At 62.7% G+C, this 42,777-nt stretch carries 42 protein-coding genes; 24 read left to right on the forward strand and 18 right to left on the reverse strand.

The features are described 5' to 3' along the window. Positions 1-2 precede the first annotated feature (2 nt). The 3 genes from WCJ41_RS09710 to folK all read right to left on the reverse strand — a co-directional run bounded on the left by WCJ41_RS09710 (position 3) and on the right by folK (position 2,803). Positions 3-668: a glutathione S-transferase family protein gene (locus tag WCJ41_RS09710; protein WP_336905655.1), complete on the reverse strand. Its 666-nt coding sequence runs from the start codon at positions 666-668 to the stop codon at positions 3-5. A gap of 100 nt (positions 669-768) precedes the next feature. Then, positions 769-2,205: a peptidoglycan DD-metalloendopeptidase family protein gene (locus WCJ41_RS09715; RefSeq protein WP_336905656.1), complete on the reverse strand. Its 1,437-nt coding sequence runs from the start codon at positions 2,203-2,205 to the stop codon at positions 769-771. Positions 2,206-2,317: 112 nt separating this feature from the next. Then, complete coding sequence (folK, locus tag WCJ41_RS09720; protein ID WP_336905657.1) at positions 2,318-2,803, reverse strand: 2-amino-4-hydroxy-6-hydroxymethyldihydropteridine diphosphokinase; 486 nt, start codon at positions 2,801-2,803, stop codon at positions 2,318-2,320. Between the two features lie 64 nt (positions 2,804-2,867). Here folK and WCJ41_RS09725 point away from each other — a divergent pair, with 64 nt between their 5' ends. Continuing rightward, the gene (locus WCJ41_RS09725; protein WP_336905658.1) at positions 2,868-3,464 is read left to right on the forward strand and encodes an NYN domain-containing protein; all 597 of its coding nucleotides are present in this window, start codon (positions 2,868-2,870) and stop codon (positions 3,462-3,464) included. Further along, positions 3,451-4,104, forward strand: a complete 654-nt coding sequence (locus WCJ41_RS09730; RefSeq protein ID WP_336905659.1) for a uracil-DNA glycosylase — start codon at positions 3,451-3,453, stop codon at positions 4,102-4,104. Before WCJ41_RS09725 ends, WCJ41_RS09730 begins: the two co-directional genes overlap by 14 nt. Before the next feature lie 124 nt (positions 4,105-4,228). Here WCJ41_RS09730 and WCJ41_RS09735 read toward each other — a convergent pair whose 3' ends face one another. Genes WCJ41_RS09735 through dapA form a run of 3 tightly spaced genes read right to left on the reverse strand, consistent with a single transcriptional unit; the run spans position 4,229 to position 6,119 of the window. Continuing rightward, on the reverse strand, positions 4,229-4,729 hold the full coding sequence (locus tag WCJ41_RS09735; protein WP_336905660.1) for a peroxiredoxin: 501 nt from the start codon (positions 4,727-4,729) through the stop codon (positions 4,229-4,231). Positions 4,730-4,738: 9 nt separating this feature from the next. Continuing rightward, positions 4,739-5,236, reverse strand: coding sequence for an SsrA-binding protein SmpB (gene smpB / locus WCJ41_RS09740; RefSeq protein ID WP_336905661.1), 498 nt, complete (start codon positions 5,234-5,236; stop codon positions 4,739-4,741). 1 nt (position 5,237) lies between these two features. Beyond that, a complete protein-coding gene (dapA, locus tag WCJ41_RS09745) occupies positions 5,238-6,119 on the reverse strand; it encodes a 4-hydroxy-tetrahydrodipicolinate synthase (RefSeq protein WP_336905662.1) in 882 nt (293 codons plus the stop codon). 219 nt (positions 6,120-6,338) lie between these two features. Here dapA and WCJ41_RS09750 point away from each other — a divergent pair, with 219 nt between their 5' ends. Both WCJ41_RS09750 and WCJ41_RS09755 read left to right on the forward strand, forming a co-directional pair. Further along, entirely contained in the window at positions 6,339-8,477 is a 2,139-nt protein-coding gene (locus tag WCJ41_RS09750) for a lytic transglycosylase domain-containing protein (RefSeq protein WP_336905663.1), read from the forward strand. A gap of 3 nt (positions 8,478-8,480) precedes the next feature. Then, positions 8,481-9,344, forward strand: coding sequence for an alpha/beta hydrolase (locus WCJ41_RS09755; protein WP_336905664.1), 864 nt, complete (start codon positions 8,481-8,483; stop codon positions 9,342-9,344). A gap of 106 nt (positions 9,345-9,450) precedes the next feature. Here WCJ41_RS09755 and WCJ41_RS09760 read toward each other — a convergent pair whose 3' ends face one another. Together WCJ41_RS09760 and WCJ41_RS09765 are read right to left on the reverse strand one after the other, a co-directional pair. Continuing rightward, positions 9,451-9,600, reverse strand: coding sequence for a hypothetical protein (locus WCJ41_RS09760; protein ID WP_336905665.1), 150 nt, complete (start codon positions 9,598-9,600; stop codon positions 9,451-9,453). Positions 9,601-9,602: 2 nt separating this feature from the next. Then, a complete protein-coding gene (locus tag WCJ41_RS09765) occupies positions 9,603-9,884 on the reverse strand; it encodes a hypothetical protein (protein WP_336905666.1) in 282 nt (93 codons plus the stop codon). Positions 9,885-10,218: 334 nt separating this feature from the next. On the opposite strand from WCJ41_RS09765, the gene WCJ41_RS09770 reads away from it, so the two are divergent. The 3 genes from WCJ41_RS09770 to WCJ41_RS09780 all read left to right on the forward strand — a co-directional run bounded on the left by WCJ41_RS09770 (position 10,219) and on the right by WCJ41_RS09780 (position 14,590). Continuing rightward, a complete protein-coding gene (locus tag WCJ41_RS09770; RefSeq protein ID WP_336905667.1) occupies positions 10,219-11,688 on the forward strand; it encodes a hypothetical protein in 1,470 nt (489 codons plus the stop codon). A gap of 415 nt (positions 11,689-12,103) precedes the next feature. Next, positions 12,104-13,582 (forward strand): hypothetical protein, encoded by a 1,479-nt coding sequence (locus tag WCJ41_RS09775; protein WP_336905668.1) that lies wholly within the window; start codon positions 12,104-12,106, stop codon positions 13,580-13,582. A gap of 156 nt (positions 13,583-13,738) precedes the next feature. Continuing rightward, positions 13,739-14,590, forward strand: a complete 852-nt coding sequence (locus WCJ41_RS09780; RefSeq protein ID WP_336905669.1) for a serine protease — start codon at positions 13,739-13,741, stop codon at positions 14,588-14,590. On the opposite strand, the gene WCJ41_RS09785 is transcribed toward WCJ41_RS09780, so the two are convergent. Beyond that, on the reverse strand, positions 14,587-16,152 hold the full coding sequence (locus tag WCJ41_RS09785) for a sulfotransferase (protein ID WP_336905670.1): 1,566 nt from the start codon (positions 16,150-16,152) through the stop codon (positions 14,587-14,589). The genes WCJ41_RS09780 and WCJ41_RS09785 overlap by 4 nt on opposite strands. After that, positions 16,149-17,120 (reverse strand): quinone oxidoreductase, encoded by a 972-nt coding sequence (locus WCJ41_RS09790; protein WP_336905671.1) that lies wholly within the window; start codon positions 17,118-17,120, stop codon positions 16,149-16,151. Before WCJ41_RS09790 ends, WCJ41_RS09785 begins: the two co-directional genes overlap by 4 nt. 70 nt (positions 17,121-17,190) lie before the next feature. On the opposite strand from WCJ41_RS09790, the gene WCJ41_RS09795 reads away from it, so the two are divergent. Further along, positions 17,191-18,354 carry an aminotransferase gene (locus WCJ41_RS09795; RefSeq protein ID WP_336905672.1) on the forward strand — a complete coding sequence of 388 codons (1,164 nt, stop codon included), beginning with the start codon at positions 17,191-17,193 and terminating at the stop codon, positions 18,352-18,354. Positions 18,355-18,356: 2 nt separating this feature from the next. Here WCJ41_RS09795 and WCJ41_RS09800 read toward each other — a convergent pair whose 3' ends face one another. The 3 genes from WCJ41_RS09800 to WCJ41_RS09810 all read right to left on the reverse strand — a co-directional run bounded on the left by WCJ41_RS09800 (position 18,357) and on the right by WCJ41_RS09810 (position 21,105). Further along, on the reverse strand, positions 18,357-19,055 hold the full coding sequence (locus tag WCJ41_RS09800; RefSeq protein WP_336905673.1) for a Crp/Fnr family transcriptional regulator: 699 nt from the start codon (positions 19,053-19,055) through the stop codon (positions 18,357-18,359). 67 nt (positions 19,056-19,122) lie between these two features. After that, entirely contained in the window at positions 19,123-20,226 is a 1,104-nt protein-coding gene (locus WCJ41_RS09805) for a DUF2279 domain-containing protein (protein ID WP_336905674.1), read from the reverse strand. Positions 20,227-20,274: 48 nt separating this feature from the next. Next, positions 20,275-21,105 carry a PfkB family carbohydrate kinase gene (locus WCJ41_RS09810; RefSeq protein ID WP_336905675.1) on the reverse strand — a complete coding sequence of 277 codons (831 nt, stop codon included), beginning with the start codon at positions 21,103-21,105 and terminating at the stop codon, positions 20,275-20,277. Positions 21,106-21,218: 113 nt separating this feature from the next. Between WCJ41_RS09810 and WCJ41_RS09815 the strand changes: the two genes are divergently transcribed. From WCJ41_RS09815 to WCJ41_RS09825, 3 genes are all read left to right on the forward strand, one after another. Then, a complete protein-coding gene (locus tag WCJ41_RS09815; RefSeq protein ID WP_336905676.1) occupies positions 21,219-21,569 on the forward strand; it encodes a PilZ domain-containing protein in 351 nt (116 codons plus the stop codon). A gap of 29 nt (positions 21,570-21,598) precedes the next feature. After that, positions 21,599-23,464 carry a methyl-accepting chemotaxis protein gene (locus tag WCJ41_RS09820; protein WP_336905677.1) on the forward strand — a complete coding sequence of 622 codons (1,866 nt, stop codon included), beginning with the start codon at positions 21,599-21,601 and terminating at the stop codon, positions 23,462-23,464. Between the two features lie 78 nt (positions 23,465-23,542). Beyond that, the gene (locus WCJ41_RS09825) at positions 23,543-24,595 is read left to right on the forward strand and encodes a Gfo/Idh/MocA family oxidoreductase (RefSeq protein WP_336905678.1); all 1,053 of its coding nucleotides are present in this window, start codon (positions 23,543-23,545) and stop codon (positions 24,593-24,595) included. A 25-nt stretch (positions 24,596-24,620) separates the two neighbouring features. On the opposite strand, the gene WCJ41_RS09830 is transcribed toward WCJ41_RS09825, so the two are convergent. Next, a complete protein-coding gene (locus WCJ41_RS09830) occupies positions 24,621-25,406 on the reverse strand; it encodes a DUF3108 domain-containing protein (RefSeq protein ID WP_336905679.1) in 786 nt (261 codons plus the stop codon). A gap of 294 nt (positions 25,407-25,700) precedes the next feature. Between WCJ41_RS09830 and WCJ41_RS09835 the strand changes: the two genes are divergently transcribed. The 9 genes from WCJ41_RS09835 (at position 25,701) to gspD (ending at position 34,112) form a co-directional block, all read left to right on the forward strand. Then, entirely contained in the window at positions 25,701-26,795 is a 1,095-nt protein-coding gene (locus WCJ41_RS09835; protein ID WP_336905680.1) for a fatty acid desaturase family protein, read from the forward strand. 17 nt (positions 26,796-26,812) lie between these two features. After that, positions 26,813-27,127, forward strand: coding sequence for a MocE family 2Fe-2S type ferredoxin (locus WCJ41_RS09840; RefSeq protein WP_336905681.1), 315 nt, complete (start codon positions 26,813-26,815; stop codon positions 27,125-27,127). A 195-nt stretch (positions 27,128-27,322) separates the two neighbouring features. Then, entirely contained in the window at positions 27,323-28,045 is a 723-nt protein-coding gene (locus tag WCJ41_RS09845) for a carbonic anhydrase (protein ID WP_336905682.1), read from the forward strand. Positions 28,046-28,084: 39 nt separating this feature from the next. Beyond that, positions 28,085-28,372: a hypothetical protein gene (locus tag WCJ41_RS09850; RefSeq protein WP_336905683.1), complete on the forward strand. Its 288-nt coding sequence runs from the start codon at positions 28,085-28,087 to the stop codon at positions 28,370-28,372. A 177-nt stretch (positions 28,373-28,549) separates the two neighbouring features. Continuing rightward, the gene (locus WCJ41_RS09855) at positions 28,550-29,041 is read left to right on the forward strand and encodes an iron transporter (protein WP_336905695.1); all 492 of its coding nucleotides are present in this window, start codon (positions 28,550-28,552) and stop codon (positions 29,039-29,041) included. Between the two features lie 4 nt (positions 29,042-29,045). Next, on the forward strand, positions 29,046-29,378 hold the full coding sequence (locus tag WCJ41_RS09860; protein WP_336905684.1) for a cupredoxin domain-containing protein: 333 nt from the start codon (positions 29,046-29,048) through the stop codon (positions 29,376-29,378). A gap of 8 nt (positions 29,379-29,386) precedes the next feature. Beyond that, entirely contained in the window at positions 29,387-30,229 is an 843-nt protein-coding gene (locus WCJ41_RS09865; RefSeq protein WP_336905685.1) for an FTR1 family protein, read from the forward strand. A 249-nt stretch (positions 30,230-30,478) separates the two neighbouring features. After that, complete coding sequence (locus WCJ41_RS09870; protein ID WP_336905686.1) at positions 30,479-31,648, forward strand: 4Fe-4S binding protein; 1,170 nt, start codon at positions 30,479-30,481, stop codon at positions 31,646-31,648. 286 nt (positions 31,649-31,934) lie between these two features. Beyond that, positions 31,935-34,112, forward strand: a complete 2,178-nt coding sequence (gspD, locus tag WCJ41_RS09875; RefSeq protein ID WP_336905687.1) for a type II secretion system secretin GspD — start codon at positions 31,935-31,937, stop codon at positions 34,110-34,112. 78 nt (positions 34,113-34,190) lie between these two features. Here the strand turns inward: gspD and WCJ41_RS09880 are convergent, their stop codons facing one another. Then, positions 34,191-36,401, reverse strand: coding sequence for a multicopper oxidase domain-containing protein (locus WCJ41_RS09880; RefSeq protein WP_336905688.1), 2,211 nt, complete (start codon positions 36,399-36,401; stop codon positions 34,191-34,193). Positions 36,402-36,695: 294 nt separating this feature from the next. Between WCJ41_RS09880 and WCJ41_RS09885 the strand changes: the two genes are divergently transcribed. Then, positions 36,696-36,905, forward strand: a complete 210-nt coding sequence (locus tag WCJ41_RS09885; protein ID WP_111199114.1) for a cold-shock protein — start codon at positions 36,696-36,698, stop codon at positions 36,903-36,905. A gap of 10 nt (positions 36,906-36,915) precedes the next feature. Next, positions 36,916-37,185, forward strand: coding sequence for a hypothetical protein (locus WCJ41_RS09890; protein WP_336905689.1), 270 nt, complete (start codon positions 36,916-36,918; stop codon positions 37,183-37,185). Positions 37,186-37,271: 86 nt separating this feature from the next. Here the strand turns inward: WCJ41_RS09890 and WCJ41_RS09895 are convergent, their stop codons facing one another. Beyond that, positions 37,272-37,592: a YnfA family protein gene (locus WCJ41_RS09895; protein ID WP_336905690.1), complete on the reverse strand. Its 321-nt coding sequence runs from the start codon at positions 37,590-37,592 to the stop codon at positions 37,272-37,274. A 184-nt stretch (positions 37,593-37,776) separates the two neighbouring features. On the opposite strand from WCJ41_RS09895, the gene WCJ41_RS09900 reads away from it, so the two are divergent. Then, positions 37,777-39,528 (forward strand): amidohydrolase, encoded by a 1,752-nt coding sequence (locus WCJ41_RS09900; RefSeq protein ID WP_336905691.1) that lies wholly within the window; start codon positions 37,777-37,779, stop codon positions 39,526-39,528. Between the two features lie 168 nt (positions 39,529-39,696). Next, positions 39,697-40,059 (forward strand): Rap1a/Tai family immunity protein, encoded by a 363-nt coding sequence (locus WCJ41_RS09905; protein WP_336905692.1) that lies wholly within the window; start codon positions 39,697-39,699, stop codon positions 40,057-40,059. A gap of 25 nt (positions 40,060-40,084) precedes the next feature. Here the strand turns inward: WCJ41_RS09905 and WCJ41_RS09910 are convergent, their stop codons facing one another. Together WCJ41_RS09910 and WCJ41_RS09915 are read right to left on the reverse strand one after the other, a co-directional pair. Next, positions 40,085-40,450: a hypothetical protein gene (locus WCJ41_RS09910; protein ID WP_336905693.1), complete on the reverse strand. Its 366-nt coding sequence runs from the start codon at positions 40,448-40,450 to the stop codon at positions 40,085-40,087. A 185-nt stretch (positions 40,451-40,635) separates the two neighbouring features. Next, positions 40,636-42,777, reverse strand: a 2,142-nt coding sequence (locus WCJ41_RS09915; protein WP_336905694.1) for an autotransporter domain-containing protein, incomplete at its 5' end; no start/stop codon positions are given.

Below are 42,777 nucleotides of genomic sequence, written 5' to 3' on the forward strand. Positions count from 1 at the left end.
GACTAAGCCGTCTCCTTCTCGATCCTCTTCCAGTCCGCGAGGTCCTTTGCACGCGGCACTGCCATCACGGCGCGGCGGAAGGCTTCGCGTTGCTGCACGGCTTCGAACCATTCCATGAGGTGCGGCATCGGTGGCCTGATGCAGTCCACGCCCGTGTAGCGCCACAGCGAAGCGCCCATCACGATGTCGCCGAAGCTGAAGTCCTGGCCGGCGAACCAGTCGTGGCGCGCGATCCATGCATCTGCCACGACGAGAACCTCGGCGGCCTTCTTCTCCGCCGCGGCCGCCGCCGCCACATCGCGGTGTTCCGGCAGGCTGCGCACGCGATTGACAAACAACGTGCTGACAGCGGGCGCGAAATTCACCTGCGCCCACTCCATCCACTGCTCCGCCATGGCGAGGCTTCGGTGTTCCGCGGGCCTGAGCACCCCTGCCCTGAAGCGCGCCGCGAGATAACGCACGATGGCGTTGGACTCGAACATGGTGACATCGCCATCGCGGATCACCGGCACGAGGCCCATGGGGTTCATGGCGAGGTAGTCTGCATCCTGGTTGGAGCCGAAGCTGCCGCCGACGTTCTCGCGGGTATAGGGCACGTCGAGTTCCTCGAGCGCCCAAAGCACCTTCTGCACATTGACGGAATTGCGCCGCCCCCACACGGTGATCATGGCCCTGCTCCTCGCTGATCGCCCGAGCATGCGCCAACAGCGCGCAAAAACAAGAGGCCCGGAGTTGCCTCCGGGCCTTGAGTTCGACTTGGGTGATCGATCAGTTCGCGGCAGCGGTGTTCTGCGAGAGGAACTTCATCGGGTCGAGCGCCACGGCACCCTTGCGCACTTCGAAGTGCAGCTGCGGGCTGGAGACCGAGCCCGTCTGGCCGGCCTTGGCGATCACGTCGCCGCGCTTCACCGTGTCGCCGCGCTTCACGAAGAGCTCGCTGGCGTGGGCATAGGCGGTCACATAACCATCCTCGTGGCGGATGAGCACCAGGTTGCCGTAGCCCTTCAGCTCGTTGCCCGAGTAGGCGACGACACCGTCCGCGGCGGCGCGGATCGAGGTGCCTTCCGGCACTGCGATGTTGATGCCTTCGTTCTTGAGACCATTGGCCTTGGGGCCGAAGCCCGAGATGATCTTGCCGCGCACCGGCCAGCGCATGCCGGGTGCTCCGGCAATCGGCGCGCCTTCGGCCACCTGCTGGCCACCCGTTTCGGCAGCGGGCGGCGTGGTCTTTGTGGCGGCAGCCGTGGAGCCGGGGATCGGTTCGGGAGCCGGCGCTGCGGTGTTCGCAGCCGCCTGCTGGCCCGTGCTCTCCTCACCGGTGGCGGCGGGCATGGTGTCGGCGGCAGCCGTGGTGGTCTTCGGTGCTGCGGGTTTGGCGGCGGCGACCACCGGAGCGGCCTCGCCACCAGCCGGGATCCTGACCTTCTGGCCGAGAACCAGCTGGGCATTGTGCGGCAGGCCATTGGCATCGGCGATGGCGTAGGGCGAGATGCCGAACTTGCGGCCGAGCGAGAACAGCGTGTCGCCCGTGGCCACCGTGTGCAGGTCACCCGTGCCGGAGGCGGCAACCGACGGGCCGGCCTTGAAGGGCTTGGGTGCGGCCGTCGCATTCACCGGCGCGCCGGGCTTCGGCGCGATCGGCGTGGTTGAGGGCTCCGCGAAGGACGTGTTGTCCGGCGGGACCGCGTTCTGCGAGGCAACGCGCGGTGCTGCTGCACCACCCGCACCCGGCAGGCGAAGGACCTGGCCGGTGTGCACCGAGTAAGGCGCCTGGATGCCATTGACCGCCGCGAGTTCTGCGACGGAGAGGTTGTTTGCCCGCGCAACGGAGTAAAGCGTCATGCCCGGGCCCACCGTGACGGTGTTGCCGGTGGCCGGTGCTCCGGTGGCGACCTGCGGCTGCGGTGCCGTGGGCTGGCGATACTGCGGCGCCTGATAGGACTTTGAGTAATCATAGCTCGGCGGCTGCGACGAGGCGCTCGCCAGCGGCTTCGACGCGACACCCGTATCTTCGGTGCCGACATTCGAGGCATTCACGTTCTTCGGCACACTGGCCGTATAGACCGGGTCTGCATCCGATGGGTTGGTTGCGAAACGCTCGGTATCTGCGGAGCAGGCCGTGAGCATCACGGCGGCGGCGGCGGACACCAGAAACTGCGGCTTGGTGAGAGAAGACCAAGCAGTAAAGCTAAGTTTGGACGACATGCCCCGAACTCCAGAACAAACTGACACACGCAAAAATGGCTTGGTTAGGTTAAGGGAGCGTTATCGCTGACGAAGTCTTGTTCATTTTGGAACAGAGCGGGAACGCGCAGCCTCAGAGCAAGCGGCCTTCGCCCTGCTGGTCGAGCCGCTTCAGCATCGCGGCGGCGGTGAGCTTGCTCACCGGGTGGCGCCACTGCGGCGCGATCTCGGCGATGGGTGCCAGCACGAAGATGCGCTCGGCAATGCCCGGGTGCGGCAGCAGCGGCGGCACCGACCGACGGATGAAACCGTGATAGTCGATGAGGTCGAGGTCCAGCGTGCGCGGCCCCCAGCGCAACGTGCGTTGTCGCCCTGCCAGACGCTCAATGACGTGCAGCCGCAGCAGCAGGTCTTCCGGGGGCAGCCGCGTATCGATTTCCGCAACGGCATTGATGAAATCCGGCTGGTCGGTGACCCCGAAGGGTGCGGTGACGAGAAGCTGCGAGGACTTCTTCACCTTGATGCCGCTGCCATTGAGGCGGCGCAGCGCCTCCTCCACCGCGTCTCGCGGGGTTCCCCAGGGGCCGTTGCTGTTGGAGCCGAGGGCGACCAGAATCATTTCACTTGAGCGTCGTTGGGTGGCTGTCTAAATCGATCACATACACGAGAAGGAATTTTCAGACATGCATTTTTATCAGGATGAACGCGTTGCGCTGTTCATCGACGGCTCCAACCTTTACGCCACGGCCAAGACGCTGGGCTTCGACATCGACTACAAGCGCCTGCTCGGATATTTCCGCAAGCGCTCGCGCCTGATCCGCGCCATCTATTACACTGCCCTGCTCGATGATGCCGAATACTCGCCGATCAAGCCGCTGATCGACTGGCTGGACTACAACGGCTATCGTGTCGTCACCAAGCCCGCAAAGGAATTCACCGATGCCATGGGCCGCCGCAAGGTGAAGGGCAACATGGACATCGAGCTCGCCGTCGACGTGATGCAGCTGTGCGACCAGCTGGACCACATCGTGCTGTTCTCGGGCGATGGCGACTTCCGCTCGCTTGTTGCCGCCGTGCAGGCCAAGGGCCGCCGCGTCACCGTCATCTCGACGCTGACCACGAGGCCGCCGATGATCGCCGATGACCTGCGCCGCCAGACCGACCAGTTCATCGACCTCAGCGACCTGCGTGACGAGATCGGCCGCGACCCGTCCGAGCGCCGCGAGCGCACCCCTGCAACTGCACAGCGCGAGAGCTTCGAGGACTTTGCCGACATTTGACAAACACAAGCATGAGCCGGGCCGCGACTGCCCGCTGTGCCCGCGCCTCGTTGAATACCGGCTGGCGCAGCGCAAGCTGCACCCCGACTGGTTCAACGCGCCGGTGCCGTGCTTCGGCACGGACGACGCGCGGCTGCTGATCACCGGCCTTGCACCCGGTGTGGCGGGCGCCAACCGCACAGGGCGGCCCTTTACCGGCGACTTCGCGGGGGAGCTTCTCTACGGCACGCTCGTCCACTTCGGTTTCGCCAAGGGCGTGTTCAAGGCCGACCCCAATGACGGATTGACGCTTAAGGACGCGATGATTGCCAACGCCGTGCGCTGCGTGCCGCCGCAGAACAAGCCGCTGCCCATCGAGATCAAGACCTGCAACGCATTCCTCAGTGTACGGATCGATGCGTTGCCGCAGCTGAAGGCCATCGTGGCGCTGGGCCGCATTGCGCATGACGGCGTGTTGTCGGCGCTGGGTGCGAAGAAATCGGCTCATCCCTTCTCGCATGGCGGCGAGCACCAGGTCGGCGGGGTTCGCCTTTTCGACAGCTATCATTGCTCGCGCTACAACACCAACACGCGCGTGCTGACGCCCGAGATGTTCAGGGCCGTGTTCGGGCGGGTAAGAGGGTATCTGGACTCATTGTAGGGGTCTTGCAGCAGCCCACTCACGCCATCATGCCGGGCTCGTCCCGTGCATCCTTTTCGCGGCAACAAAGAAGATCGCCGGGACAAGCCCGGCGATGATGAAACTGAAGGAGCAGCGAGAAACCCTAGACCAGCGCGGCCAGCACCTCGGCGGCATCATTCTCCGGGTCCGGAACAGGAAAGCGCACCGAGGAGATGATCCCGTCATGCAGGATGAAGGTGATGCGCTGGAGATAAAGCCCGCCGCCCGTTTCGAACATCGGCAGGCCAAGGCGCGACTGGAACAGGCGGCCGTGATCAGAGAGCAGCCTGTAGGACAGCTGGTTGCGCGCCACGAAATCCTGCTGCCACTCCGCATCGAGAAGGCTGAGGCCAAAGAGCTTCACGCCGAGCCGGCGGAACTCGCCATAGAGTTCGGAATAGGCCAGCGCCTGCGGTGTGGAGCCGTGGGCACCCTTGATGTGATCCCAGTTCGGCGGGTTGGGGTAGCCCGGGCGCCCGGTGAAGGGATAGCAGAAGATCACTGCCGGCCCCTGGATCTTCGCCGGATTGACGGGAGCGCCCGACGTCGCCTCGAGTTCGACATTCGGCATTCCGCGCCCGAGCAGGTGCTGCATGAAAACCATGGTTTTGCCTCAGCCCTTGTCGCGCATGAGGCGGGCTCGCTCACGGTCCCATGAGCGTTCCTTGATCGTCTCGCGCTTGTCGTGGAGCTTCTTGCCGCGGGCCAGCGCAATGTCGACCTTCACGCGACCACGCGGGTTGAAGAACATCTTGAGCGGAATGATGGTGAGGTGCTCCTTCAGCACGCCGGACGAGAGCTTGTTGATCTCCGACTTGTGGAGAAGAAGCTTCCTTGGCCGCTTAGGCTCATGGTTGAAGCGGTTGGCCTCGCGGTATTCCGGGATGTTCGAATTGATCAGCCACAGCTCGCCGTTCTTCATCGCGGCATAGGATTCGCCAAGGGTTGTGTGGCCGGTGCGCAAGCTCTTGACCTCGGAGCCCTTGAGCTCGATCCCCGCCTCGAAGGCCTGCAGGATCTCATAGTCATAGCGGGCGCGGCGATTGTCGGAGACAATCTTGATGCCGTCTTCCTTGCGCGACGCCTTGGCGCCGCCGCTCTTGGAGCTCATCTCAGTTCAGGAGCCCCGCATGAAGCATCGCCTCGCGCACCGCCGACTTGGTGGACTCGACGACGGGCACCATGGGCAGGCGCGCCTCGGGCGTGCACAGGCCAAGCAGGCTCGCGGCATATTTCACCGGGCCGGGGCTGGTCTCGACGAACATGGCGTGGTGCAGCGGCATCAGCCGGTCCTGAAGCGCCAGTGCCTTGGCATAGTCGCCCTTCAGCGTCGCTTCCTGGAATTCGGCACAGAGGCGGGGCGCCACATTGGCCGTCACCGAGATGCAGCCAACGCCGCCATGGGCGTTGAAGCCAAGGGCCGTGCCGTCCTCGCCCGAGAGCTGGATGAAGGCCTTGCCGGAGGCAAGGCGCTGGCGCGAGGGGCGCGTCAGGTCGGCGGAAGCATCCTTGGTGCCGATGATGTTCTTGCAGTCATGCGACAGGCGGGCCAGCGTCTCGACCGAGATGTTGGCAACCGTGCGGCCCGGCACGTTGTAGACGATGATCGGGATGTTCACCGCGTCGGCGATCGCCCTGAAATGGGCATAAAGCCCGTCCTGGGTGGGCTTGTTGTAGTAGGGCACGACCACCAGCGCGGCATCCGCACCGGCTTCCTTGGCATGCACGGTATAGTCGATGGCTTCAGCCGTCGAATTGGAGCCCGTGCCGGCGATGACGGGAACGCGACCGCGCACCTCGTCGATGCAGATCTCGATCACGCGCTTGTGTTCATCGGGGTCCAGCGTCGGGCTCTCGCCGGTGGTGCCGACGGGCACCAGGCCGTGGGAGCCCTGCTCGATCTGCCAGTTCACGAATTTCCGGAACGCCACCTCGTCAACCTTGCCATTCTGCATGGGGGTGATGAGCGCGGGAAATGAACCTCTGAACTGCACGTGAGCTTCTCCGGTAATGACTTGAAGGTAAGGACTTGGAAACCATGGCGAGACTAGTTTGGGAACCGGTTTTACCGCCAGCCCGCAAACGGCGCGGAACCATAGACGCTTGGCCGCACAGCGGCAAGCGGGGATGGTTCCACCTTTGAGGTCATGTTCTGGGCACAATTGAGCCCTAGCGGCGGTTCTCGGCGATTAAAGGATGTGATTGGATCGTTCATGCGTATCAACCGGTTCCTGCGTATCAGCCTGATTGCCCTCGCCGCCACCACGGCGATGGTCTCGCCCGGATTCGTGTCACACACCGGCATGGTGTTGGCCGCTGCCGAGCCGTCCTCGGCGGCGGTCGAGGCCGCGAGGCTGGCGATCAAGGGCGACTTCGTGGGCGCGGGTGAAGCTGCCCGGCGCTCCGGCGACCAGGCGGCGATGAAGCTCGTGGAACTGATCTTCCTGCGCGACCACCCCAATGACGCAGGCTACCAGCGCATCCTCGCCTTCCTTGACTCGGCGCCCAACTGGCCGCTGTCGGAGGCCCTGCTCAAGCGCGCCGAGCGCTCGCTCTATGTGAACAAGGAATCGCCCGAACTCATCCTGTCGCACTTCGCCAAGCGCAAGCCCGTCACCGACGAAGGCTCGCTGGCGCTGGCCCGCGCCCTGATCGCCACGGGCGACACCGCGGGTGCCAAGGCCCAGGTGCAGAAGGTGTGGGCCGACCCAGAGGCCAGTGCGGAACTCGAATCACAGGTATCGTCGGAATTCGGCAAGCTGCTGACCGTGGACGACAACAAGCGCCGCATGTGGCGCCTCGTCTATGCGCAGGAAACCAATGCGGCGATCCGCGTCGCCAAGCGCCTGCCAGCTGACTACCAGAAGGCTGCCGCCGTGGCCCAGAAGCTGGTGCGCGGCGAACGCGGTGCGGACAAGCTCTATGGCGGCCTCTCCTCCGACATGCGCAATACACTGGGCATGCGCTATGCGCTGGCCCGCTACTACCGCCTCAACGACAATTACGCCAAGGCGCGCGACGTGCTCCTCACCATTCCGGGCGACGCCGACAAGATCGGCGACGCTGAGGCCTGGTGGATCGAGCGCCGCATCGTGGCGCGCCGTTCGATCGGCCAGGATGACCCGAAGGCGACGCGCAAGGCCGCCTACAAGATCGCCGCATCACACGGCTTCGCGGAGGGCGACGAGGCGGTCGAGGGCGAGTTCCTCGCCGGCTGGATCGCGCTGCGCTACCTGAATGATCCCGAGAGCAGCCTGAAGCATTTCCAGCGCCTTGCGGCGATTGCGCCGTCGCGCACCGAAAAGGCGCGCGCCGGCTACTGGACAGGCCGCGCCTATGAGGCGCTGGGCGACAAGGGCAGCGCCAAGGCCGCCTACAAGCAGACAGCTGCCTATTCCACCATCTATTACGGCCAGCTGGCGCGCGAGAAGATCGGGCTCGGCAAGGTGCCGGAGGAAATCGAAAGCGGCGAGGCTTCATCCGCCGCGCAGGCCAAGGTCGCCAAGGACGAAGTGGTCCGCGCCTTCAAGATCATGGACGAGGCCGGAACCAAGGCCGACCTCTACATGTTCCTGTGGTCCTTCGCCAACCGCTTCGACTCGACCGACGAGATGAACGCGGTCGCATCGATCGTGTGGGATGCAGGCGGCGCCACCATGGCGGTGCGCCTGGCCAAGGCTGCCGCACAGCAGAATATCGACATCGACTCCTGGGGCTATCCGGTGCGGGCCCTTCCCGACTGGAAGCAGGTGGGCAAGCCCATCGAGAAGCCTCTGGTCTATGCACTGGCCCGCCAGGAAAGCGAATTCAACCCCAACGCCGGCAGCAAGGTGGGCGCGCAAGGCCTGATGCAGATCATGCCCGGCACGGCAAAGCTCATCGCCAAGCAGCACGGCATCAAGTACAACCCATCGCAGCTGATGAACCCGCAGCTCAACGTCACGCTGGGTGCTGCGCATATGGGCGACCTCGTGGCCGATCACGACGGCTCTTATGTGCTGACGCTGGTGTCCTACAACGCCGGCCCGCGTCGCTCGCGCGAATGGATCAAGCAATATGGCGACTTCCGCGCCGGCGAAGCGGATCCCATCGACTGGGTCGAATCCATTCCGTTCCAGGAAACCCGCCAGTATGTTCAGAAGGTCATGCAGAACCTGCACGTCTATCGTTCGCGGCTGGCGCCAAAGACCGTGCGGCCAATGACAGCGGACCTGATGCGCGGTGCGCGCACCGACAGCCTCAACGTGGCCTCCACCACGCCCGCAACCGAAGCCTCGGCTGAACCTGCGGCAGATCCGGCACAGGGCTGCTCCAAGTCCTCGATCGCCTCGCTGATCAGCGGCTGCGACTGAGGCATGGACTATGCCGAGCATTTCGTCACCGCCGCTGACGGCACGCCGCTCTATGCGCGTGACTACGCAGCGGGCCGCAATGGCCTGGTTCCGATCGTCTGCCTTCCCGGCCTGACGCGCAATTCCAAGGACTTCGAGACCATCGCGCCGCGCCTGGCGCAAACGCGCCGCGTGCTGGCCTTCGACTTCCGCGGTCGCGGCCGCTCAGGCCGCGCTGATCCCGCAACCTATCGCCCGGACCAGGAAGTGGCGGATACGCTGCACGTGCTCGACACGCTGGGGATCGAGCGCTTTGCCATCATCGGCACCTCGCGCGGCGGCATCGGCGCCATGGTGATGGCAGCGCGCGCCCTGCCGCGCATGGCGGGCGTGCTGTTCAACGATATCGGACCGAAGATCGACAAGGCGGGTTTGCTCCGCATATGGACTTATCTCGGCACGGATCCGCAATTTGCGGACTGGGACGAGGCCGTGGTGGCCCTCAAGTCATCGAACCCGGGCTTCGAAACACTGAGCGCGGCGGAATGGCTGGCCTTCGCGCGCCGCGTCTACCGCGAGGTGAACGGCGTCCCTCGGGCTGACTATGACCCTGCCCTGGCGCAGAACTTTCCCGGTGTGGCGGAAATCGAGGCGGGCAAGGTGCCTGAACTCTGGGCGCTGCTCGACATGATGGCGGACGTGCCCTCGCTGGTGCTGCGCGGCATTCATTCCGACCTGCTGAGCGCGGAGATCGTCGCCGACATGCATGCGCATCACCGTCGGCTTGCATCCGTCACGGTCATGCAGCGCGGTCATGTGCCCTTCCTCGACGAGCCGGAAAGCCTCGCCGCCATCACCGAGTGGTTGAAAGTGGTCGACGCCGCCTAGGCACCGGCTCTCTTTTTGTCGAGCAGGCGGCGCGCCAGAGCGCCAAGCGGACATCCGATGAAGAACAGCGCCGACATCCACAGGGCGATTTCGACATAATAGTGGATCATGCGCCAGCCTCCGGCGGGGCTTCGGTGGTGCCCTCCCCAGCGGTGCGCCAACCGACCCAAACACCAAGACCCAGCGCCACCAGCATCCAGAACCAGTGGAAACGCAGCACAAACAGCGTGCCGGTGAAATTCAGCGGATCGTCCATGCTCAGCCCTCCGTGCCCACGTGCATGTTGACGCGGCGCACACCAAACGTGGCCGCCGCAGCCGCCCGCGCGGCCTCCACCGCCGCCCGGTTGGGTGCAATGCCCCTGATCTCGACGTCGCGGCCCATGGCGATGGGCTTGGCCCACTCCTGACCCGCGACGGCAAGCGCTGCGGTCACCTGCGTCTGGACGGTTGTCTTGACGCCTCGCCCTTCGACCGCCTTGGCCGCCAGGAACGGCAGAATGACCAGCGGCAAATGCGCCAGCCAACGAAGGGGCTTCATATATGAGCGAGACTGAACCATTTCCGGACGACTCTGCAACTCTTGCGGTGAGTCGGGCAACCCGCTTGTGACGTCGACATTCCGCGTCTCGACTGCAATCCATTTCATTGAATCGGCCTTCTATGCAAATGATTTCATTGGGTCTTCTTGGACCCAAACTGTGGCAAAGCGGTAACAGAGGTCGAAATTAACGGCAGTCTTCTCTCGCAGACATTGACCTTTATCCGGATAGCGCAGACAACTGGTGCGTGCTCGACCAGATCGTGCATTTACCTCCGGATCCGGTTGCAGGGGATGGGGGATGTCTCAAACTCCAAGACTTGGGAGATCAAGAATGAAGACTTTGAAGATGGCGCTTATGGCTGGTGCGGCGGTTGCTGTGTCCGCCGCCGTCGCCCACGCCGACGAACTCAGCGACATGAAGGCTCAGATCGAAGCCCTCAACGCGCGCGTTGCCTCCATGGAAACCGCTCCGTCGGTTCCGTCGGGCTACCAGCTTCTGGCCGTGTCGAAGGGCGAAGCCCTTCAGGTGCCGGGCATGCTCGGCTCCGACCGTGACCGCGTCACGAACGACCGCGCCACCATCATCTCCGTCATGCCGACGGCTGATGCTCCGGCCGGCGCCACGATCTCGTGGTCGGGCTACGTCCGCGCTGCCGTGATCTACTCGGGTGAGGACCAGAGTGGCGAACTCAAGCAATATGACGCCAATGGTGATGTGCAGAAGACCAAGTTCTCCTACACCAACGACGACGACTGGGACGTGAAGGCCCGCGGCCAGCTCAAGGTCGTGGCCAACACCGACACCGCCGTGGGTGAAGTGGGCGTCTTACTGAAGATGCGCGCCGACTTCAACGGCAACGGCACCGGCAACGTCTACATGAAGGAGGCCTGGGGCTACTGGGCGATGACCCCGGAACTGACCTTCGGCGGCGGTTACTCGGGCTCGCTGGGCAACATCGGCTACGGCTATGATGGCGCCTGCACCTGCTACTACACCGACAACGCTGACGTCGGCTTCGATCCGGGTGACACCACCCAGCTCCGTCTGTCCTACGAATCCGGTCCCTTCTCCATGGCTGTCGCCCTGGAAGACTCGGGCCTGAACAACCGCTACGGCAACGACAACAAGTACGTCAACGGCCAGAACATGGGCGTTGCGGGCGAGATCAAGTACTCGGGCGACGCCTTCTCGGGCGAAATCTCGGGTGTGTATCGCACGGTCAACAGCGACGACTACTCCTTCGGTGGAGCGGGTGTGAACGTTGTCTCAAAGACGCCCTTTGCATACGACGCCGGCATCGACTCGCTCTGGCAGGTCGGCGCTGGCGTGGGCTTCTCCCTCGGCGACATCGCGAGCCTCTCGCTCGCTGCCGCCATGGGGTCGGGTCCTTTCGAGGAAGTCAGCAGCTCGGGCGACATCGTCTCGTCCTACCCGGTCCAGAACGACTGGTGGGGCGTGTCGGCCCTGGCTTCGGCCAACCTGTCCGACACATTCCACGCTGAAGCTGGCGTGGGCTACAAGAACCGCGAGGGCGACAGCCACGACGGCGTGAATTGGGAAGACACCGGTCCGGTCTGGAAGTACTCCGGCTTCGAATACGACACGTGGGCTGTACTCGGCGGCATCTACTACGACCCTGTCGACCAGCTGACCATCGGTCTCGAAGGCGAGTGGTACACCACCGACGCCAGCATCAGCCGCAAGGGTGTCGATGGCGAAGCCACGGACGGCCAGACGGACAAGTTCGACTACTCGACCAACAACTGGACCGTCGACCTCGTCTCGGTCTGGCGCTTCTAAGCAAAACAAGGTCTTACGACCGGGGGGAGACGGCCTGCTTCGGCGGGCCGTCTTCATTTTTATGGGAGATTATCGGAGAATCGCCTGGTTCGGCGAATTCGGGCAGCCTGCCCCATGCGTGGCAGGATGGCGGACAACTCTGGCACCCTTTCTGCTTCCCATCACCGGTGATTTCATTTACGATCTGTTAACTTATTGATCTCGTTCTCCGAATTTGCCTCGCCCTGGCTGCCGCCACCTGTGGTAATTGTGTTACAGGAGGCAAAATTCCAATCGATTGCAGTGGGTCTTCGTTGACCTTTGGGGGTTTCGGGGCGACAAGAACACCGTGCCGGATGAATTCGCGCATGGCCTTCCGAAACCGTTTGCAGGGGATGGGGGGCTCCTCAACTCCAAGAGACTTGGGAGAACAAGAATGAAGACTATGAAGATGGCTCTGATGGCTGGTGCGGCTGTTGCCGTTTCCGCCGCCGTCGCCCACGCCGATGATCTGAGCGACATGAAGGCTCAGATCGAAGCCCTCAACGCGCGCGTTGCCTCCATGGAAACCGCTCCGTCGGTTCCGTCGGGCTACCAGCTTCTGGCCGTGTCGAAGGGCGAAGCCCTTCAGGTGCCGGGCATGCTCGGCTCCGACCGTGACCGCGTCACGAACGACCGCGCCACCATCATCTCCGTCATGCCGACGGCTGATGCTCCGGCCGGCGCCACGATCTCGTGGTCGGGCTACGTCCGCGCTGCCGTGATCTATAACGGTGCCTCGGGCGATGCGACCCTGACGCGCTACTACACCAACGACCTTGGCGCCAAGGTCAAGTACGGCGAATTCAAGCTCTCCGCCCAAAGCGATGACGATTGGGACGTGAAGGCCCGCGGCCAGCTCCGCGTTGTCGCCACGACCGACACCGCCGTCGGCGAAGTCGGCGTCGAACTGAAGATACGCGCCGACTTCAACGGCAACGGCAACGGCGACGCCTACATGCAGACGGCCTGGGGCTACTGGGCGATGACCCCGGAACTGACCTTCGGCGGCGGTTATGCTGGCTCGCTGGGCAACATCGGCTACGGCTATGATGGCGCCTGCACCTGCTACTACACCGACAACGCTGACGTCGGCTTCGATCCGGGTGACACCACCCAGCTCCGTCTGTCCTACGAATCCGGTCCCTTCTCCATGGCTGTCGCCCTGGAAGACTCGGGCCTGAACAACCGCTACGGCAACGACAACAAGTACGTCAACGGCCAGAACATGGGCGTTGCGGGCGAGATCAAGTACTCGGGCGACGCCTTCTCGGGCGAAATCTCGGGTGTGTATCGCACGGTCAACAGCGACGACTACAGCTTCTCTGGTCCGTCCTTCGCCACCGGCGTGTCGAACGTCTACAACTCAGACATCAACTCGCTCTGGCAGGTCGGCGCTGGCGTGGGCTTCAACATGGGCGACATCGCGAGCCTCTCGCTCGCTGCCGCTTTGGGTTCGGGCCCCTTCACCAACGTCAACAGCTCGGGCGATATCACCGGCTCCTACCCGGTCCAGAACGACTGGTGGGGCGTGAGCGGTTTGGCCTCTGCCAACCTGTCTGACTCGGTCCACGCTGAAGTCGGCGTCGGTTACAAGCATCGCGAAAGCGACAGCTTCACCGGCCTGGCCGATGCCGATGGCAACGACTGGGACTACTCGGGCTTCGACTGGAACCAGTTCGCAGTGCTCGGCGGTGTGTACTACACCCCCGTCGACCAGCTGACGATCGGTCTGGAAGGCGAGTGGTACACCACCGACACCAGCATCAACCGCCGTCAGTTCGACGAAACGGGTGAAGCAACCGGCCTGAAGGACGACCTCAACGTCACGCAGGACAACTGGACCGTCGACCTCGTCTCGGTCTGGCGCTTCTAAGCCTTATCCCTGCAAACGATATAGAGAGACGGCCCGCTTCGGCGGGCCGTTTTTCGTTTTGGGGTTTCCCCTGCCCCGCTGTTTTTCGGAAATGCGTGTTCCGGGCCATTCTGTGGCCTGATTCTGTGTTATGACGCTGACGAACAAGAGAGACAGATGTTGCGTTCCCTTCGCCCATTGCTTTCACTGAGCCTTCTCACGGTGGCGCTCGCCGCCTGCGAATCGACGTCCAACGTCGATCTCGAAAGCCGCAACTTCAATGTGCAGCAGACCTCGGTGCCGCCTGGTGAGGCGGTTGCCAGCACCGAGCAGATCACCAGCCTCGTGCGCCGATCCGGCCCCACCTATGTGACGCTGATCGTGTCGCAGCCGACAAAGTCCGACAATGTGACGAAGGAAACGCGCAAGGGAACACCCGTAACCTCTGGCAGCGGCTTCGTGGTCGATGGCTCGGGCTATGTGATGACGGCGGCGCATGTGGCCAAGCGGGTCGGCAACACGGTTTCAGCCAAGGCCGCCAATGGCCGCGTCTATTCGGGCGACGTCGTCGCCGTGAAGCCGGAAAACGATATGGCCGTTATCCGGCTGCGGGGCTTTTCCGGCAAGGCCGTGACGCCAGCCGACAATGCCTGCCTCGCCAAGGGCAACATCGTTTATTCGCTTGGCCGCCCGCATGCGCAGGGCGATACCGCGCGCCTCGGCGAATTCGAGTCTGCCAGCTTCGGCCAGGCTGTCCATTATGCGGGCGCCGACGCCAAGTTCGGCTACCCTGATGCCATGGTGCTCCGCCTGTCGACCCAGAAGGGTGAATCAGGCGGCCCCCTGTTCGACCAGAGGGGCGATCTCGTGGGCATGGTGGTCAGCACGCTCTATGACAATGCCGGCCAGCCGCTGAACCTGGCCCACGCCGTGCCCTCGCGCACGCTGGCGGGTTTCCTGTGCAGCACGGTGCAATGCTCAACGCAGTGGCGTGCGGTGGCGAGCGGCGGCGGCCGCTGCCAATCCTAGAGGCTTTCGAGGATCGGCCCGAGGTGCCGCTCATAAGGCTTCCAACGCGCCACTGACGCGGTGTTGATACCTGATCTCACCTGCAGGCGGCTGAATGTCGTGACAGCAGACGCGTTACGCTCCGGGTGCAGGCAGGCCTCTTCCATCGTGAGCCCCAGATACTCCAACAGCCCGGCGATTGCAGGCTCCGGCTGCGAGACGAGCGCCTCGTAGGACAGATGGAACACGCGGCCCGGCAGCACCTCGTCCCAATGCGCCATGAGGCGCCGGTATTCCCGGTAATAGGCCGCGTAGTCGGCGGGATCATAGCTGTAGGAATGGGCCGCGTTCATTTCCGTCTGCAGCGCCGAGACAAAGGTATCCGCCGGATGTCGCATGCAGTTCACAAAGCGCGCATCGGGGAACAGGATGGCCGCTTCCGCGATGAAACGGAAGTTCAGCGGCATCTTGTCGACGGCCAGTTCCTTGTCCGGCACCACATGGCGCATCGTGGATTCATAGAGCGCGGCGAGATCGGCAACGCCATTCCCACCCAGCTCGGCAAGCGCAGTCCCGATCTCCGCGAGCGGCTTGCCGCGTGACAGCTTCGCGGCCACATAGGTCATGGTTTCCAGCTCTCCGGCATTGCCCGCCCTGCTGTGCGCGGAGATAATCTGCGCCGCAAGTGTGGTGCCGGAGCGCGGCAGGCCGACGACGAAGATCGGTCGGTAGCCGCTTCGGCCATGCTCCGCAGCGAGCGCTTCCAGCCTTTCCCTGCCGAAGGCGGCGATGCGCGCGTCGACGTCCTGACGAAACGCGGTGGTGACGGAGGGCGCACGCAGCAGCTTCTTGCCTTCGGTGAAGCTGGCAAAGGCTTCGTCATGGCGGCGGCTCGCCTGCAGCATCACGCCGCGCCTGACCATCAGGTCGCTTCTGTCGACGGCAGAGATATCCTTGCGCGCAAGTTCTCTCTGGATGCGCTGGAACATCTCGGAGTCTGCATCATGCTTGCCGATCGAAGACAGAAGGCACAGGTATCGCGCATGAAACGGCGTGGCGCTGATGAAGCGCCCGATGTGTTCTTCTGCTTCCACGATGCGACCCAGAGAGAGCAGGCAATCGAGCACTTCGAGACGGATTGCATGCTTTGCGCCATCGGGCGCGCGCTCCAGCGCCTTTGAAAGCGCGGCGAGTGCGGGTTCCATGTGGCCGATACGGGCGAGGAAGGAGCCGTTGCGCCACACCGCCTCGAAATTCGAGGGCGCCACGCTGCGCGCCTTGCCATACTGCACTGCTGCCTCGGAAACGCGGCCCATGCTGAGCAGGCAGAGGCCGTAGTTGAGGAGATAGCTGACATTGCGCCCATCAAGCGTCACGGCGCGGGCGAAATGCGGTTCAGCCTGCTCGAAGCGACCCTGCGACTGGACGGTGATGCCGAGCATGAACTGGGCATGTGCGGACAGCGGGTTCTCCGCCACGAGGCGACGCGACAGCGCCTCCGCCTCGCGCAGTTGCCCGCGCCGCAGCAATTCATCCGCCTGGTGGAGCGCCAGCTTGATGCGCTCCGCGCGCCCTGCCGTCATGGCATCAGGACCGTGGTGCCCGTCGTCTTGCGGCTTTCGAGATCGCGGTGCGCCTGCACGACGTCCACCAGCGCATAACGCTGGTTGACGGGGATCTTCACCTTGCCGCTGGCGACAACGTTGACAAGATCCTGGGCCGTTTCCTGCAGGTCAGCGTCAGATGCGGTATAGGTGTTGAGCGTGGGCCGCGTCACGTAGAGCGAACCCTTGGCGGAGAGCAGCAGCACGTCGAGCGGCGGCACCGGGCCCGAAGCATTGCCGAAGCTGACCATCAAACCGCGCGGCTGAAGGCAGTCGAGCGAGATCATCAGCGTGTCCTTGCCCACGCCATCATAGACGACGGGCACGCCCTTGCCGCCTGTCAGCTCGCGCACGCGCTTCACCGTGTCTTCGGTTGAATAGTTGATGACGTGATCGCAGCCGTGGGCACGGGCAACCGCCGCCTTGGCGTCCGAGCCCACAGTGCCGATGACAGTGGCGCCCAGCGCCTTGGCCCACTGGCTCATGATGAGGCCAACGCCGCCCGCTGCGGCATGCAGCAGAATGGTGTCACCCGGCTTCACGACGTAGGTGGCGCGCAGCAGGTAGCGCGCCGTCATGCCTTTCAGCATCATGCCCGCCGCCGTCTCGTCCGAGATCGCGGCCGGCAGCTTGACCAGCCGGTTGGCCGGCAGGTTGCGAATATCGGCATAGGCGCCGATGGGGCCGGTGCCATAGGCAATGCGGTCGCCCGGCTTGAGGCTGGTCACCCCTTCGCCCACCGCTTCCACGACGCCTGCCGCCTCGAGGCCCAATCCTGAGGGAAACTGCAGTGGATAGAGGCCGGAGCGGTGATAGGTGTCGATATAGTTGAGGCCGATCGCCGTCTGGCGCACCTGCACCTGACCGGGGCCGGGCGGACCCACCTCGACATCGACCAGCTTCATGACCTCGGGTCCGCCGGTCTCGGCGATACGGATCGCTTTCATGCTTGCACCTCCTGACGGGCCCCGGCATGTTCCGACGCAACCCGCATTTTCAAGCCCTTGGTGCCTCATCATGACCTATGCCGTCAATCCCGCCGTCAACCGGATCGAGGCGCCACCGATCATGGAAGCGCAGAGCTGGGTCAGGCCCGGATTGCGCAACAGGAAGCTGCTCAATCTTTGCCAGGCGGTGCCAAGCTGGAAATGCGCCGAGGAACTCGACGACGAGGTGGCCCGCCTCGCGCATGAGCCGGGCATCAGCCTCTACACCGACATCTACGGCATCCACGAACTGCGCAGCGCCATCGCGGAACACTTCTCAGCCGACTATCGCGGCAAGGTGGCGGCAGAGAATGTCTGCGTCACGGCAGGCTGCAACCAGGCCTTTGCCGCAGCGATCATGGCCATTGCCAAGGCGGGCGACAATGTCATCGTGCCGGTGCCCTACTTCTTCAATCACACCATGTGGCTTGGCATGCTTGGCATCGAGCCGCGCTATGTGCAGGGGATTGGCGAGCCTGACCCCGCGGAGGCAGCAAAGCTCATCGACGACAGAACCCGCGCCATCGTGCTGTGCTCGCCCAACAACCCCACGGGATCCATCTATTCATCAGAGACGATCAGGGCACTGTTCGAACTGGCGCGCGCCCGCGGCATCGCGCTGGTGATCGACGAAACCTACAAGGACTTCCGCGACGGGGATGCGCCTGCCCACCCCATCTTCGCGATCGACGGCTGGGAGGACACCTTCATTCACCTCTACAGCTTCTCCAAGGCCTTCGCGATGACCGGTTACCGCGTAGGTGCGATCACCGCATCGGTGCGCGTTCTGGCCGAGATCGAGAAGATCATGGACTGCCTCGCGATCTGCACCACGCATATCTCACAGCGCGCGGCTCTCTTTGCCCTGACCAAACTGGACGCGTGGAAGCGCGCCAAGATCGCCATGATGCATGGGCGCCTCTCGGCGCTGCGCCAGGCCTTCAAGCGAGATGGGCTGAACTATGAACTCGTCAGTTCCGGCGCGCTCTTTGCCTATGTGAAGCACCCCTTCGCAGATGAAACGGCCAAGCAGGTGGCAATGCGGTTGGCTGGCGAGCATGACCTGCTCTGCCTGCCGGGCTCGATGTTTGGCCCCGGACAGGAGCAATACCTGCGCATCGCTTTCGCCAATGCCGAGGCAAGCGACATGGAAATGCTGGTGGACCGGCTGATCGAAAGCCAGAAGCGCGGCTGAGATCAGATCTCGGCCATGTCCTCGAGTTCCTCAGGGCGCGCGATCACATAGAAGTTGCCTTCGCGCGTGAGGATGCCGTCGCGCAGCAGGTCGTTGATGGCGCGGCTGGCGTTTTCACGCGCTACGCCCGCCATGCCGGCGATATCGTTCTGGGTGATCTTGTTGGGCAGCAGGATCGTGCCATTCGCCCTGCCCTCGCCCAGACCCTGAGCCAGAGACGCAAAGGCTCGGGCCACGCGACCGGCCACGCTGACCGTGCCCTGGGCCACCACGGAATCGTTGGTCTGGCGCAGACGTCGCGTGAGGATCTTCAGCGCCTCGCGATAGACCTGCGGGTTGGCGTCTGCCAGCCGGAAGAACGACCCCTTGGACACGTGCAGCAACCTGCACGGCTTCAGTGCGGAGATGGTGGCAGAGCGCGGCTGGTCATCGAAGAGCGAGAGCTCGCCTATCAGGGAGCCTGGGCCGAGGACGGCGAGAAGCCTCTCCTGCCCATCCTTGGCGACCACCGCGGCTTTCACCACGCCGTCCCTCAGGAAGTAGCAGCCATCACCGTCATCGCCGGCGTGGAACAGTACCTCGCGGGCCTTGAGCCGCACTTCATTGGCGGCGGAGAGCAGCGACTTCCTGACGCTCCATGTCATGAGCGGCGCCGTGGCGCGCTTCTTCGCCTTGCCTGGTCCGGAGGGTGTGCGCAGCATATGACAGCCCCTGTGTTCGAACATCTGTAACACAGGCAGGAACGGCTGAGAATGCCGAGGCTTCAGATCAGTCGTGGTAAGACGAGGAGATGTAGGTGTAGGGCGGCTGCCAATATGTGAACATGGTGCTCGCCGCCATGCCCGGCAGGGTGTCAGCCACCTCAGGTGCCTCGCCGAGCAGTTCGTTGAGGTTCAGTCCAACGGCCACATAAGGGTTGCGCGTCGGCTCCACGCCCGCATCGCGCGACTGGTCGGTGTAACCCTCGGTAAAGTAGCCGGCTTGCAGTTCCACGAAGCGCAGTGGCGTCTGCTCCAGCTTCTCGAAGCCAGACAGCTTCAAGGCAAGCACATAGCGCTGGCCGTCATAGTCGGTGAAGGGGTCCCAGTCGTGATAATCAGAGGCGCCCCAGTATTCCATCCGGAAGTCGACCTTCTCGGCGAGGCCCGGAACGGTGTTGCGCAGGAAGGAGAACCCGGCGCCAATGCCGTCGGCAATCAGGTCCTCGTATGAGAAACCATGCTCACCCGCAACGCCGTCAAAGATTTCGATGTAGGTCTGGAAGCCCATGCCCAGCAGCGCGCCGGTGATGGCGGCGTTGGTCGGATCATCCACCGAATGCGCGATGCGCTGCGTTAAATATTGCGAGACGACATAGCCGGTATAGGCATGGCCAAGCTTGTCCATGCCGCCATACTTGGTGTCCTTGCCAAACCAGCCCTCACTCTCGAAGTGATAGCCGGAGCTGCCCCAGTCCCAGTTGTTGATACCGAACAACGTGATGCCGCCGTAAAGCGCCAGCAGGTCCCACTTGATGGACTTCGTCTGATCCCAGAACACCTCGAAGCTGTAGTCGCCATATTGCGACACATCGATGTGCTGAAGATTATACTCGATGCCGTTGATGAAATTGGCGGCGGGCGAGTTGGTTCGTTCCGGACGGATCGGATCGGCGGCGGCCGAGGCTGGAAGAATGTCAAGCCGGTCCTGCTTGTCCAGGGCGGCGATCTCATCGCTGCTCAGCAAAATGTCGCTGCTCAGCGGCACGAAGGGCTGGAGGGTGGCAAGGTTCATGGCGGCGGCGCTGGTGGCCGCGATTTCGCCAGCCTCCGCCGCACCACACAGCGCCACGGAGAGCATGCATCCGATTGCGATCGCCCCGCCCTTGTTCATGCTGAGAGAGTTACTAGAAACTCTATCCGTGGCCAAGACTCTTTCGCATCAGGCGTCCACATCCTGAACAAAAGGTTGCAACGGGTGTTGTGGGAAACCGCCCCGATAATGGCAGGCCAGACGCCCGGCCTCCGCTCCTGCATTCAAACACTCTATTAGATTCAATTGCTTGGCGTGCGCATCGAGGAATCCGGCGATGAAGGCATCTCCCGCACCGGTCGAATCGGTCACCGTGGTGGGACGAGCGCCGATTCTCAGTATTTTCCCACGGTCATTTGCAAGGCTACCAGCCGCCCCGAGGGTGACGACCGCCAGCCCGGCACCCGCCGCCAGCAGTCGCCTCGACTCGGCCTCGCCTCTTTCCGGGCTGACGGAACTGAAGGCGATGTCGAGGCCAGCCGGATCGAGTTCCTCCGCCTCATTGTTCACCGAGAGGTCCTGCGACAGCACCACACCGGAAGTGCACAATTCCTGGCGCAGCGCGGCGGCGCCCCGCAACCAGCCGATGTGGACATGCCCCATGCGGCGGAGATGCGCGATTTCGGCTGGCCCCGGTCGGTAGGTCGCACAGGCGCCGAAACTTTCAAAAACGAAGCGACGGTCGCCGTCGGCCAGGGTTTCGATGTCGGTGCGTGCCGTCACTTCTCCGCGCGACCGGCTCATACCCGTGACACCCACCTTGTTGGCTACCAGAGCCGCGCGAACTGCCTCGCCCGCCTCATCTGCTCCCACGGCTCCGAAATAGGCCACGCGGCGTCCAAGCAGCGACAGTTGCACTGCCACGTTCACGGCATTGCCACCCACCAGGCAGTCACCCACCGGCGGCAGGAAGCGGTCGATGCAATTGTCACCCACCGTGGCGAAGACTGTCTCAGGCACGATCGGCTCCTCTATCGCCGGAACACTGCCGTGAAACCCAAACGCACTCAAGCTTGAGACAACATTGCTGCCATAGCGTCGGCAACCAAACCAAACCAAACCAGGAACCGTCCATGCCTGCCGATGCCATGCGCGTGGCGCCTTCACCTCTCGACCAGCGGCGCCGGTCCGAGCGCCGCCCATGCCCCCTCGCCGTGACCGTGCGCTGCAACGCAGGTGATCATCCTGCTCGGCTGATCGATCTCTCGTCAGGAGGCGCCGGCATTCGCATTGACACCCTGGTGGCCCTGAAGCCAGGAACTCGCTTCTTCCTCATCCACCCGGCACTGGGTGAGGTGCCCTGCATTCTCCGCTGGGCAATGCATCCGCGTTACGGCGCGGAATTCCAAATGGGCAACTACACCCTTTCCCGCATCGGGGCGCTGTATGACAGCCTGCCACCGGGGCCTGGCGACATCATCTGAACCAACCCACAAAAATGGCGGAACCACGCATGAAAAAAAGCTTCTTCACCATCCAGCGCCTGATGATCGTCTTCGGCCTCATCATCGCGGGCCTCATGGCCTTCCTCGGCATCCAGACTTATTCTTCGTTCAGCGACAACAAGATCGGCAGCCCGACCTATGACGTGATCGTAAAGGACAAGGACCTGATCGCCGACATCCTGCCGCCGCCGCTGTATCCGGCAGAGCCCTTCGCCTATGCCCAGATCATCGAGGGCGAACCCGCGCTGCTGCCCAAGCTCACCGCGCGCCTCAATCAGATCCAGTCTGACTACAAGACCCGGCTGGAATACTGGAAGGAACGGCTCACCTCGCTCAACGTGATGAGCGATCAGGAGGCAGCCTCCTTTCTTCAGGAGATCGAGAACCGCAATGAACGCTTCTGGACGAGCTTCCAGAATGATCTGATTCCGGCGATCCAGCGCAACGACACCGCCACGTTCAAAACGGTCTTGGGCAACCTCAGCCACGACTTCATCGACCTCGGCGAATTCATGAACAAAAAGGCCCAGGAAATCTCGGCCAAGGCAGCCGCCGTCGAGCAGGAAAGCATCGCGCGCTCCAGCGCCGAACTCAATCTCGTCACCGGCTTCAACATCGGCATCGCCATCATCATCATGCTGATGCTGCTTGGCGCCCACCAGTTCGTGATCCGCGCCATCACCACCATATCGGCAACCATGGCCCGTCTTGCGAGCGGTCACCTCGAGGACGAAGTGCCTTACGCCCAGCGCGGTGACGAGGTGGGCGAAATGGCGCGCGCGCTTGGCGTGTTCAAGGACCAGGCGGTGCAGAACCGCAGAAACGAAGAAAACTCGAACCATATCATCACCGTTCTCGGCCATGGCCTGGAGAGCCTCGCCAAGGGCAACCTCACGCACCGCATCGACATCCCCTTCCCGGATGCGCTGGACAAGCTGCGGAAGTATTTCAACTCCGCTGCGGACAGTCTTGCGGATACCATCAACACGGTGAAGCGCGGGTCCTTCGGCATCAAGTCTGGCACCGAGGAGATTGCGCAGGCCTCCGACAACCTGTCGCGCCGCACCGAGAACCAAGCCGCGAACCTCGAAGAGACCGCCGCGGCCGTGGCCGAAATCACGTCGACCGTGAAGAAGACCGCCGAAGGCGCCCAGCACGCGCGCAACATGGTGACCGCCGCAAAGGAGGATGCCGACCGTTCCGGCGTCGTCGTCAAGCGCGCGGTCGAGGCCATGCAGGGGATCGAGAAGTCGTCGCAGGAGATCACCCAGATCATCGGCGTGATCGACGAGATCGCCTTCCAGACCAACCTGCTTGCCCTCAATGCCGGTGTGGAAGCCGCGCGCGCAGGCGACGCAGGCCGCGGCTTTGCCGTCGTGGCATCGGAAGTGCGCGCCCTCGCCCAGCGCTCGGCGGAGGCGGCGAAGGAGATCAAGGGCATCCTCTCCACCTCGCGCGACCAGGTGCAGGAGGGCGTGCAACTCGTGGCCGAGACCGGCAGCTCGCTGCGCCAGATCATCGACCGGGTGAACGAGATCAACGGCATCGTCACCGAGATCGCCCGCAGCGCGGAACAGCAGGCCACAGGCCTGCAGGAAGTGAACACCGCGGTGGACCAGATGGACCAGGTGACCCAGCAGAACGCGGCCATGGTCGAGGAAGCAACCGCCGCAACCCGGACACTCACCCAGCAATCCACCGAACTGGCCCAGATCGTGGCCCGCTTCACCACCGCGGCGGGCGCCATCATCGCGCAGGCCGAGGAGGCCCGCGAAACCCACCGCCCGGCGCCGCGCGCCCCGGTGCGCAAGGCCAAGGCGGCGGCAGCTGGCGGAAGGGCCGAAGCCGCCGAGACCGGCTGGGAGGAGTTCTGATCCACGCAGATTGCACGCGACAAGCCGCCATGACCTCCGGTAGACATCTTCTGCTCATGCAGGATGGAGAGGGATGTCATGGCGGCGAAACAGCCGGTAGCGATCGGCATTGTGGGATGCGGCTTCTATGCCCAGAACCACCTCAATGCCTGGGCTGACCTGAAGCCCGAGGGCGCGCTCCTCTCCGCCGTCTGCGACCGCGACGAAACCCGCGCCGCCGCGGCCGGCAAGGCCTTCGGTGTGCCGCACTTCACTGACATGGGCCGCATGCTCGACACAGTGAAGATCGACCTCCTCGACATCGCCACGCGCATGGACACCCACCGTGAGCTGGCCGCCATCGCCGCGGAACGTGGTGTCGCGGCCGTCGTCCAGAAGCCATTCGCCCCCACCTGGGAAGACTGCGTCGCCATCGTCGAGACAGCCCGGAAGCACAATGCATGGCTGGCCGTACACGAGAACTTCCGCTTCGCCTCCGCCATGCGCGCGGTAAAGAATATCCTCGACCAGGGCACCATCGGAACGCCCACCTGGGCCAGGCTTTCCTGGCGCACGGGCTTCGACGTCTACCGCGGCCAGCCCTACCTCGCGGAGGAGGAGAAGCTGGTAATCCAGGACGTCGGCATCCACATCCTCGACCTCGCACGCTATTTTCTCGGCGAGGTGGCACATCTCTCGGCCGAGACGCAGAAGCGCAACCCGAAGATCCGGGCAGAGGACACCGCCACCATCCTCATGCGACATACCTCGGGTGCGGTCTCCGTGGTCGAGGCAACATATGCCGCCAAGCGTGGCGACGATGCCTTTCCCGAAACCATGCTGGAGATCGAAGGCGATGGTGGCTCGGTGATCCTCACCAAGGGCGAGAAGGTGATCGTGACCACGCAGGGCCTCTCCTTCGAGGACCAGGTCGGCGGCCCGTTGCTGCACTGGACCAGCCGCCCATGGCATGTCTCGCAGGAAGCGGTGCTGCACACCAACCGCCACATGTTCGAACGCTTCCGCGACGGGCTTCCGGCGGATACCTCGGGAGAGGACAATCTCAAGACCTACGCGCTGGTGGAAGCCGCCTACGAAGCGGCACGCACGCATGCTGCGGTGAAGCCCGTGCAGTGGTCACCCAAGACCTGAGGACCAACGCGCGAAGCGGAGCCGCTCAGTTGCCCACGCCGTCGGCCTTGTTGCTTACCTTGGTCATATAGCCCGTAAAGCCCAGGCCCTTCAGCTTGCCGGACATCTGGACGGGCAGCCACAGCTTGCGGCCATTGTCGAGCTCGGCAACCGGCGCGAAGGCCACATCATAGCTGTCGCCCGGCACGCCCTTGTCCTTGGCGCGTCCGGCAATCGGCGTCCAGCGCACCGAACAGTTCTGAACCTCGCCCTTCCATGCCACGCCGTCCGTGTCGAGGGTTGACTTGCCCTTGTCGGTGAGCGCCAGTTCAAACACCTCGCGGCCGTCGAACACCTGATGGGTAGAAGGGCACGGGCTTTCACCCACTGTGCCCATGCGCAGCACGGCGGTGACAGGGTCGACAACGCCGCCCGCCAGAGCCGCGTCGAGCCTGGCCCTGCGCTCGGCATTCTTGAGTGGCGGATCATAGCTCGGTGCACCAGCCTGCCAGCTGACCGTGGTCACCTTGCGATTGTCGGACTGGTCACGGGTGATCTTGTAGCTCAGCGGTTCGGGGGCAGTGCCGCCGAACAGGGCTTCGCCTTCGGCCGTTGCGCTAAACTCGGAAAAGGCCCTGCTCACACCCGCCGCACGGATACGCGCCTTGGCATGAACCTGTTCGCCCGCGACATCGAGGCTGAGCTTGACCTCGGTCACCGTCATGGGCCCGATGTCGACATTGTAGTTCACGGTGACGCCACCCGCCTGGGCGGCCTGCGGGGCGAAAACCGCGAGCCCGAAGGCGAGAAGACTGACTGAGGCTTTGCGCATGGCGCGGATCCGTCCTGAATTGCCTGTTTGAGCGGACTCTTCCCGCGCTCTATGGCGAGAGTATGATGGGATTTCGCATCCTTCAGCTTTCAGGGAAAGGCCTCCATTGCCGCCTCCGTCACCTGCATCATGGTGTACTGGTGCTTGCCCTTGTTGGCCCGGAGGTCTGGGTTGGCGGGCTTCTTGCGCATGTCTGCAGTTTCCTTGGTCATCAGGCTGCCAAGTCAATCACATCGCCCTCCGACACGGAATACTTGTTCTCCGGGTCCGGGAAAGATAGGTTTTGTTCCATCCATGAGCCGCAACCAGGACAACATGATGGATACCGCACTGTCGACGCCCCATGACTACAGCCTGACCGGCCCATCGAGCCGCTATGCGCTGGAGCATGGGCTCGCCAATGCCGAATGGTATCGCGCGCCTATTCCACGGACGAAGATGAAAGAGCTGATGAAGCGCTCCGATGGACCGGCCATCCGCGACACCATCATCTGGATTGCTGCCTTCCTGGTGACGGGTGGGCTGGCCTTCCACTTCTGGCCCACCGCCTGGTGCATTCCGTTCTTCCTCGCCTATGGCGTTCTCTACGGCTCCTCCACCGACTCGCGCTGGCACGAATGCGGCCACGGCACGGCTTTCAAGACCGCATGGATGAACGACGTGGTCTATCAGGTCGCATGCTTCATGATCATGCGAGAGCCGACCGTCTGGCGCTGGAGCCACACCCGGCACCACACCGACACGATCATCGTGGGCCGCGATCCGGAGGTGGCGGTGATGCGCCCCACGGTGATACTAAAGGTCATTCTGATGTTCTTCGGCGTGCCGCAGGTGTGGGGCGCCATCAAGAGCATGATCCGGCACGCGCTCGGACACCTGACACCAGATGAGGCCGACTACATTCCGGAGATGGAGCGGGCGAAGGTCTATCGCACGGCGCGCATATGGCTGGTCATTCATGTCGCGGTGATTGCCTTCTCGATCTACGTCGGCTCAATCCTGCCGATGCTGTTCGTGGGGCCGCTTCCCACCATGTATGGCGCATGGTTGCACATCGTCACCGGTCTCACCCAGCATACCGGCCTGCCGGAAAACGTGCTTGACCACCGCCTCAACTGCCGCACCGTCTACATGAACCCGGTGATGCGGTTCATCTACTGGAACATGAACTATCACATCGAGCATCACATGTTCCCGATGGTGCCCTATCACCGCCTGCCGGAGCTTCACGCGGAGATGAAGCACTATTGCCCGCCGCCCTACCCCTCGACCTTCGCGGCCTATGCCGAGATCATCCCGGCCATCATCCGGCAGATCAGGGAGCCAGGCTGGTCGGTCGAACGCTCCATCCCGCGCGACTACCCAGCGCAGGCCGTTCCGGCAGAATGACTGGAGAACAACACGACATGCCCAATTGGATTGCTGCCTGCAACGTCGGAGACATCGACGCCGAGGACGTGATGCGCTTTGACCATGGCGGCCGCACCTTCGCCATCTACCGTTCTCCCGATGATGATTATTTCGCCACCGACGGCTTGTGCACACATGAGAAGATCCACCTCGCGGACGGCTTGGTGATGGACAACATCATCGAATGCCCAAAGCATAACGGTCGCTTTGACTACCGCACCGGCGAAGCCAAGGGCGCGCCGGTCTGTGTGAACCTCAAGGTCTATGAGGTGAAGCTCGAAGGCAGCAAGGTGATGATCGACATCGGATAAGTCGTCTGTTCGTCATATCAAGCGCTCAACTGATGGCCGATCACGCATTTTGCTCGATCGATGGAAGGCCTATCGGAGTCATTTGCCAGCGTAAACTTAAATTGGTAATTGTACCGATTGGTTGCAAGCAACCTTAGTTGTTACACTCACTTAGTCGTTTCAATGAGCGTCCAAAAGCCATCAAGGAGAGAGCCCATGTGCCAGTCCTGCATCGACCAGTCCCGCCGCCAGTTCCTGGCGCTTACCGCAGCCGGGGTCGCCGCCGGTGCGCTGGCACTCGGCGCCATCCCCGCACCTGCCCGCGCTGCAGGTATAATGCCAACCTCGCTCGATCCGGACGCGGCGCTTGCCAAGCTCAAGGAAGGCAATGCAAGTTTCGTAAAGTCTCCGGATCTCTGCGCAAGCGCTCTTGATAAGCGGCGGACGGAGCTCGTGGAAGGCCAGGCGCCCTGGGCCACCATCCTGTCCTGCGCAGACTCCCGTGTGCCGCCGGAACTCGTCTTCGGTGGCCTCAGCCTGGGCGAACTCTTCATCTGCCGGAATGCCGGCAACATCGCTGACACCGATGTCCTCGGCACCATCGAATATGGCGCGGCAGTTCTCGGGTCACCGCTCGTCGTCGTGCTGGGCCACTCGAACTGCGGTGCCATCAAGGCTGCGTGCGACGTCGCCAAGACGGGCGCTGTGCTGCCCGGTTTCATTGCCCCGATGATCGATTCGATCCTCCCGGCTGCAAAGGCCGAAATGGGCAAGGATGGGGACTTTGTCGCCAACACCATTCGCGAGAGCGCCAAGATGACCGCTGAGAAGATCGTTCGGCTGAGCGGGATCGTTAGACAGTTCGTCGAGGAGAAGAAGGTCAAGGTGGTCTATGCGGTCTATGACATCGAATCCGGCAAGGTAGACTTCATCGGCTGAATGGTTCACTGAGCCAGGAGACACGGCGCAGGTTCTCTCATGGAATGGGTGTTTCAATACCTTTCGGATTCGATGACGGCCTTGATGGCAGCAGCGGGTTGCGCCGCAATCGCGCTCGCTGCCATCTTAATTTGCGTCGCCGACCTGCTGCGCAATCGATACGGCGAGAAGAGCGGCGCCCTCGAATGTGCCTGGAGCAAAGACAACAACCAGCTGCACGGGGGCGCGCCCCGCTGGGCCTGTGGCCGCTGCGGTGTCTACGCTTTCGGCAAGGGCAACAACCCGCCCGTCTCCTGCCGCAGATATGAGCCCAAACTGGGCATTTGAACGGAAGTCAAAAAATCAGAAGCAGCGACTGACGACCTCACACCGTTGACAGCGGTGGGCGTGAAGCCTATTCAGAATATATCCGAGTAATTTACTCGGATACTTTTGAATCGTTCTAGAAAGGACTGTCCCATGCTCCGATTTGCTACCGCCGCCCTTGTCGCAGGCTATCTTGCCATGGGGTCCGGGCTCTGCCTCGCGGCGGAGTATCCGGCGGGCGATCCTGTGTTCGCCAACGGTATGGAGATCGGCGCGGTTTATCTGCAGCCCATCGAGATGGAACCGGCCGGCATGATGAAGCCCGCCGCCGAAACTGACATTCACCTCGAGGCCGACATCCACGCTGCCCAGGACAACACCAGCGGTTTCGCCGAGGGCGACTGGATTCCGAACCTTGCCATCACCTACGACCTCGCGAGCGAGGACGGCAGCTTCAAGGTGTCGGGCAGCTTCATGCCCATGGTGGCGAGTGATGGTCCGCACTACGGCGATAACGTCAAGCTTGGTGGCGAGGGCAAATACAAGCTCACCCTGCACATCGCGCCGCCGGGAACCGGCTCGCATTTCGGTCGCCACGTCGACAAGGAAACGGGTGTGGCCGAATGGTTCGCGCCCTTCGATACAAGCCATGACTTCATCTATGCCGGAACCGGCAAGAAGGGAGCCTAATGAAATGAGGCTGCGCGCTGCCGCCCTCGTGCTCACGTCACTGGCCTGTTCATCCATGCCCGCCCTTGCGGATGACCCGACCTTCAAGATCGACATCAAGGATGGTGTCATCACGCCGCTCGAAATGGATGTGCCTGCCAACACGCGCATCCGGCTCGAGATCACCAACTCCGGAACATCGCCCGCCGAATTCGAGAGCGTGCAGCTGAAGAAGGAAAAGGTGATCGCCGAAGGCAACACGACGGTGATGGTGATCCGCAATCTCGACCCCGGCACCTATGACTTCTTCGACGATTTTCACATCGACCTCCCGCACGCCAAGATCACTGCGGAATAGGCTCATCCATGCTCTGGCAAACCGCCGTCATCATCTGGCGCGAGTCGGTCGAGGCGCTCCTCGTCATCGGCATCCTGCATGCGTGGCTCGTCCATGAAGCAGGCGAACAGGGCCGCAGCCGAGGCACGCTCTATCTGTGGGGCGGTGTCATTGCGGGGCTTGCCGCAGCGGTGGGCCTCGGCGCGGTGCTGGTCTTCGCCGAAGACCTGTTCGGTGACGAGGGCCAGGACTATTTCCAGGCTGCCATGGTGCTCGTTGCCGCGGTGCTGATCGTGCAGATGGTGGTGTGGATGCGCCGCCATGGTCGCACGCTGAAGAAAGACATCACCTCCGGCCTCACCCAGGCTTCGCAGAGCGAACACTGGTGGGGCGTCTTCGCGCTGGCCCTCATTGCCGTGGCGCGCGAAGGCTCGGAAACCGCGGTATTCCTCTATGGCAGCCTTGCGGGTGCTTCGGGCGCCACCTTCTGGGGTACGGCACTCACAGCAGCCCTCGGCTTTGGCGCCGCACTTGCCACCTATTTCCTGCTGCAGCTTGGCAGCAAGCTGTTCTCGTGGCGCCGCTTCTTCGTCTTCACCGAGGTGACGCTTCTGCTGCTGGCCTTCTCGCTGCTGCTCACCGGCGTCGACCGGCTTGCGGGCCTTGGCCTGCTGCCGTTTTCGACCGCACCGCTATGGGATAGCTCCGCGCTGCTTAATGACACGAGCACGGCCGGCAGCCTGATCGCCACCCTCACCGGCTATCGCGCCAGGCCTGATGCGAGCCAGCTTGTCGTCGCAATCCTCTACTGGGGTCTCATCGCCTGGCTGCTGCGCGGCAAGCGCAGTCCGCAGGCCGTCAAGGTGGCGTGATGGCGACGCTGATCGCCAAGGTGCCACGGCGCAGCGCTGCGGCGCGCCATGACCGCGTCGCGGCCATCGGTGATGTTCTGCTGCGCCACCGCACGGCAATTTCGCGCCTGCAGTGGGCGCTGGTCGCGGTCTATGCCGTGCTCATCATCGTGCCGGTGCTGCTGCCGCTTCCCGCACGTGCCGACCATGTGTGGAACAACATGACGCTGTTCGCGCAGTTCGTGTTCTGGGGCATCTGGTTGGCCATTCGTGCTGATCTCGATGGTGATGGTGGGCCGCGTGTGGCGCGGTTTCATGTGCCCGGAGGGAACACTCACCGAAGCGGCGAGCCGCCATGGCCTCAAGCGCGCCATTCCCCGCTGGGTGCGCTGGGGCGGATGGCCGTTCGTCGCCTTCGCGCTCACCACGATCTATGGCCAGATGACGAGCGTCTACCAGTATCCGGGGCCTGTGCTGCTGATCCTCGGCGGATCGACGGTGGCGGCCATCATCGCGGGCCTGCTGTGGGGCGAGGACAAGCGCGTGTGGTGCCGCTTCCTGTGCCCGGTCAACGGGGTCTTCCGCGTGCTGGCCAAGCTCGCGCCGTTGCACTTCGCGGTCGACACGGTGCAGTGGAATGCCTACCGCCTGCCGCCGGGGGACAAGTTCCAGCCGGTGCGCTGCGCGCCGCTGATGCCGATCCGCACCATGGCGTCCAACAGCAACTGCCACATGTGCGGCAACTGCTCGGGCTTTCGCGGCGGCGCGGTGAAGCTGGCGCTGCGCTCGCCCAACCATGACATCGTCAACGTGGCGGGCCTCAAGCCCAAGCCTTGGAAAAACGTGTTGATCGTCTTTGGCCTGCTCGGCGTTGCCATCGGGGCCTTCCTGTGGAGTGCCAGCCCGTGGCTGGTGAAGGCCAAGATCGCGTCAGCCGGTTTCCTCGTCTCGCATGGCCTCAAGGACCTGCTGCACGTCACACTGCCATGGTGGATCCTCACCGACTATCCCCAGCGCAATGACGTGCTGACCCTGCTTGACGGCGGCCTGCTCATTGCCTTCATCCTTGCCTTCGCGCTGGTGAACGGCGCCGTCGTCTCGGTGTCGCTGGCGGCAGCATCCTTGGCCAGCGGCTGGTCGGTGCCTCGCTTCCATCACTTCGCACAGGCGCTGATCCCGCTGGCGGGTGCGGGCATGTTCCTGGGTTTCTCTGCCCTGACCGTCACCTTGTTGGCACAGGACGGCCTCCGCTTGGGCTGGGTGGATGAGTTCCGCATCGCCATGCTGGCGGGTGCGGCGGCATGGAGCCTGTGGCTCGGGTGGCGCATCGCGTGCGTACATGCCCCAAATGCGATCCGTCGGGGTCTGGCTCTCGTGGCGCTTTTGTCCGCCTGCCTCTCTACCCTGGGTTCATGGTACCTGCTGTTCTGGATCTGGTAACATGCCGCAACAGTCGATTGCCGGAGTGGCTGCGTGATCAAGCGACACCATTTGCAGGCTAAATGAACGCACAAAATGGCGCAGCTGCCGCAGCACGGGCCTCATCGAGGCCTAAACCGGGGGTAGTTACCCACACCGACTCGTATTCGGGGTTTTTTACCTTCTCGAATCAGCCGTTTGCGGGCAGTTACTTAAAGGTTAACGGTGACGATTCCCGTCTGGTTCGGGAGCTAGGATCGCGTTGGTTATGGTCTCATCGGCGGTTCACCGCATAAGATGGGCCGGAATGTATTTCCGGCTGACGGGACCGCTAGCCCTGAGCCTCGTCGCCGTTCTGCTTGCAAGCTGCAATACCCCCTCTTCGCTGCTTGAAACCACGGGGCAGGTCGATCTCAATCCGAAACATCCGCGAAGGATTACCAACCGCAACGACGGGCAGGTCCAGGTGCCAGCCCAGCGTGGCCGTTACGAGGTCATCCCCGGCATGAGCGCCGCCGAGTTCGCCGACGGTGGCATCGGTGACCCGCCCGTCGGCGTGGGCGCCCTCGACGACGGCAAGTTCACCGTCAACGTTGACCAGGCCAGCCTGCCTGAATCCGCCAAGCTCATCCTGGGTGAAACGCTGGGTTACAACTACACCGTCGACCCCCGCGTCCAGGGTACCGTGACCCTGGTGAGCAATCGTTCGCTTACAGGTCGTGAACTGCTGAGTGCCTATGAAGCCTCGCTGCGGCTCGCCGGCGCCTCGCTCATCCAGCAGGACGGCAACTACAAGATCGTGGCGCTGCAGGAAGTGCTCGATGGCGAAATGGGCACGGCCGATCTCGGCAAGGGTGTATCGCCCGGCTATGGTGTCAACGCCATTCCGCTGCGCTATGTGAGCCCAGCCAGCGTGATGGAGCTAATCGACGGCTTCATTGCCAGGTCTGGCTCGGTGCGCGCCACCAAGATCGGCAACATGATCCTGGTCCGTGGACCGTCGTCGGAACGCCGGCAGCTCGTCGACGTCATCCTGTCCTTCGACGTCGACTGGATGCGCAACCAGACGTCCGGCATTGCCCGTCTCGAAAATGCCCGCGCCGATGATGTGGCAGCCAAGGTCGAGCAGGTGTTCTCGGAAGATGGCGCCGTTTCTGGTCCCAACGCGCTGAAGGTCATTCCTGTCCCCAACATCAACAGCGTCATCGTCATCGCCCGCACCCGCGCCAAGGTGAACACCGCGATGAACTGGATCCGCCGCCTCGACCAGGAGAGCGTGGATTCACCCAACTACTATGTCTATGCCGTGCAGAACGGCAATGCCGTGGAACTGGCGCGCATCCTCAACGCCACCTTCGGCACGGGCGGCGGCGGCGGTGCGGGAACCACGGCTGACGTTGCGCCCGACAACCAGCCGATGGATGTGTCGATCGCCGCCGACACCTCGGGGCAGGAAAATCCCACCCCCGATCCGCAAGGCTCTGCCGAGCAGCTGGGCAAGACAGACCTGCAGACTGGAAGCACCGATGGCTCGGGAGCGGACTCCGGCGGCACTGGCAGCAGCGCAAGCACTGGCGGCGGCGCCAGCGTGGGCACCGATAGTTCGTCCTCGATCCGCATCACGCCGAACCCGGCCAACAATACAATCGTCATCAGCGCGACGCCGAAGGACTACCGCAAGATCCTGGCCACGCTGCACCAGATGGATGCACCCTCCACGCAGGTGCTGATCAACACCACGATTGCCGAGGTGTCTCTCAACAACCAGCTGCGCTATGGCGTGCAGGCCTATATGGAGAGCAACAACTTCAGCATCGCCCTGGCTGGCAGCAAGCCTGCTCCGACGGGCCCAATACTCAGCCCGCAATTTCCCGGCATGAACTTCCTGTGGGGCGGCATCAGCAATCCCAAGGTGGTGATCGACGCGCTCGCCGGCATCACCAACGTGCGTGTCGTGTCCTCGCCTTCGGTGCTCGTGATGGAGAATGAAACCGCGACCATCAAGGTCGGCGACCAGATCCCAATTCAGACCCAGGCCGCGGTAACGGATGGCGCCGTTGCCGTCAACTCCTATGAATATCGCGACACTGGCGTCATCCTGAAGGTTCGCCCGCGCGTCAGTGCAACGGGCGTCGTCACCATCGAACTCGGCCAGGAACTCTCCGCCGTGCAGAAGGACGGCTCAGGTGTTGGCGACAATCCGCGCTTCACGCAGCGCTCCGTGACATCCAAGGTGTCGGTCAATGATCAGCAGACGGTGCTGCTCGGCGGCCTGATTTCGGGCATCGAGGACCGCACGCGCAACACCGTGCCGGGCGCCGACAAGGTTCCGATCTTCGGCAAGCTGGTCGGTACCACAGACAACAACGCCCAGCGCACCGAACTCATCGTCTTCATCACGCCCAAGATCATCCGCAGCGGCGAGGATGCCGCACGCGAGTCCCAGGACCTGCGCGCCAAGATGAGAAACCTCAACTTCAACTGAGCGGCTGCCGGCAGGCAGACATAATGAAAATGGCCGGGCTTTCGCCCGGCCATGTCGTTTGCGGCTTGCCTTTTGAGATCAGGGTGCGGGCGGAGCGGCCACCACCTGGATCTTGGCCATCATGCCGGCATCCTCATGCTCGAGGATGTGGCAGTGGTAGACGAACTCGCCGAGCTGGGAGAACGGAATATCCACACGTGCGGGAATGGTGACGCAGGTATGGTCGCGCCACTGGTCGATCGTGCAGTAGCCGTTCTGGTTGTTGGCGATCTCCTGCGCCTTGATGCTATTGGGCACAACGGCAATCTGCAGTGTCGCCTCATCCTCCATCACGCCAGGACCGGTGTGCGGATGCAGCGTCGGCGCCAGTGGTGAGGTCGAATCCGGCGCAAGCGTCGGATCGACAGCACGGAACTTCGTCTGGTGGATGTGGAAGTTGTGGTTCTCGGTGGCGAGGTTGACAAGTTCCCACGCCTCACGAACGGGCATCTGGCCCGGCCCGAGCGGCAGACAGATGAACGGGTTCATCGGGTCAAAGGCCGCCACGGGTTGCTCCGTGCCGGGCACGACATCGCCGTTCTCATAAACCTCTTCATAGCCAAGGCCGAAGACGCTCGGATTTGTGACGTCGACAAGACCGAAGAAGATGCGGCGACGGTGGCCGGGAGCGAGCGCTTCGCAGCCAGGGGGAAGGTTGGCGGGTTTGGCGTAGGGCACCTTGGCAAAGAAGATGCCCTGCGGACCATTCAGCTTCAATGCCTCGCCCTCGAGCTTCAGCGCAACGAGCGTCGGGTCGGTATAGGTTCCGCTGAAGGTGACGTCCGCGAGGTTCACCTGCGGCCACGGATCGCCCACGCCGGCTTCGCCCGTGGTGATGCCCGTCGAGCGCAGCTTTGCCGAAGCGCCCGGCGGCGGCGTTACGATGTTGCCATCGGCATCACGGTAGGTAACCCATACCTCGGCGCGCGAACCTGGCAGCAAGACCATGCTCTTGATGCACATCGGCTCAGGAAAATTCGCCGGCCAGGTGCCGGGGCACTTGACCACGTCGAAGCGGTCGCCACCGAGCTTGATCTGGTCGGCAATCGTGGTGCCGGGCGGCAGATAGGCGCTGATGCCGTCAACCGAGATCAGCTGGGTCAGCATCGCGTAATCGCCGGTGTTGCTGCGGAGTTCGAGGCGATAGGTGGCGCTGGCGCTGTTGTTGCTGAAGCTCCACACCTCGCCCTTCGGCCGGTTGACGGGGATTGTGGGGTAGACCACGCCGCTCACCGGGAAATACCACTGGCCGCCGGTATAGTCGTTGTCATCGGCAACGTTGGTGCCCGGGCAGCTGCCAAGGCGGGCCTCCGACGGGCTGCCCGGATACTGCGTGCAGAACTGCGGGTCCTGCTGGTCGTCCAGGACTTCGCCATCGGTAACGGATTGGGGATAGGTATTGGTGCTTCCCTGCGCGAAGTTGATGGTGCCTGCATCAAGCACCTGCATGTCCTTGAGGATGAGGTGGCGCACCTGGTTCTTCGGGAACGGCCTCTTGCCATCACTCAGGTATTTCGAATGCTGGCCGATGCTGATGATGCCGGAGAGACCGCTCGACAGGCTGTCCGAGGTGATGCCATGCACGTGGGGATGGAACCAGTCGGCACCCGAGGGTTCATTGCGCGGGATGTTGATGACGTAGTCGAGCACGCCCGACGTCACCACTGCGCCATGATCCATTGGCTGGTTAACGGGCATGCCGTTGGCGGGGTTGTAAAGGTCCACATAGATGTCGTCGCCCCACGTCGGGTTGGTGTTCGTCGCGGCGCGCGCCTGAACCACGAGGCCGTGGGTATGGAGGTTGGTGGGGGTCAGTGGCAGGTTGATGCCGTTTGGATCCGGCTCAGGCGTCGCAATCGTGTTGTTCCAGTAGTGCCAGACCTTGTCCTCGTCCTGCTTCGGCAGCTTGTTGATGAGGCGGATCTTGAGCGTGTCACCCGGCTGCAAGGCCAGCCTTACACCGCCGAATTCGGAAGTCGTCGACTTGCCCGGCAGGCAGGTGTTGTTCAGTGATCGGTTGCGGTAGCACACCTCATAGACCCACCCCACCGGGTTGATCGGCGCGGCTGCCCCGGTCGGCTGGAAAGCGATTGCCGTCACCGGCTTTGCCTTGGCGATCAAAAGGACGTCGAGAACACCCTTTTTGCTCGAAAAGACCGGCGGCTCGACGAACGGGGCCGCACCCGCCGTACCACACAGGGCCGCCGTCATAAGCGCGGTGGCCACCACCGAGCGAGTTCGTATTGCCATTGCCGTCATCTCCATCGGAAAGGCCAAACCATGCCCGGACCAATTGGCGGGCTCGAGGCCGATTCATCGCCTGCGGCTATCTTATCCTATCCTGAAAACCATTGAAGATAGCGAAAATGCCTAGGGCCACCGGCGCGCCACACGCAGCGCGGGAATTAGTCCTCGGCCGGAAGCCGGCAGCCCAGACCAGGCGCCCTCACGTAAGGATTGACTTTATTGAGCCAAGGCTGCTTTTATTGTGCCCGCGGCACCCGAACGTTTCGGGTACTCCTACTATGAAAGTGAGAACATATTTTGGCTACAGGCAAGGTTAAGTGGTTCAACGAGACCAAGGGTTACGGCTTCATCGCGCCGGATGACGGCTCAAAGGACGTATTCGTTCACATCAGCGCCGTGGAACGCGCCGGTCTGCGTTCGCTCAAGGAAAACCAGGCGGTTTCCTTCGAACTAGTGACCGACCGCCGCTCGGGCAAGCAGTCCGCCGATCAGTTGCGCGCTCTTTGATCCGCGTCTGATGGCAAAGAAGGCGAAGAAGAAGGTTGCCGCAAAGTCGGCAACTCGCAGCAAGAAAACGAAAAAAGCCATCGTTGTGAAATCGGTTAAGGCCCGTAAACCTGCTGCGAAGAAGGCGCCCCGCAAGGTGGCCCGCCGCAGCACGGCAGATGTCGCCAAGCTGCGCAAGGCGGTCGTCTCCGGCCTCAAGTCCGGCAAGTCCGCAGAGGTCGTTGCGAAGCAGCTGGGGATTTCGCGTCCCTATCTCTACCGCCTCAACAGCAACAGCTGAAGCCCGACGCTCACGCCGACGGAATTGGAATTACGAGTTTGCAGAGCGCCCCGGAAACGGGGCGCCTTGTCGTTTCAGGGCTCCCTTCAGCCGCGCTGCGGCAGCAGGATGATGGCGCTGCCAGCGAGGCACACGGTCATGCCGATCACATCCCAGCGGTCAGGACGCTGCCCTTCTGCCAGCCACAGCCACATAATCGATCCGACGATGTAGATGCCACCATAGGCGGCATAGGCACGCCCCGCTGCATCGCTTGGAACAAGTGTCAGCAAATAGGCAAAGACGGCGAGCGAGGCCATTCCGGGCACCAGCCACCACACGGGCTTGTCCAGCCTCAGCCAGGCCCAGAAGGCGAAGCATCCGGCAATCTCACCCAGGGCCGCAGCTGCATAGATGACATAGACCATGAAGCGGTTGTCTCATGCCCGCGCGATGGATTCAAACGCAATGCCACGCCCCTGCCCGCGACCCATGGCGGCGAGACTAGATATTATCCACAAGGCGGCGCACCAAATAATCCGCTGACGTTCGTTGAAAACGAGCATAATAGACCCCAGCAGAAAGTCCGATGCCAACTCACGGGAGCCTGTCATGTGCCGCTGGTGTGAACGTTCCGAACTGTCCGACAGGCTCACAGCCGGCGTCTCCACGAACCGTCGGACGTTCCTGGCCTATGCGGCCTCGCTGGCATTGGTGGGAGGCACTGGCGCCACTGCCCAGGCTGCGGCGGCACTGGCCGACGTCATCTTCCACAATGGCAATGTCTATCCGATGAGCGCACCCGGCGCCAAGGCCGAGGCGGTGGCGATCGCCGGCGGGCAGATCATTGCAGTTGGAACAACCGCCGACATCATGGCGTTCAAGGGTCCGGCGACGCAAATCGTCGACCTTGCCGGCCGCACGCTACTGCCGGGCCTCATCGACCCGCACAATCACGTCACGCTGACCTCGATCTTCAACACGTTGCTCACCAAAATGGGTTTCGCGCAGTTCAAGACCAAGGCAGATGTGTTGGCCGGGATGAAGAGCGCCGCCGCCAAGGCCAAGCCCGGCGCGTGGCTTGTCTTCGGCTTCTATGACAACCTGCTGCAGGGCGGCGATTTCTCGATGGCCGAACTGGATGGCGTGTCCACCACCAGCCCGATCTTCCTGCTTTACGTCAATGGTCACGTCGGCTGCGCCAACACCCTGGCCTTCACCCGCGCCAATGTCACGGAAGCGGTTGGCGACTTTCCGGGCGGCGGCTACTTCGGGCGCGGCGCCGACGGCAAGCTGAACGGCATGGTCTACAACGAGCCTGCGCTGCTCAAGTTCCTCGACATCGCCGTTGCCAAGCCAACACCGGAGGTGCTGGTCAAGGCCATCGAAGCCTATGCCCAGCAGGCAACAGCGGCGGGCCTGACGGCCCTGCACGAGCCTGGCACGGTGAAACCCGAATGGATCGAGATGCTGGCCAAGCTCTCGAACAGCCTTCCGATACGCCTGAGCGCCAGTTTCAGCACCGACATGGTGGAAGCGAGCAAGCCCTTCGCGGCGCTCGGCCCGTCCAGCAAGGCGCGTCACCTGCCCAACAGCCGCTTGTCCCTCTACGGCATGAAATACTGGGGTGACGGATCGAACCAGGCCGAGTCAGCAGCACAGACCCAACCCTATCTGAACAGCGACAAGAAGGGCAGCCTCGGCTACACCTCTGCACAGGCGATCGAACTCTGCACCAAGGCGAAGGACGCAGGCTGGCCCATCCTCGTCCACAGCCAGGGAGATGCCGCCGTTGACCAGATCCTCGACACCATCGAGGCAGTCTATGGCGCCAACTCTCCCGTTGGCCTGTGCCGCATCGAACATGCCACCATGGCCCGCCAGGACCAGATCGACCGCATGAAGACGCTGGGCTGCGAACCGAGCTTCATGATTGACTTTGTGCATCTCTACGGCGCCGATTACCGCGACAACCTGTTTGGCGCGCCGCGCGCCGAGTTCATGGTGCCGGCAGGTGCTGCCGCAAAGGCTGGCATCGGCTTTTCGTTGCATAGCGACAATCCGGCGGCAGGCCTGCCCCTGAACCCGCTGCGGCTCGTCGAAACCTCCGTGACGCGCCGCTGCATGGTCGACAATTCGGTGGTGGGTGCCGATCTTGCCCTCACCGTGGACGAAGCGCTGCGTGGCATCACCGTTTTCGCCGCCCGCCAGATGGGCCTCGACGACATGATCGGCACGCTCGAGGCAGGCAAGCAGGCCGACCTTACCATTCTGGCCAGCGACCCCTACACCAGCGCTCCCAATCAGATATCAAACATCCCGGTGAGCGAGACCTGGCTGGCTGGAGAAAAGCGGTTTGGATAGGTCACCAGCCGCAACGAACACTGATTTGCGATTACGGCTCTGCAAGAAGCTCAACGGACCAGGCGTCATTTGATCCGCATCAAATGCCGGCGACCTTGTTGCGGATAAGTGAAGTGTGGTTCAGCCGAGAACGTCCAAACACTTTCCGCAATAGCCAGGAGCCCCGCCGTGTCGAGCCGATTGCCATCCCTGTTTGCAACCCTCGTCGTTCTGGTCGCTCTTCCCGCCGTTCCGGCCCAAGCCGGATTCGTATCCGGCAAGGACCTGCAGGACATCTGCCTGGCGGATCAGCAAGGTTCCGGAAGCTCGCTGAAGGCAGCCGAATGTCTTGGCTTCGTGATGGGTGTTGCCGACACCTTTGACTGCGTCGAGAAACACCATGGCTTCAACTGGGACAGTTCAGCCAAGGTCAATCAGCAACAGATGGTGAAGCTGGTGGTGACGTGGCTGGACCTGCATCAGAATGCACTGCGCTACGAGGCGGACGGCCTCGTAGCGGCAGCGCTGGCAGAGGCCTTTCCCTGCAAGTGAGTTTCGCGTCGGGATTTCCGCTCGTTCAGAGCCCGCAATAGCCGCGGCAACCGCGCTGGTGAGCAATGCCACCAACTCCGTCCATTGCAGCGTAGGTCGTGCGATCGACCGATACACCCTCAAATGACACGGTGCAGCCTGCCACGGTGAAATCCCTTATCTCTCCCGCTAGGCTGATGCTCGGTGCCTTCTGCCCAGCCCCCGCGCTTCCATCCGGCAGCACGATGTTCACCGCCACCACCTGCCCTGAAGTCGCCATCCCAGACGGGCAAGTGCTGCTGGCGCCAGTAAGCGCAATCTGTCCGCTGAGCTTTTCGCCGCTCACGGCCGCCGATACCACCAGCGACAAGAACGCGAAACCGAGAGCCAGTTTCAGAGCATTCCTTGTCATCGCAGCCTCTTCCCATTGATGGACGCAGACATCCCATCATAGGCCGCCGCAGGAAGCTGTGCGTTTTGCCACGCAGAACCTGCTAAGTTACTGTCAATAATGCCTATTTATTCGGCATAGTTGCCCAATTCACTGGCAGGGAGGGGGTATCTCTCGATGATCTGTCCAGCGTCATGCCCATAACATCACCAGCGCAACTCTCCGCCAGCGCCAAACTGGTAACCGTTGCTGTTCAGCGCGGCCACCGCGCCGATGCGTCCGGCGAGGCCATTGGCGGCCTCGCCTGCAATGCCGAGTCCGAAGCTGCTCAGGATTGGCCCCATGTCGGCGCCCACCTGGTCGAAGGAGCCGAAGGTGGCGCTGGTGGCCGTCACCGAATGCGCAGCATCGTCATCGGCGAAGAAGTCATAGCCGACCCGGGCAAATCCAACCACCGCCCAACCATCATTGCCGGCGAACGATACTGGCGCGTTGAACTCGCCACCGATGAACGCCACCGTGGTGTAGGCCGACGCATCGGAAATCGTGTAGTTGAAGTCGCCGCCGCCGCTTTCCTTCGCATCATCCGCCCAGATCCGGGCATAATACGCACCGATGAACGGCGTCACGGTGGCATCGCTCACGACGATCGACTTGGACAGCTTGAGCGAACCGAAGGCGCCGTTGGAACTAAAGTCGCTCTCGGCCTCTCCGCCAGTGAACAGGCCGATGTCCGCATTGTCGCGCGACGCCTTGTTGCGGCCATAGACATAGCCGGCAGAGCCCGACAGCCGGACGTCCGAAGCGAAATCCTGCCCGCCATAGAAACCGACGAAGTAGTTGTTGGTGCTGAAGTCCTGAGGCACGTATTCAGACTCGGTCATTTGGGAGTAGCCATAACCGGCGAATACGCCGAGGCCGCCGGTACTGGTCCTCAGCAGGTCTCCACCGACCAACACGTTGTACAGGTCATAGTCGAAGCCGCTCAGGCCATCATAGCCATTCACCTTGCCGCGCGTCGCCGAACCATCGACCCAGATGTGGCGGGACGGTTCAACCTGCTGCGATCCCGACGGTCGTGCGCGGATGCGATCCATCACGGCATCCGAGATCATGCCCATCTGCTGAAGGCCGATGGTCAGGTTGGAGGAGTATCCCTCCGCATTCACATCAGAGAATTGCTGTACCTGTGTGGGCGTGAGGTTCTGCGCCGCTTGCTGCAGTGTTACGCCGCTCTCGAGCACCGGGGCAATTGTCCCGGGCGGTACTTCGTCGGAGGCATAATAGGTCACCGTCGAGACGATGGCGTCCGCGAGGCTTTCGCCGGCTGGCGTCTCCACGCTCGGAACGATCGGCTGGCTTGTCAGGGTCAAGTCCCATTGCGAAGGAGCGCTGGAGCTCAGAACCCATGTGTTGTTGAACAGGCCGCCACCCCAGCTTCCACTCGTTTCGGCAAGGTTACCTCCGTCGATGCCGCTCAACACGCTGGCGTAGGTCGATGTGCCGATGGGTGCGGCAGCATCGACGCTGAAGTTCATCACGCCGCTGCCATGGGTGACAGCCATCTTTCCGTAGTTTGAGACGCCGTAGACGATTGCAAGATAGTTCTGCGGCAAAGTACCGAAATACTTCAGGTCGACCTGGTCATTGTTCAGAGTGCCGATTCTACCGGTCACGCCGTTGATGATGCCATAGCCGTCACTACCCGTGTTGCCGCTGGTGAGATTGCCGAGATTGGTGATGGTGTCGATCGTTCCGCCCTGGTTGTCGATGGCGGCATAGCATGTTCCACCAGAACAGACGCTGTGGTTGATCGTGCCCGTGTTGATGATGGAGCCGATCGAGCTTCCCGGTCCCAGCACGATTGCGCTGGCAAACGTGTTGGATCCACCGCCATTAATGCCACCTTCGATCGTTCCTGCATTGAAGAGCGTATCAATCCGGCGGGTGAATGCCGGCTGGAAATAAATTGCACTGTTTTGTGCTGAAATCGTTCCGTAATTCTCCAATGTTCCGATATGGCCATCCTGGAAAACTGCATGGGCACCGCCACCAAAGTTTCCGACCGTTGCGGAAATCGTTCCCTTGTTCAGAAGCGTTCCGATTTCTCCGCCGTTTGAAATCGCGGCGTGGTCGTCTGATGAGGAACCGCTTATAATGGTCCCTTCATTCTGCAGCGTTGCGATCGTTCCCTGGTTTACCAAACCATCGCGCCCGAAACCGGACCTGATCGTTCCCTGGTTCAGGAACGTCCCGGTGACCTTACCGCTGTTATTGATCAGCGCGCCTTCATACCCAAAGAATGGCGAAAGCGTTGCCGGCTGCTTGATGGTAACGCCCGACTTGAC

The organism is Aestuariivirga sp., from assembly GCF_037139295.1.
Classification (GTDB): domain Bacteria; phylum Pseudomonadota; class Alphaproteobacteria; order Rhizobiales; family Aestuariivirgaceae; genus Aestuariivirga.

What these genes read in the sequence shown, in the direction of transcription:
- WCJ41_RS09715 (WP_336905656.1), bottom strand. Translation starts at nt 2,205, where the DNA reads ATGTCGTCCAAACTTAGCTTTACTGCTTGGTCTTCTCTCACCAAGCCG.
- WCJ41_RS09780 (WP_336905669.1), top strand. Translation starts at nt 13,739, where the DNA reads ATGTTGCGTTCCCTTCGCCCATTGCTTTCACTGAGCCTTCTCACGGTG.
- WCJ41_RS09750 (WP_336905663.1), top strand. Translation starts at nt 6,339, where the DNA reads ATGCGTATCAACCGGTTCCTGCGTATCAGCCTGATTGCCCTCGCCGCC.
- WCJ41_RS09805 (WP_336905674.1), bottom strand. Translation starts at nt 20,226, where the DNA reads ATGAACAAGGGCGGGGCGATCGCAATCGGATGCATGCTCTCCGTGGCG.
- WCJ41_RS09910 (WP_336905693.1), bottom strand. Translation starts at nt 40,450, where the DNA reads ATGACAAGGAATGCTCTGAAACTGGCTCTCGGTTTCGCGTTCTTGTCG.
- WCJ41_RS09765 (WP_336905666.1), bottom strand. Translation starts at nt 9,884, where the DNA reads ATGAAGCCCCTTCGTTGGCTGGCGCATTTGCCGCTGGTCATTCTGCCG.
- WCJ41_RS09830 (WP_336905679.1), bottom strand. Translation starts at nt 25,406, where the DNA reads ATGCGCAAAGCCTCAGTCAGTCTTCTCGCCTTCGGGCTCGCGGTTTTC.
- WCJ41_RS09840 (WP_336905681.1), top strand. Translation starts at nt 26,813, where the DNA reads ATGCCCAATTGGATTGCTGCCTGCAACGTCGGAGACATCGACGCCGAG.
- WCJ41_RS09900 (WP_336905691.1), top strand. Translation starts at nt 37,777, where the DNA reads ATGTGCCGCTGGTGTGAACGTTCCGAACTGTCCGACAGGCTCACAGCC.
- WCJ41_RS09845 (WP_336905682.1), top strand. Translation starts at nt 27,323, where the DNA reads ATGTGCCAGTCCTGCATCGACCAGTCCCGCCGCCAGTTCCTGGCGCTT.
- WCJ41_RS09785 (WP_336905670.1), bottom strand. Translation starts at nt 16,152, where the DNA reads ATGACGGCAGGGCGCGCGGAGCGCATCAAGCTGGCGCTCCACCAGGCG.
- WCJ41_RS09890 (WP_336905689.1), top strand. Translation starts at nt 36,916, where the DNA reads ATGGCAAAGAAGGCGAAGAAGAAGGTTGCCGCAAAGTCGGCAACTCGC.
- WCJ41_RS09710 (WP_336905655.1), bottom strand. Translation starts at nt 668, where the DNA reads ATGATCACCGTGTGGGGGCGGCGCAATTCCGTCAATGTGCAGAAGGTG.
- WCJ41_RS09800 (WP_336905673.1), bottom strand. Translation starts at nt 19,055, where the DNA reads ATGCTGCGCACACCCTCCGGACCAGGCAAGGCGAAGAAGCGCGCCACG.
- WCJ41_RS09790 (WP_336905671.1), bottom strand. Translation starts at nt 17,120, where the DNA reads ATGAAAGCGATCCGTATCGCCGAGACCGGCGGACCCGAGGTCATGAAG.
- WCJ41_RS09855 (WP_336905695.1), top strand. Translation starts at nt 28,550, where the DNA reads ATGGGGTCCGGGCTCTGCCTCGCGGCGGAGTATCCGGCGGGCGATCCT.
- WCJ41_RS09755 (WP_336905664.1), top strand. Translation starts at nt 8,481, where the DNA reads ATGGACTATGCCGAGCATTTCGTCACCGCCGCTGACGGCACGCCGCTC.
- WCJ41_RS09770 (WP_336905667.1), top strand. Translation starts at nt 10,219, where the DNA reads ATGAAGACTTTGAAGATGGCGCTTATGGCTGGTGCGGCGGTTGCTGTG.
- smpB (WP_336905661.1), bottom strand. Translation starts at nt 5,236, where the DNA reads ATGAGCTCCAAGAGCGGCGGCGCCAAGGCGTCGCGCAAGGAAGACGGC.
- WCJ41_RS09865 (WP_336905685.1), top strand. Translation starts at nt 29,387, where the DNA reads ATGCTCTGGCAAACCGCCGTCATCATCTGGCGCGAGTCGGTCGAGGCG.
- WCJ41_RS09835 (WP_336905680.1), top strand. Translation starts at nt 25,701, where the DNA reads ATGAGCCGCAACCAGGACAACATGATGGATACCGCACTGTCGACGCCC.
- WCJ41_RS09860 (WP_336905684.1), top strand. Translation starts at nt 29,046, where the DNA reads ATGAGGCTGCGCGCTGCCGCCCTCGTGCTCACGTCACTGGCCTGTTCA.
- WCJ41_RS09880 (WP_336905688.1), bottom strand. Translation starts at nt 36,401, where the DNA reads ATGGCAATACGAACTCGCTCGGTGGTGGCCACCGCGCTTATGACGGCG.
- WCJ41_RS09825 (WP_336905678.1), top strand. Translation starts at nt 23,543, where the DNA reads ATGGCGGCGAAACAGCCGGTAGCGATCGGCATTGTGGGATGCGGCTTC.
- WCJ41_RS09820 (WP_336905677.1), top strand. Translation starts at nt 21,599, where the DNA reads ATGAAAAAAAGCTTCTTCACCATCCAGCGCCTGATGATCGTCTTCGGC.
- folK (WP_336905657.1), bottom strand. Translation starts at nt 2,803, where the DNA reads ATGATTCTGGTCGCCCTCGGCTCCAACAGCAACGGCCCCTGGGGAACC.
- WCJ41_RS09760 (WP_336905665.1), bottom strand. Translation starts at nt 9,600, where the DNA reads ATGGACGATCCGCTGAATTTCACCGGCACGCTGTTTGTGCTGCGTTTC.
- WCJ41_RS09725 (WP_336905658.1), top strand. Translation starts at nt 2,868, where the DNA reads ATGCATTTTTATCAGGATGAACGCGTTGCGCTGTTCATCGACGGCTCC.
- WCJ41_RS09795 (WP_336905672.1), top strand. Translation starts at nt 17,191, where the DNA reads ATGACCTATGCCGTCAATCCCGCCGTCAACCGGATCGAGGCGCCACCG.
- WCJ41_RS09895 (WP_336905690.1), bottom strand. Translation starts at nt 37,592, where the DNA reads ATGGTCTATGTCATCTATGCAGCTGCGGCCCTGGGTGAGATTGCCGGA.
- gspD (WP_336905687.1), top strand. Translation starts at nt 31,935, where the DNA reads ATGTATTTCCGGCTGACGGGACCGCTAGCCCTGAGCCTCGTCGCCGTT.
- WCJ41_RS09775 (WP_336905668.1), top strand. Translation starts at nt 12,104, where the DNA reads ATGAAGACTATGAAGATGGCTCTGATGGCTGGTGCGGCTGTTGCCGTT.
- WCJ41_RS09815 (WP_336905676.1), top strand. Translation starts at nt 21,219, where the DNA reads ATGCCTGCCGATGCCATGCGCGTGGCGCCTTCACCTCTCGACCAGCGG.
- WCJ41_RS09850 (WP_336905683.1), top strand. Translation starts at nt 28,085, where the DNA reads ATGGAATGGGTGTTTCAATACCTTTCGGATTCGATGACGGCCTTGATG.
- WCJ41_RS09735 (WP_336905660.1), bottom strand. Translation starts at nt 4,729, where the DNA reads ATGGTTTTCATGCAGCACCTGCTCGGGCGCGGAATGCCGAATGTCGAA.